The organism is Altererythrobacter sp. BO-6, assembly GCF_011047315.1.
Lineage (GTDB): Bacteria > Pseudomonadota > Alphaproteobacteria > Sphingomonadales > Sphingomonadaceae > Erythrobacter.
Genome location: NZ_CP049259.1, coordinates 1,361,893 through 1,415,245, shown reverse-complemented (window position 1 = coordinate 1,415,245; position 53,353 = coordinate 1,361,893). Strand labels below are relative to the sequence as shown.

The window sequence follows — 53,353 nt, the reverse complement described above, 5'->3', positions numbered from 1 at the left end:
GTTCCAGGTCGGCCTTCTCGCGGGCGGCGGCTTCGGCCTGCGCATCAGCGCCGGCGACGACACCATAGGCGGCTTCGGCTTCACCGAGGGCGCCGAATACAGCGCCGCGATAGGTGGCGAATGCGGCACGCTTACCCGCTGCAGCACCATCAATCTGGGCCTGGATCCGGCCGAAATCGAGCAGCGGTGTGGCAAGCCCTGCGGTGGCCGAGTAAACATCCGAACCGGGATCGAACAGCGCGCCCAGATCGAAGGCGAGCAGGCCCAACGCACCTGAAAGCGTCAGGCGCGGGAAGCGTGCGCGCGCGGCGGCGGCCAGATCCGCGTCGGCAGCAGCCAATTCGGCAGCTGCGGCGCGGACATCGGGGCGCTGCGTCAACAGTTCGGATGGCAAGGCTGATGGCGGCGCAGGCAAGGGTGCTGCCCCGCCTCCTTGCGCCAAAGCGGAGCTGACCGTTGCCGGACTCTGTCCAGTAAGAGCGACCAGGCGCCCGACTATCTGCGCGCGTTCGCCCTGCAAGGCCGCGAGGCGCGAGTGCGACTGGCTGGCTGCCGCTTCGGCGCGAACGCGGTCAAACCCTGGGGCAAGGCCCGCCTGCTCCCGCTTGTCCGCAAGCTGAGCGAGGCGCATGGCCGCTTCAAGATCCTGCGCCAGCGCGGTTTCGCGCGCGGTATTGGTGCGCCAGTCGATCACTGCCCCGGCGATTTCCGCCAGCAGCGCGAGCCGCACGGCTTCAGCGGTGGCGCTTGCGCTATCGAGCCGGGCGAGCGCTGCGCGTTCGCTGGCCTTGAGCCGGCCGAACAGGTCAAGTTCCCAACTGGCGGTAAGGTTCGCTGCATAGGCGGTCTGGTCGGTGTCGAATGAAACACCCGGCGGCAAATTGGTGCCGAATTGGGCAGGATTGGTGCGGCTGGCCGTCACGGAGGCATTGGCCCCGATATTGGGCAATCGCGCCGCCCCGGCGCCGCGCGCGGCGGCACGAGCCGCATCGACCCGGGCAAGAGCCTCCGACAGTGTCGGGCCTTCGTCCAGCGCACGCGCGGACAGGCTGGCGAAGGCCGGGTCCTCCGCCGGAAGCAGCGCTGCAAGTCCTTCCTGCGCAGTGGTGTCAGGCGTGTAGAGATAGCTGTCTGGCAGTTCGGGGGCAGGCGTTGCGATCTCTGGCGCCGGACCCGCCACGCAGCCTGCCAGTGCCAGCGAACCCGCCGCAGTCAGTAGCAAGCGCGGTGTCATTGGCTTTGCGCCTCGGTTGCGGGGATGAAGGCATCGACCTGCTGGCCGACCCGGAAGGTGCCGCGCGCCTCTTCGGGCAGGGCATAGATCAGCTGCAGCACCCGCACATCGACCCGTTCGGCGGCCGAATTGGTAAGCGAGCGCTTGGGCACTACCAGCGGCTCGGCGCGCACGAATGTGGCATCGACCCGTTTGTCCGCACCGCCACGTGGCGAAACAATGGCCTTCTTGCCCATGGCAACGCGCAGCGCTTCATCCTCGTCGATATCGATCCGGACATGCAGCGGCCGGGTTTCGCCCATGCGGATATAGGGCTCGCTGCTGCCGCCCATGGTCGAGACGAACTCGCCGGGCCGCACGTTCACCTGCAGGATTTCGCCAGCGATCGGCGCGCGCACGGTCAGTCGGCCCAGCTCGGTCTGGGCGCTGCCCGCCGCCGCTTGTGCAGCCGCAAGGCGCGCGCGTGCCAGTTCGAGCCGCGATGATGCCGCAGCCGCTTCGCCTTCGGCGCGGATTACCTCGCTGCGGCTCACGGCAGCCGGGTCTTCAATCGCGGCATAAAGGTCGAGCTGGCGCTGCGCCGTGGTGCGCGCGGTTTGCGCTTCGCGGATCGCAGCACTCGCTTCCGCGATGGCGGCACTCGCTTCCCGCAGCCGCGCCCGCGCCGCGCGGTCGTCAACCACGAACAGCGGCTGGCCTTCGGCCACGAAATCGCCGGGCTTCACCAACAGCTGTGTTACCAGGCCTGACAGCGCGGTGCCGATATCGATGATTTCGCTCGAGGGTTCGACCACCCCCGCACCCGCCACGCGCGGCGAATTGGCGAGCTCGCCGCTAGCAGTCAGCGGAGTCTGCTCCGGCTCTGCCAGTTCGCGGTCGGGCAGGCCGCGCCAGATCGAAATGACCGCGGCGATCAGCCCCACCACGGCAATGATGGGCAGGATCTTGCGCGAGAAGCTGATATTTTCAGGTAGCAGTGCCATGTCAGTGGTCCTTCGGCATGTCGGTGCCGTCATGCGTGATCCGCCCGTCCTCGAGCACGAGGATGCGGTCGGCCAGGTCAAAAACGCGGTTGTCATGGGTGACGATGATGCAGGCGCGGTCTTCGGAGACGGCGACTTCGCGCAGCAGGTCCATCACCCGGCGGCCCGATTTGGCGTCGAGCGCGGCGGTGGGTTCGTCGCACACTACCAGCCGGGGTTCATGCACCAGCGCGCGGGCGATCGCGACGCGTTGCTGCTGGCCGCCCGAAAGCTGGTTGGGCAGTTTGGCGGCCTGGTCGGCGATGTTCAGCTTGGCGAGCATCTCGACGGCGCGCTCGCGCGCTTCAAGCCGATCGATCCCGCGCGCAATCAGCGGCACAGCAGCATTCGATGCAGCGTCGATCGACGGGATGAGGTTGTACTGCTGGAAGATGAAGCCGATGTTCTCCAGCCGGAAATTGACCAGCTGCGTATCGTCGAGCGCATAGATATCCGTGCCAAACACGCGCACGTCGCCTTCGGTCGGATACAGGATGCCGCACATGATCGAGATCAGCGTGGTTTTGCCAGAACCGCTCTCGCCGACAAGGTAGGTCAGCTCGCCCGGCCGGATATCGACGTTGATATCGTGGAGCACACGGATGGTCTGGCTGCCGGCGGTAAAGTCGCGCGCGATGGCGCGGGCGCAGATCGCCGCTTCGGGGCTGCAGCCACCGATTGCACTGGTGTCGAGCATCACCGGAAAACCGCCGCCGGTTCGGTCTTGAGCACGCTGCGCAGGCTAAGCCAGCCGGTCAGACCAAGGATCACGATCACCGCGCCCAGGCTGATCAGCGGGATTTGCCAGGGGACATAGAATCCCTTGAAGAAGGGGTTGCTGGCAAACGCCTTGAGAAAGAGCACGGTGCCCAGAACGCCCAGGCAATAGCCGATGAAGCCGACCAGCCCTGCTTGCGCCACCACCATGCTGCGGATCTTGGCATTGGTTACGCCAATCGCTTTCAAAGCGCCGAACTGCTTGATGTTGTCGCGGATGAACAGGCTGAAGGTCAGGCCGACGATGGCAACGCCGACCACAAAGCCGAGCACTACGGTGATCCCGAAATTGGTCGGGATGCCGGTGTTCTGGATGATGAAGTCCACCCCGTCGCGTGCGAACTGGTCGCGGGTGCGGGCTCGCAGCCCGGTGCGTTCTTCAATCCGTGAAACGAGCTCATCGGGCGTCACCCCGTCATCTGCTCCTACCAGCACAAAAGACATGCGATTGCGCGTGCCCGGCACGTAATTCAGCGCCTGGCTGTATTTGGTGTAGAGCACGACAGTGCTGGTGAAGCTCGGGATAGCATCGGCGACGCCGCGGATAACGGCGCGCTGGTCGTTCAATTCCAACCGCTGGCCGATCGGATCCTCGCCATTCTCGAAGAAGCGGGTGATCCCGACATCATCGATGATCACGCTGTCTGGTTGGGACAGGACGTTCTTCTCGCCTTCGATCATCCGCTTGGGCAAGCCGATCAGTGTCGCATCGTCCACCCCGATGATGCCAACGCCTTCAAGGTCGCCGCTGCGCGTGCGCACGGCCGCGGTGGCGCGAAGCTGGGGGACCGCCCATTTGACGCCGGGCACTGCGCGCACCTGGTCCAGCGCGGTCGACGGCATGGCATAGTTGACGTCAGTGGTGCGGCTGACAGGGTCCATCACCCACACGTCCGCGGTCGGCACATTATAGACGCCGCTCGCTCCGCGTTCGACCAGATTGACGAAGATGGTCAGCTGCTGGGTGATCAGCAGGGTCGAAAATGCGATGCCGAACAGCAGGCCATAGAATTTCTGCTTGTCGCCGGTGAGCATGCGGATGGCGATCCAGAGCATGGCAAGGGGGGACCTTTAATGATGGCCGGGGTTGCGTTTGCGACTCAAATACCGCATTAATGAACGGTATCGTTTAATTGAACGGGAGCGTTCAGCTTGTCAACCGAGCAAATCGAGGCAGGTTCCCGTCCTGTATCGAAAAAATCTGCCGCCGGGCGCGGCCGGCCGGTCGACGCCTCCAAGCGCGACGCGATCGTTGCCGCCGCCGCCGATGCGTTTTTCTCGCATGGCTATGCCGCCAGCTCGATCGAGCAGATCGCCGCCGATGCGGGGGTTTCCAAGGTTACGGTCTACAATCACTTCGGTGACAAGCGGGCCTTGTTTGCCGCCGCGGTCGAGCGCGAATGCGAGAAGATGCGGGGGCATTTCTCGATCGATGCGGAGCTTGCCAGCCTCGGCATCCGCGAGCGGCTAACTGCGATCGGCGAAGCGATCTTTGCCTTTCTCTCGCGCCCCGAGATGGTCCAGTTCGAGCGCCGGATCGCCGCCGAAACCGAACATGAGCCCGAGCTTGGCATTGCCTTCCTGAAGGCTGGGCCGTGGCGGATGAAGGCCGCATTCAGTGCCCTTCTGGCCTTTGCCAACGAGCGCGGCGAGCTGGAAATCGGCGATCCCCAGCTTGCAGCCGAGCAATTCGTCTCAATGTGCAAGGGCATGGGGGATCTGGAACGGCGATTCGGCGCGACGCCATCGCAGGGTGACGATCGGCGCCGGATTGCAGGTGCGGTTGACGTATTCCTTCGCGCTTATGAGCCTGGGGAGGGCACTAAGCCCGATTTCTCTGATCGGAAATGACACTTTTGCCGGAATCGCGCGTTATCTTGCCATTCACCCTGCGCCGCCTACATTGGTGCAGACGAAAGGATACTTTTGACGATGAGCGACCAGCACGATCCGCGCGAGCCAAATGATGGCGGTCAGGGCCCCGGCGGCCCGAACCCGATGATCAGGACGTTGATGATCTGGGGCGGGGTGTTCCTTGCCCTGCTGCTGGCCGTGTCGGTATTTGGCAACACTTCGCAAACGCAGGGCACCGCGATCCGCTATTCGGATTTCCGCGATGCTGTGGCCGAAGGCTCGGTCAAGGAAGTGCAGATTGCGCCTGAAAAGATCACCGGCGTGATGAAGAACGACACGCCCTTCTCGACCGTGCCGGTTCCGGGCGATTCAGATCTTTACCAGCTGCTTGAGGAAAACGGGGTCGAGTTTTCCGGCCAGGCTGCCGAAGAACCCAATTTGCTGCTCTACATCCTGATCCAGTCGCTACCGTTTATCCTGATCCTCGGCATCGCCTTCTTCGCCTTGCGTCAGGTGCAGAAGGGTGGTGGCGGCGGCGCAATGGGTTTCGGTAAGTCCAAGGCCAAGCTGCTTACCGAGCGGCAGGGCCGCGTGACCTTTGACGACGTCGCCGGGATCGACGAAGCGCGCGAGGAACTGGAGGAAATCGTCGAGTTCCTGCGCGATCCGCACCGCTTTTCCAAGCTGGGCGGCCAGATCCCCAAGGGTGCACTGCTGGTTGGCTCGCCCGGTACCGGCAAGACGCTGCTGGCCCGCGCGATTGCCGGTGAGGCAGGCGTTCCCTTCTTCACCATTTCCGGCTCGGACTTCGTCGAAATGTTCGTCGGCGTTGGCGCCAGCCGGGTTCGCGACATGTTCGAACAGGCCAAGAAGAACGCGCCCTGTATCGTCTTCATCGACGAAATCGACGCGGTCGGTCGCCATCGCGGCCACGGCCTCGGCAATTCGAACGACGAGCGCGAGCAGACGCTGAACCAGCTGCTGGTCGAGATGGATGGCTTCGAAGCCAACGAAGGCATCATCATCATCGCCGCCACCAACCGCCCTGACGTGCTTGACCCGGCGCTGCTGCGACCGGGCCGCTTCGACCGCCAGGTGGTGGTGCCGATCCCCGATATTGACGGGCGCGAGAAGATCCTGGGCGTGCACATGAAGAAGGTGCCGCTGGCGCCCGACGTGAATCCGCGTACGATCGCCCGCGGCACACCGGGCTTCTCGGGCGCCGACCTCGCCAACCTCGTGAATGAGGCAGCCCTGCTCGCCGCACGTCGCAACAAGCGGTTGGTGGCAATGCAGGAGTTCGAAGACGCCAAGGACAAGGTCATGATGGGCACAGAGCGGCGCAGCATGGTCATGACCGATGACGAGAAGAAGATGACTGCCTATCATGAGGCCGGGCATGCGCTTGTCTCGATCAACGAACCTGCATCTGACCCGATCCACAAGGCCACGATCATCCCGCGCGGGCGCGCGCTGGGCATGGTGATGCGCCTGCCAGAGCGCGACAATTATTCGTATCACCGCGACAAGATGCATGCGAATCTGGCCGTGGCGATGGGCGGACGCGTGGCGGAAGAGATCATCTTCGGTCACGAGAAGGTGTCATCCGGTGCATCGGGTGACATCCAGTATGCGACCGATCTGGCGCGCAACATGGTCACCAAATGGGGCATGTCCGACAAGCTCGGCCCGCTGCAGTACGAGGCGAGCCAGGAAGGCTATCTGGGCATGGGGCAGACCATGCGCACCATGTCAGGCGAGGAAACCAACAAGCTGATCGACGCGGAGATCAAGGACCTCGTTGAAGGTGGGCTCAAGCGTGCACGCGATGTGCTGACCGAACAGGAGGACAAGCTCCACCTGATCGCGCAGGCCTTGCTCGAATACGAAACCTTGACCGGCGACGAAATCGGCCAGCTGATGAAGGATGGCAAGATCGACCGTCCTGACCAGCCGTCAGGCCCGGCGGTGATCCAGCCCGTATCAGGTTCGGCCGTCCCCAAGGCTGGCAAGAAATTCGGCGGCGAAGGCGCTCCACAGGGCGCCTGACAAGTCATTGAGTTAATTGGCGGTTCAATCGCCTGGATGGATGAGGGCTCCGCAACCAGACGGAGCCCTTTTTTATGCGTGCGAAGACCCTTATGCTGACAGCGGGCCTGCTTTTCCTCCCTGCTGCATTGGCCGCCGCGCCCGGCGATATGTCGGTAGCGGATTTCCTCCAGCGTGCCGAGAAGCTGCAAAAGAAGGGCATGATGGCGATGTTTTCCGGCGACATCAAACTTCTGAAGGGCGAAGCGCAGGCAGCGGGCGAAGCCTATCGCGCGCGTATCGTCGCCGACAAGGAGGCCGGGCGCCCGCCGCACAGTTGCCCGCCGCCAGGCAAGCAATCGATGGGATCCGGTGAATTCCTGGGCCATTTGCGCAGCTATCCAGCTCCCGCGCAGCAGACCACCACGATCAAGGTCGCTTTCGCCGACTTGATGCGGAAGCGTTATCCGTGTCCCTGACGCTCAGGTCAGAATGCGCCCAGTAACAGCAGGACCTGCAGGAAAAGCACCAGGATCAGCAGGATCGAGAAGCTTATAAACACCAGTCGCCACAGCGCCGAAAAGCGGGATAGCGCGTAGGTTCCGCGCAGCTGCTTGTACATGTGGATCGGCGGGATGACCGCCAGGGCGGCAAAGATCCATCCCCCGGCCATCCCCATGCTGGCAAGCAGCGACAGGGCGATAAACAGCAGCGACACAAAGGCGATCGAATAGGTTACGAAAATCGCGTGATCGTAGGCCTTGAAGCGGCGCTTCCAGGCGAACACCAGCCACACGAAGGGAATCGAGAGCGGGATCAGCAGCCAGCTGAATTTATAAGCATTGGCTTGCAGCTTGTAGAGCATCAGTTCGGGATGTTCGCGCCACTTCTTGATCAAACCATCGTCTATTGCCGATATCCCGGTGGCGTTGAATGTCAGTTGCGAATCCTCCCCAAGTGCAAACGCGCTGGTCTTCTCGAGCGCTGACAGCGCGCTCGCGGCGGATTCGAACCGTTCTTCGGCAGCAGCGCGCCGCGGGTCCTGCAGGGGTATGGCTTCCAGCGCGGCGCGCGCTGTGTCGCGCTCGCTCGTCGCCTCCGCCAGGGCCTGTTCCAGGTTTGCCCGCATTTCTACGGGTCGCTCGATTTGGCCATTGAACTCGGTCGGCGTAGTCAGTCCGATCGCCTGGAACACCGCGAACATCAGGAAAACGGAAAACAGGAACAGCGCCATCGGGCTGATGAATTTGGCGCGTTCGCCGTCGATATACCGACGGGTCAGCGCACCGGGCTTGAAAATAAGTAGCGGCAGGGTGCGCCAGATCTTGCCGTCGAGATGCAGCGCGCCATGCAGCAAATCATGCAGGAAGGCGCCCAGCGTGCGGTGAAGATGCGCTTTCTGCCCGCAGCCATGGCAATGTGCGCCGACCAATGCGGTCCCGCAATTGAGGCATGCGCCTTCGGTGAAGTGCCCGTTTGCGGGTGGCCCGCCTGCTTCGCTGCCGACCGCCTTGGCGAACAATCCGCCTTCACTTGCTGTGCCCAGTGCTTCGCCGATTTCGCTCATCACGCCCCCGCTTGCGCTCTGCTGAGCCGATCATAGGGGCATATCGGCCAAACAGAAAGGCCGCCCGGTAGGGGGCGGCCTCTTGGTTGTCGCTCTGGCAGAGGATCAGCCGTCGAAATCGGAACCGATCGAGGTCGAACGCGCCGGCGCCGATGCAGTGATCCGCAGCGCTTCGGCCGACTGGCTGAGCGAGCCGATTTCATCGGCCTCGTCCTCGTCGTCGGGCAGGATCTTCTGCAGGTTCGTTACCACCGCTTCGTGCAGTTCGGCCGGACGGATGGTCTGCTCGGCGATCTCGCGCAGAGCAACGACGGGGTTTTTGTCACGATCGCGATCAATTGTCAGCTCGGCGCCGCCGGAAATTTCGCGAGCGCGCTGGGCTGCCAGCAGGACGAGGTCGAAGCGGTTGGGAACCTTGTCGACGCAATCTTCAACGGTAACGCGTGCCATGAAGGCCTCTCATGCAAATAGGTTTGCCGGGAAAGCGCGCCAGATAGGTGGCACGCGCCCGCGAGTCAAGAAATTGCGCAGAGTAGCTACCTTGCCCTAAAGCGCAGCCATGGCCGAACCCGATGGCACCATGACACTGCCCGATCCGAGCGTGGATTACCGCGACCCACCGGCATTTTCTGTCGCAGGCGGAGGGCATAGTTTCACACTCCACCCTGAGGGCCGAGAGCGGCTGGCCAGTCTCGTCGCTCTGATTGACGGAGCGCGTGAGACGCTTGAGCTCTGCTTTTACATGTTCCAGGCCGACCACACCGGTACCGAGGTGCGTGGAGCGCTGGTTCGCGCAGCGCAGCGCGGGGTCGATGTGCGACTGATCGTCGATGCGTTCGGGACAGATGCAGAGCCAAGTTTCTTCGATCCGCTTCTGAGCGCGGGAGGTAATTTCAGCATGTTTTCGCCGCGCTGGAACGTGCGCTACCTGATCCGCAACCACCAGAAATTCGCGATCGCGGATCGCGCCAAAGTCATGACCGGCGGCTTCAATGTTTCTGACCATTATTTCGCACCGCCGCAGAAAAACGGCTGGAATGACCTTGGTGTTACGATCGAAGGGCCGGTCGTGGCCAGCTTCGTCGCGTGGTTCCGCGAACTTGAGCGCTGGGTGGATAATGGCGGCTCGCAGTTCCTGGCGATCAGGCGGCTGGTGCGGGACTGGAACGAAGGCGATGATAGCGTGCAGCTGCTGCTGGGCGGGCCCACCCGCATTACCAGCGCCTGGGCTCGGCGCGTCAAGCTCGACATTGCGCGCGGCAAACGGCTCGACCTGGTGATGGCCTATTTCTCGCCGCCGCGCAGCATGCGGCGGCTTATCCGCCAACTGGCTCAGCGCGGATCGGCGCGGCTGGTGATGGCCGGAAAGTCTGACAACACCACCACCATCGGCGCCTCGCGCGCGCTTTACGGGCCTTTGCTGCGTTCGGGCGTGCAGGTCGCCGAATTCGAGCCCTGCAAGTTGCACACCAAACTGCTGGTTATCGACGATGTCACCTATTTCGGCAGTGCCAATTTCGATATGCGCTCGATCAGGCTTAACCTGGAACTGATGGTGCGGGTCGAAGATGCAGAACTTGCGCGGCAGGTGCGCGGTTTGATCGATCATTTGGAGCGATCGAGCAAGCCCGTGACTCTCGAATGGTACCGCCGTGAGGCGACACTGTTCAGCCGCATTCGCTGGCGGATTTCCTGGTTTCTGGTTTCCGTGCTCGATTACACCGTGGCGCGGCGGCTGAACCTGGGGGTGTGACGACAGTTCAGTCGATCCCGTAATCCGAATAGTCGCGGATATTGGGCGAGGTGAACTTGGTGATTTCGCTCTGGAAATGGAGCGGGACGTTGCCGGTCGAGCCGTGGCGCTGCTTGGCCACGATCAGCGTCGCCTTGTTCTTGAGCTCGAGATAGCGCTCTTCCCAGATGCGGTATTTCTCGGTCGCTTCGGCTGATGTCGTCTCGGTCGGCATGTCGGGGCGCGAGGCCTCATGGTAATAATCCGCGCGATAAATGAACCACACCATGTCGGCGTCTTGCTCGATCGAGCCGGATTCGCGCAGGTCCGACAGCTGCGGGCGCTTGTCCTCGCGCTGTTCGACCGCGCGGCTGAGCTGCGACAGCGCGATCACCGGCACGCTCAGTTCCTTGGCCAGTGTCTTCAGGCCGCGGCTGATCTCCGAAATCTCGTTCACGCGGTTGTCGTTGGCGCGGCCCGAGCCTTGCAGCAGCTGGAGATAGTCGACCACGATCAGCCCGATATCGTGGCGCCGCTTCAACCGTCGCGCGCGGGTCCGCAGTGCGGCAATGGTGAGCGCGGGCGTGTCGTCGATGTAAAGCGGCAATTCGGCCAGTTGCTGGCTGGCGAAAGACAGCTGCTGGAATTCGTCGCGCGAAAGCTTGCCGCTGCGCAGCGCTTCTGAGCTGATCTCCGCCTGTTCGGCCAGGATACGCGTAGCGAGCTGGTCAGCACTCATTTCCAGGCTGAAGAAAGCCACCGGCGCGCCATAATTGAATTCGCCCCCGTCGCGTTGCCACTTGAGGTGCTCTTCGGCGCAGTTGAAGGCGATATTGGTGGCCAGCGAGGTCTTGCCCATGCCCGGCCGACCGGCCAGGATGATAAGGTCCGAATTGTGGAGGCCGCTGGTCTTGCGGTCGATCACGTCGAGCCCGGTGGTCTTGCCTGAGAGGCCACCACCCGAGTTCATCGCCGCTTCGGCCATCTTGATCGCAGTCATCGCCGCGCTGCGGAAACTCGATGCTTCGCTGCCAGTGGCCGCGCCATCCGCCACACGGTAGAGCTGCGCCTCCGCGTCCGAGATGCGGTCCATCGGGGAGACTTCGTCGCTGGTGTCGAGCGCGCCTTCGACCAGCCCGCGGCCCACGCTTACCAGTTCCCGGAGCAGGGCCAGGTCGTAAATCTGCTGCGCCAGTTCGCCCGCCGCCAGCAGCCCCATCCCGTCCTGCGTCAATTGTGCCAGATAGCTGGTGCCGCCGAGCTGTTTGAGCGCTTCGTCACCGTCGAAATAAGGCTTCAGCGTCACCGGGCTGGCCGTGGCGTTGCGCTCGATCAGCTTGAGCACGCGCTCATAGATGCGCTGGTGCAGCGGCTCGAAGAAATGCTCCGCGCGCAGCGGCGTGCGCAATTCCTCGATCACGCGATTGTCGATCAGCACGGCACCAAGCAACGCCGCTTCCGCCTCGAGATTTGCAGGCAGGCGGGCAGTCTTGACAGTTTCAGCTTCGGGCCGGGTGATCACATCGCTTTCGGACATCGGACCCTATTGCGCGCGACACCGGCCGAAGCCAAGGGGCAATGCTGGCAAATTTGGCGCACATGCTTGTGGATAGCGGGGATGGCGCGCGGAAATGCTTGAAACCTGCCTGCTGCATCTGCGAAAGGCGGCTTCATCATGGCTGAAGATTTCCGCATTGCCCATATCTCGCTCGACGAGGAGACGATCATCTGGCGCAATGCCGATGTCGAGCAAGAGCGGCGAGTCGCGATCTTCGACCTGATCGAGGAAAACAGCTTCAAGCCGCTGCGTAGCGCCGCCCGCGGGGCGAACGGCCCCTATCGCTTGCATCTGGCGGTGATGGACGGACGGCTGTCGATGGATATCCGCAGCGAGGATGAGCAGCAGCTCGAAACGCTGCTGATCGGACTTGCCCGCTTCCGCCGCCCGATCCGCGAGTATTTCGCCATTTGCGACAGCTATTACCAGGCGATCCGCAAGGCGACCCCAAGCGAGATCGAGGCGATCGACATGGCCCGGCGCGGCATTCACGACCATGCGGCGGAGCTGCTGCTCGAACGGCTCGACGGCAAGGTCGACACCGATTTCCCCACCGCGCGGCGGCTGTTCACGCTGATCTGCGTGCTGCACATCAAGGGCTGATTGCGATGGCCCGGAAACGCAGGCCGGCGCGCCGCCCATGGCGGATGCAATTGGCGGCACTGGTGCTGCTGGCAGCTTTGCTGGGAGCGGCCTGGTACTGGTGGGATATCCAGCAATTTGCGCCTGACGAAACCACCTATCCCGAACAGGGCGTGGTCATCAGCGAATATAACGGGCTGGTCGGGTTCGAGACCGTGCGAGCGTTGGGCGGCAGTTTCGCCTATCTGGAGGCCAGTTCCGGCGCGGACGGGCAGGATGGGCGGTTTGGTCGCAATCTGGCCACCGCCCGGCGGGCAGGCTTGAAGGTAGGGGCGCTGCATCGCTTCGATCCCTGTGCCACGGCTGACGCGCAATCGGCCAATTTTGTCACCATGGTGCCGCGCGATGCCTCGCTGTTGCCTCCGGCGATCGCGCTGGAAACGACAGCCGACGCCTGCGCCGAAACGGTCAGCGATGCCGCGGTCGAAAGCGAGCTGCTGACCTTCGTCAACCAGGTGGAGATGCACACCGGCAAGCCGGTGATCCTGAAGCTGTCCGAAGCTTTCGAGACGCGTTATGGTATTGCGGCGCGAATGGAGCGGGACCTATGGCTCGAACGCGACCGCTTCCTGCCGCGCTATGCCGGGCGGCCGTGGCTGCTCTGGACAGCCAATCGCGCGCGGCATACCGAAGCCTCGGAAGAACCGGTCGAATGGGCGGTAGTGCAGCCATGAGCGGGAGAGCGCAATGAGCGAAGACAATAACCGGGACAGCCTGATCGCCGCCGCGCGGCGCGCGCTCGACACTTCCTATTCACCCTATTCAAACTTTCGCGTGGGCGCGGCGCTGCGTTTTGCCGATGGAACCGTGGTGACCGGCACCAATATCGAGAATGCCAGCTACGGTTTGGCGCTGTGTGCCGAGACTGTTGCTGTGGCGAAGGCGATGGATGACGGGCACCGTGGCGGGCTGGAAGAAGTGGCCGTGATCGGCGACACAGCTGCGCCCATCACTCCCTGCGGCCGTTGCCGCCAGGTGCTCAACGAACTTGCGGAACTCGGCGGCACCGATCCGGTGGTATGGTGCGCGGGCGAAGACGAGGTAGTGCAAACCACGCTATCTGCGCTGCTTCCCCGCGCCTTTGGCCCGGCGAGTCTCGACAGCTAGCTGTCGAGCCACTCAAGCAGCGCGGCGAGGCAGTCGCGCGCCAGCAGCTTGCAGCGCTCCGGGCTCCAACCCTGCTCGGGCTCGGGCGCATCGGCCAGATCCTTGTAGGGCATTTCCAGCGTCATGGCGGTCGCGCCGAAGCGTTCTGCCAGCTGGTTGGTGCACATGGACAGATTGGCCTTGCCCTTGGCGGCCTTGGGATAGCCCAGCTTGGTCTGGAAATCGGGCGTGCGCCGGTCAAGGATCGCCTGATAGCGGTCATAGCTGGCGCCCAGTTCCTCGGTCCACGAAGGGATGCCGTCAAACCCGGCCAGGAATACCGCCGGGATCGCTTCGTCGCCATGCACGTCGATCGCGAAATCACACCCGGTCGTGTCCATATGGCTGAGGATCGCCAAGACTTCGGGCGATTTGTCCGCGCTCGGATTGTCCCATTCGCGGTTGAGGTTGGTCCCCACCGCATTGGTCCGCAGATGCCCGCGGCGCGATCCGTCAGGATTGCAATTGGGCACGATGTGGAAGCGGCAGCGTGCCCGCAGCGCGCGCGCGACCGGGTCCGTGGTATCGGTCAGGCATTCCAGCGCGCCTTCGATCCACCATTCGGCCTGTGTTTCGCCCGGGTGCTGGCGGGCGGTAATCCAGACCTGTGTCTCGCCGTCGCCCAGTTCGAGGCAGTCGACCGGCTGGCCGTCGAGCGTGGTGCCCAGACGGAGCAGGTCCACCCCTTCGCTCGCGGCTGCCTCGGCGACGAGATCGTGGTGCCGCTCCATCGAATAGGGGGCGAAATAGGCGAAGAAGGCGATATTGCTGGCCGGGGTATAGCGGATCGTCAGCGTGCCATCGGCTTCGTCCTTGTCAAAGCTGCTGGCGGCGCGCGCCCAATATTCGCGGTCTTCGGAGACGCAGGCATCATAGCTAGGCCAGCCGCCGGGATAGGCCGATTGGTTGAGGCCGGTAATCTTGAGCTCAAGCTCGGTTCCCGCCGCGCAGGTCACGCGGAAATGGAACCATTGCGCGAATTCGCTCATGTGGTCCTTGCGGATCGCCAGCGTGGCGGTGTTGCCGTCAACCGACAGGACTTCGATATTGCCACTGTCGAAATTGGCGTCGATTGCGATGTCGTTCACTCGGAAACCTCTACTTCCACGGTCTCGCCATTGTTGCCGGGGAAATCACGGAACAGCGCTTCGGCGATGACCTGGGCGTTGCGCGAGGGCTGCGCGAGTTCAGATTTGGGCGAAACGGTGAATTGAGCCCGGCCTTCCCACACCGCTTCATTGGTGGCGCGATCGCGCAGCATCACGCTGAGCTCGGTGCCGAGCCTCTCGCTCGATCCGCCACCACCCAGGTTGATGCCGATGCCGAGGCCCACACCGGAACCATAGGAGCCGGTCGATCCGCCCATGCCCACGCTTACCGGGCCGCGGCGCTTATCTTCGCCGCCAATGGTAAAGCGCTCCAGCTTCACTTGCGCGATCAGGCGGGCGCTGTCGCCACCAGCTTCGGCGAAGCCAAGTCGGCCCAGTTCGGCCGCGACGGCAGCCTTGTAAGGCCCAAGTGCGAGCGAATCCTGCTCGTTGCCGGGCGCGCTGGCGACGAACACGGTGCCGCGATCGGCGGTGGCGAGCGCCGCCGCGTTATGAAAGCGGGTGACCTCGACCGGGCTCGGCGCCGGGGTGGAAGCGCAACCGGCGAGTGCCGCTGCTGCCAATGCGAACAGGGATATGCGTGAAAGGGTCATGATCGGTTTCCTTGCCCCGGCTCTAGCCGCGGCGTTGGCGCATTGCCAGTGCGGCATCGCCGTCCTATCTCTATTTCAGGCAGAATGTGACCCTGCGGTTAAGATTCCCGGCCGCTTGCAGCTTGACCCGAATCTGTTCCCGCGCTAACGGCGCGCTTCGATTTTGCCGCGTCGGGGGCAGCTCCGGCGCGTTTACTTTTGGAAATAGAGCCATGAAGATCCGTAACAGCCTCAAGTCGCTGAAAGACCGTCACCGCGATTGCCGTGTCATCCGCCGTCGCGGCCGGACCTATGTGATCAACAAGACCAACCGTCGCTTCAAGGCCCGCCAGGGCTGATTTGCGCCGCTTGGCGGATCGCCTTTGTGGCGGTCACGCAGCAAACCGGCCCGCCTCCGCATGGAGCGCGGGCCGTTGCTGTTTGAGGAGCTGAAAAGAGTGTCAGTGCAGGTTGAAGCGGTCGTATTCGATGTCGGGCGCGTGATCGTGCAATGGGAACTGCGCCACCTCTTCGCGCAGCTGATCGACGATCCGGCAGAGCTGGACTGGTTCTGCGCCAACGTCGTGACCGAGGAATGGCATTTCCAGCATGATGCCGGGCGCCCGCTTGATGAAATGGTGCCCGAACGCAAAGTGCTCTTTCCCGATTACGCTCATCTGATCGATGCCTATCGCCATCGCTTTCTTGACACGATCCCGGGCCCGGTGCCCGGCACGGCGGAGCTGATCGGGCAGCTGGCTGCAAACGAGGTTCCGCTGTTCGCGATCACCAACTTCGGGGCGGAGTTCTGGGACGAGTTCTTTCCGAGCGAGCCGATACTCGGCCATTTCCGCGACATTGTGGTTTCGGGGCAGGAGAAGCTCGTGAAGCCCGATCCGGCAATATTCCGGCTGGCCGAAAGCCGCTTTGGCTTTCCAGCAGAACGGATGCTGTTCATCGATGATAATGCGGCCAACATTGCCTCCGCGCGCGAGCTTGGCTGGCAGGCACATCATTTTGGCGATGCCACTGCGCTTGAGCGCGATTTGCGCATGCGCGGCTTGATCTGACCCCGGATAAAGGGAGGCCCCCGGCGTTGGGGAACGCAGGGGGCCTTGGGGATGGCCGGACCTGGAGAAGGATCCGGCGGGAGATGGGGTTCAGCTCACTTGCCGTTGCACTTGGCCAGCTCGTCTTCGGCCAGGGCTTCACCCTGCGTCTTGAAGCTCGTTACTTCGCCGAATTCACGAGCGATGCCACGGCACAGGCGAAGCGGGCGCGAGTTGCCCTTGGCTGCCTTGCAAGTGGTGCCTTCGCAGAACCATGCCACGCCGGCGGCGACAGTGCGGGCTTCCTTGGCGGGGGCGGCGAGTTCGGCGACATAATAGGGGCCGCTCGAGGCAGCGAAAGCAGGCGCAGGCGCGGTCAGTGCGCCAAAGGTGATGCCGGTATAGGCGAGCGCCAGTGCAAGGGCGCCCAGACGACCGGTGCTGGAGAGGGAGAGAGTCATGGTCGTATCCTTTTGTTCAACTTGATTTTCGGGACAGCGGGTTTCGAATCAAAACCAGTTGCGAATCACCACCTATTAGATTAGGTTTCAGGTTGCAACTAAAAACTGAAAATTTTTGCGAGGGCGCGAAAGACAGGCTAGATAGGTTGCAACAAGAGGACTGATCTATGGGCGAACTGAGAGAACCACTGCGCGACCTGATCGAATGCGGCCTTCCGCAAGCGCTTGAAGTTATGGGCGAACGCTGGAGTTTCATGATCCTGCGTGCCAGCTTCAACGGGGTGCATCACTTCGAGGAGTTCCTCAGTGAATTAGGCATCGCGCGCAACATTCTCTCGAATCGCCTCGCCAAACTGGTCGAGCATGGCATTTTGAAGCGCGAACCTTGCGCCGATGATCGCCGCAAGATCGAATATCGCCTCACCGAGAAAGGCTTCGACCTGCTGCCCGCGATGCTCGCCCTGCGCCAGTGGGGCCAGAAGTACGGTGCCGAAGTGGTGGAGGACCCGGTGCTGGTGGACGAGGCTGACCGGCTACCGATCGGCCCGGTCTCGATCCTGTCGCACGATGGCCGGATCCTTGGCCACCAGGACCTGTGGCTGACCAAGCGTGAAAACGTGGGGCTCAGGGCCGATGGCTCGCGCGCTACGCCGGGCGACATGATCGGCCGCGGCGACGTGGTGGATCTGGCGGAAGCGAAAAAGCGGGCCGCGGGCTGAACGGCCAGCGCGCAGATTAGAACCCTTCCGTCCCCAGCGCGTCCTCAAGCACCGCGGCCCTGAGCGCCGCAATGCCCATGCCCTTCTCGGCGCTGGTCACGTGCAGCACGGGAAAGGCGGCGACATGCTTGCGCGCTTCCTCGGCCACTTTGGCCGCAGTCGCTTCCAGCTCGCTAGCCTTGACCTTGTCCGCCTTGGTCAGAACGATGCGATAGCCGACCGCGGCCTCGTCCAGCATCTTCATCATGTCGCGATCGACCTGTTTCAGCCCGTGGCGGCTGTCCACCAGCACCAGAGTGCGGTGCAGTACCGGCCGCCCGCGCAGATAGTCGCGCACCAGCTGCTTCCACTTCTCGACCACCTTGGGCGGGGCCTTGGCAAAGCCGTAGCCGGGCATGTCGACCAGGCGGAACAGCGTGGGCTCGCCCACTTCGAAGAAGTTCAGTTCCTGCGTGCGGCCCGGCGTAACCGAAGCGCGCGCGATCGCCCTGCGCCCGGTCAGCGCGTTCAGCAGCGAGCTCTTCCCGACATTCGAACGACCGCAAAAGGCGATCTCGGGCACGGTCGGCTCAGGCAGGAACTTCAGCTGCGGAGCGGACAGCAGGAAATCGACCCGGCCCGAGAACAGCTTTGACGCCGCTTCCTCGCGCGCGGCCTGCTCCTGCTCTTCCTCGGGCGTCATGGATCAGCCCTTGCGCTTTTCCGCCAGCGCCTGGTCCGCCTTGTCCTTATCCGCTTGCGCCCGCAGTTGCGGATGCTTGGAATAGAGATAGCTTTGCTGTGCCAGCGTCAGCAGGTTCGAGGTGACCCAGTAAAGCAGCAGGCCTGCCGCGAACGGTGCCATCACGAACATCAGGATCCACGGCATGAAGGCAAAGATCTGCTGCTGCACCGGATCCATCGCGGTGGGATTGAGGCGGAAGGTGAGCCACATGGTGATGCCCAGCAGCACGGCCAGGATACCGATGCCCAGGAAACCCGGCGGATCGAACGGCAGCAGGCCGAACAGGTTGAGGATCTTGGCCGGATCGGGCGCCGAAAGGTCTTCGATCCAAAGCACGAAAGGCTTGTGGCGCATCTCGATCGCCAGGATCAGCGCCTTGTAAAGTGCGAAGAAGATCGGGATCTGGATCAGCAGCGGCAGGCAGCCGGCGAGCGGATTGACCTTCTCGTCCTTATACAGCTTCATGATTTCCTGCTGCTGGCGCTGCTTGTCGTCCTTGTAGCGTTCCTGGATCGCCTTCATCTTGGGCTGGACGGCCTTCATTGCGGCCATGCTGGCGAACTGCTTTTGCGCGATCGGGAACATGATTCCGCGGATGATCACGGTCAGCAGGATGATGGCGACGCCGAAATTGCCGGCGAATTCGTAGAGCGTCCGTAGCAGCCAGACCATCGGCTTCACGAACCATTCGAACCAGCCCCAGTCGATCGCCTTGCCGAAATTCTCGATGCCGAGCGTGTCGCGATACCGGTCAAGCACCACGCTTTCTTTGGCGCCAGCGAAGAGCCGCGTGCTGCGGGTGATGGAGGCGCCCGGCGCAACGGTTTGCGGGGCATAGATCAGGTCGGAACGATAAAGGTCGTTGCCGAGCGAGCGGAAACCGGGGGTCGCGTCCTGCTGGTCGCCCGGAATGAGCGCAGACAGCCAGTAGATATCACTGAAGCCGAACCAGTCCGGCGCGCCGCCTTCGGGCGTGTGCGTGCCTTCATCGGCCAGGTCGTCATAATCAGGCCCATATTCGACCGTCTCGCCGAATGCGCCCATCGGGCCCGAATGGGCGTTGAAGGTGCTGGGGCTGGCAGTGGTCGAGGTGCGGTTGATCAGGCCGAACGGCTGCACCACGGCACCGCCTTCGCCAGTGTTGGCCACCGTCTGGACCACATCGATCATGTAATTGTCATCGATCGACAGCTTGATCGAATAGCTGAGACCGTCCTCGGACTGGTGTGTCAGCGTGACCGGAGTTGCCGGCGACAGCAGGTCGCCGCTCGCCTGCCAGCGGATATTGTCAGGCAGGCGCTGGCCGTTGGCGAGGAAGCCGAATTCGGCGAAATACTGTCCCGGCGTGCCTTGCGGCGCGAACAGCTGCACCGGGCGCGAATCCTGCTTCACCGTCTCGCGGTGGTCCTTCAGCTCGATATCGTCGAGCCGCGCACCGACCAGGTTGATCGAGCCTTCGACGCGCGGCGCATCGATCCGCACCCGCTCGGGGCTGGCCAGCGCGGCATCGAGATCGACCGGCGCCTGTGCCGCGACCGGAGCACCGTCGCCGATTGCCGCAGACGTCGCTGCGGGCGGCGGCGCTTCGCTGCTGGTCGCGACAGTATCCGCCTGCGCGCTGAGCGAGGCCGCCGGATAGAAATACCGCATCCCCATGTCCCAACCCAGGATAAGCAGCCCGGAAAGTGCCACGGCGAGCAGGAGATTGCGCTGGTTGTCCAAGATCAAATCCTGTGCGTCTGAAACTCGATGGTGTATTATTTAGGTATTACAGTATGGATTGCTAGGGCACCGGATCATAGCCATGCCCGCCCCACGGATGGCAGCGCATTAGCCGCTTAATTGCCATCCATCCACCCTTGATCGCACCATATTTGCCCAGCGCCTCGACGGCATATTCGCTGCAAGATGGCGCATAGCGGCAGGTCGGCGGCAGTATCCGGCTTGGCCCCCATTGCCACAGCCGCGCGATGAGGATCAGGACATGCTTCATGCCCCGCGCCCCTGACGGTTGCCCTTGCGCGGGCGCCTGCGCGGCGGGTCTCCCTTACCGGCGGCGGCGCGGGCGAGCGCTGCGCTCAGCTCCTCTCGCATGCTGGCGAAATCGCGTTCGATCGCGCCATCGCGCGCGATCAGCACATGATCGTTATCGGGCAGGCCTTGCGCCGGCAGCGCTGCGCGGAGCAATTCGCGGAAACGGCGCTTGATCCGGTTGCGCACCACGGCATTGCCGACCTTCTTGGTTACCGTGATGCCATAGCGCTTGCCGTGCCCTGAATTGGGATGCGCCAAAAGCACGAAACCGGGGCACGCCACGCGCAGGCCCCGGTTCGCTGCAAGAAAATCGGCGCGGCGACGCATCACGGAAATCGATTCGGTCATGGTTGGCACATACGCGAACGGGCCCCCGTTAGGGAGCCCGCAAGGCCGACTGGCCGCCCGCAGCGACGCGGCTGTCAGGCCGCGTGAGCGAGGAAATCGCGCGCCCGGACGGGCGTCGCGAAAATCAAATTACGCACAAAGGTTCTTGCGGCCACGCTTGCGACGCGCGCGCAGGACCTTGCGGCCACCGGGGGTTGCCTTGCGGGCAAAGAAACCATGGCGGCGGGCTCGCACAAGATTGCTGGGCTGGAAAGTCCGCTTCATATCGTCCTCGAAATCAAAAAGGTGCTTCTTGGGCACCAACAAAAAGGGCCGCCTGCGAGAGGCGACCGCCGTCTGCGCGGGCCGTTAAGCCAAGCCGGGGTGCGAGTCAAGATATTGCGCTGCACAGCGGCCCGCTTGTGCGGGCGACAGTGTCCCTCGACAATGCCAATAAAACCAGCCACTAATTCGACTCCTCACTGGAATAACAGGGGTCGCATTAGTCAAAACGGTCGCCTATTTGGGACTGGAAGCCAGAAGTGTTGAAGTACAATGCCAGGTGGCGCCCGGATTGCCGCGCTTTGGCATTGTCGGGCTGCCCGACAAGGCGGTGAGCGAGAGCCGTGAGCGGGTGCAATCGGCGCTTGCCGCGATGGGGCTGGCTCTTCCGCCCAAGCGGATCACCATCAACCTCTCCCCGGCCGACCTGCCCAAGGATGGTTCGCATTACGATTTGCCGATTGCGTTGGCGCTGCTCGCGGCCATGGGCGTGACCGATGCCGAGCAGCTGGGTGACTGGATTGCGGTGGGCGAACTGGCGCTCGACGGGCGGATCGTCGCCTCGCCCGGGGTGCTGCTCGCGGCCTTGCACGCCAGCGAAACGGAAAGCGGGCTGATCTGCCCGGCGATCCAGGGCTCCGAAGCAAGATGGGCGAGCGGCGTACCGGTGCTGGCCGCGCCCGATCTCGTCAGCCTGCTTAACCATTTGAAGGGCACGCAGCGCTTGCCCGATCCGCCGCGCGGCGAGGTGGAACTGGCACCTCCCGCTGCGGACCTGAGGCAGGTCAAAGGGCAGGAAACTGCCAAGCGCGCATTGGAGATTGCCGCGGCCGGCGGACACAACCTGCTCAACGTAAGAACGTAAAGACCCTACTTGTCTTGGAACCCTCGCCAAACCCACCGGGCCGCGAAAAAGGCCAAAGGGATCGCAAGGGGGACAGCGATAGCTGAGAAGCCAAACAATCCAAGCGAGTCATCAAAGCAGGACTTGAAGGCAGCGCTGTTGAGTTTGACAGCTATGAACTGCTCTTCACATTCATCAAGCCGAACGATGTGTCGCCAAAGGCTGAAAGCCGCCCAAACAACGGCGAAGGCTACCCAGAGACGAAACCAGCCCTTTTTGCTTGTCGACATTCTCACTTGTTGGCGAACCTTTGTTCAACGAGCAAGCGCAGACTTCCTCCAATATTCTAATTATTGGGTCGTAAAAACCTCTCTCAGTCTACAGGGAGACTGGGATTGGGCTGTCTCAGATTCCTGTCACCCATGCCAATTCTCCAAAAATGTTGAAAAATAAAGCATTGTGGGCTGAAAGCCTCTTTTTTGTGTATCAGCTTTGTGCGCCGTAACTAGTTCCCATTGGCACGTGATTTCGCTTCTCTGCTCATTCGATTGATCTCTGTTTCAGCGAGTCTCGCGGAAAGGTATAGTCCGTGGAAGACAGCCGCCCTTAGCTTCCCAACCTCATGGCACAAGCCCACCACGTCTGAGGCAGAGAACTTTTCTGCATGGATCAGACCTATGTGGTGGACGAGAACTCGGCGGGCTGAATTGGCCTCATTTAGTGTCTGCAGGTCTGAGGGATCAAGCACGTGAAAGCTGTTCAACCTCTTTATTAGTTCCCCGATAGGCTCGCCGTCCAGCTCGTCCATCAGTGTGTCTATTTCATTGGGGGTCGGGCGTTTGAGAACAGCGCGCTTCCTCGCTTCGAAGAAGCTCATCGCTGTCGCGAGGTTGCGCTCCAACTCCTGCGCCTCAAAAACAGCTCTTCCGTAGGCTGAAAAAAACGCATCCCACTGGCTACTGGCGTTTGTTTCTGCCTCTTCCATATGCTCACCCTTTCATGCCAGATACTTAGAGTAGGGGCCATCTGGGGTCGACCAAATCATCTAGGTTGGGAAAAGTGAAATGGCGGGATTTAAGACAGGACTGGCATTGGGTGTGATCATGACCGGCGGAGCTGCCCTGTGGGCCTTAGACAAGGAGGGCTCAGAGCCAATCCGATTTCCCACGAAATCCGTCTACTTAGCATCGGACTACATTTCTGTTGTGGGTAGTATCGTGGGGGACGAGCCTCAAGAGTCTGAGCGACCAGTAAATAACATGGTCACGATGGTGTGCCGGGCTGAACGAATGGCCTGCGACTTCACCAGCATAAACGAAGTCTCTCCGGGCTACCTGGGTCTCCCGTTAACAGACACACTAGCGGTTCGTCAGTGGAATGATCGAGAAATGGTAGCGGATAGCCTAGTGGCACCCGGAGCGGATGGCCCGTGTAACTATTACGAAGTCAGGGTGATCTTCGAAGGCGAAGACGTGACATACACCCGGCTTCCAAACCCCGAAGCGGATCAGGACAGGTGCAAAGAGTTCTACGGTGATGGTAAGGCTCTAAGGCAGTGGCGCATAGACGATGGGAAAGGCTCATTCGATTATGAACCCGGAAAGTGATGAGAACGAAAAAAGCAAGGCGTCAGGCAGTCAAACTCAATCCTGATAATTCCGGATAGCGGCACGATCTAGCTGGTCTGACGGTACCAACTGATAGTGCCGCTCTTGAACAACGCGAACTTCGTCATCTTGCAGAGTCAATTCAAAGAGAGCGACGATACCCCCGTCCATGAACTGTGCCGCGATTGCGCGGCAACGCATATCCGGAAACTTTTGCTCCACCCACCTGATATCTTGGGTCGTCTGGACGATCCCGATTTGGTCCTTGCCGCCCTTCGCTTGGACTGGGATCACATAGTGGCAGCCGTGCCGGTCTAAGCCAACGTAAAGCTCATCGATCTCAATCTGGCCGATACCTGTGACTGTTGTTCTGAGGTGGTTCTGGAGGCTGTACGTTGTCAGGCCGAGGAATATATCGATCAAGCGGTTGTAGCGAACGATTGCTAACAGAGCTTGCTCGTCGTCCAGTGCGTACGCTCGAATGATCTCTGGCGTTGCATCAGGTATGGCTGTCCGTACTAGGTCCGTGCGCGGGGTCACCCGGTTTGCACTGACCAAACGGAACCGGTAGATCGCTCGACCGGCCCCCTCAATGATCCACGCCTTTCCATCGGGCTGGGTAGCTAGGACCGATGCGGGAAGCGCGGTGCGGTACCGGATTGAGTAGATGACATCGCCCAAGTTTCTCGGCAGCTTGATACCTAGGTCTTCAGCATTCGTTTCCAGTTCTCGACGATTGAACTCAAACTCAGTGACGCCCTCGGCGTAATGATCGAAGAAGATAGATTCGACCAACTGGGAGTAGCGACTGGGGCTTGACGCTTCAGGCATTGGCGGCCCTTAGCAAAGCGAGGCGCTCTTCTTCGATCTCCTCCTGTTTCCGCTTGGTCGCACCGCTTTTGCGATCTCGCTTCGAAACGGGAGCAGGCACACCGAAGTGCTCTGCCGCGGCTGTCATATCCATATAAAGCAACGACGGGTCACCCAACTTCATTACGCGGGCGGGAGGCACAAGCTCAGTGCCCAAGGTCTCGATTATCTTTGATGCGATGGCACGGGCCAAGGGTGGGGCAACGGCGTTTCCGATTTGCCTCGCGCCATGCCATTTGGTGGAGTGCAAACGGAACCAATCGGGGAAACCATGGAGGCGCGCCATCTCCCGTACAGTAACGCAGCGATCAAACTTGTAATGGATGGGGCGTGGGCTCGTGAACGCACCACGGGCCCCGTCGGTCCCTGCTCGGAGGGTGTTCGAGAGGCCCGATGGTGACAGCTTGTAAAATCTGCTTATGGGTTCGACTGAGCCGGGCTCAGTTTCTTTGAACCGGCGCTGGGAAATAGCTGAGTGCCGGGTCCGGGCACTCGAGGTCAGCGACCCGGGATCCCAATCTCTGACATAGCCATTGTGCCATGCTGCGTTGGTCAGCATGCGGAGTTCTGCGGCATAGGCGCTCGGCTTTCCGAAGGTGGAGGTTTGGACGGCGTCGCCTTCCTCTAGGCCTTTGAATCGGTTTGCGTCGGGCAAGTCACCTAGAGCGTCCAAACAAGATGGGCCGAGGCTGCATCCATCTATCGGCTTTCGTCCGTCCGCTGGGCTGGTAAAAGGTTTTGGGTAATCGGGAAGTGGAAGTCCTTTCTTCGCTCCGATTAGGATAAGGCGCTCACGATGCTGCGGTGTGCCATAATGCGCTGCGTTCAGCACCTTCCACGGAAGACGAACTTCGTATCCGGCAGCTTCGAAAGCCTCGGTGACCTCGGCCAAAAAGCGCTTGTGCTTGCCAACCGTGAGGCCCTTCACATTCTCGAAAACGAAGGTGCGAGCATCAAGCTCGCTCACAATCCGCACAAAATCGAGGACCAAGTTATTCCGGGGGTCATCCAAAGTTCGGTGACCGATCAGTGAGAAGCCCTGACATGGTGGCCCCCCGAAGACGCAATCGACAGGGCGCCCGCCAATCCCCGCAGCTAATCGAATATCCGCCCCTGAGAGTTCAGCAACAGACTTCGGAATGACTGCAGTTTCGGGGAAATTGAACTTGTGGACGGCGCAATGGATCGGATCAATCTCAACGGCTGCAGCAACATCGAACCCCGCTTGTTCAAAGCCAAGGCTCAGCCCGCCAGCACCAGCGAAAAGATCGATTCCGATTGGCCGCACTCGTATTACTCCTTCGACCACTCGATAGTCCGTCGAACCTTGTTCACGCAACCACTTCACCCTCCCTTTTCCGGAGCATCTTCAAGATATCGAATGAGTCGAGTTCGAAGCTCTGCCATATTTTCCATCTCGCACTGCCATACAGTCAACGTTGCCCAGCCGGACTCAGCGAGTTCCCTTAGGATGCGCTGGTCACGCTCCTTGTTGGACAGTAATTTTGGGCCCCAATACTCGAGCTTCGACTTCGGAGGGCGACCTAACCGACAATCATGGCCGTGCCAAAAACAGCCGTGCACGAAGATGACCTTCCTCCGCCCGGGAAAGACTATATCTGGCCGCCCTGGCAGTCCTTGATGATGCAAGCGATAGCGGAAACCTTCCCTGTGCAACAGGCGACGAACGGCCATCTCAGGACCGGTGTCTTTCGTTTTCACCGACTGCATGATGCGTCGGCGCTGAGAGGGTGTCCGCGTGTCTGCCATGTCGCGTCTTACGAACCACAACTACCGCTGTCGGCGCGCAGTTACGTTATTCCCTTGGTCTTCCTCATTGCTGAGCGTTGAGCGTTCACTGCCAGGATAGTTAGCCTCGCTGCGCGGCCCAAATCGCTTCGATGTCAGCGCCATCATCAAGACACTGACGCATCCTGTTTCGTGCATTGTCGGAGAAGCAATGATGTTTCGATTTACCGAAGGAAAAGACGTGGTGACAATCCGGGTCCCCGTCGATCCCAAGATGTGCCCTTAGAGCAGCCGCCTTCGGAACACTCAGCCCGACGGCCTTTGCAAGGTCGGTGGCGCGAAGATAAAACTTTCGCTGCAAGTCGACCTCTCGCACCGCAGCTGCGCCAACGGGATCGTCACCTGCAACAAACTGAACGGGTGCGCCCTGCTTTTTTGTGAAGTGGACCTTGATTGACGGGCCGTCGCCTTCAATCGAACTCGCAATCGTGTTTAGTCTCGGAAAGACAGCGGCTAGGTCGTTTCCTGCCCTTATGGCCTTCTCAATACGATTGATGTCTCGCTGCGAGATCTGAACCTCATCGCTAACGAGTCCTTCCATCGCAAGCAAAGCCCTTATCCGCGCTCTTGCTTCATCTCTCTTCCTACGCCCCGGCGTAAGGAGGTCCGCGATCAGGGCGTACTCCCGGTCCACGAGAAAATCGAAGTCTCCGGGCGGCTTAGTGGAGACTGGCAAAACCCGAGAGGGTATGTGTGACGACAAATCGATCTCTAAAGCTCGTTTAAGATAGGCATCGAAAACGGTCACCAGCGCCCGGGTGTTCAGGTAGAAAAAGTCTTCATCGACAATTGTGAACCAGTGCTGCTCGGCATCTCGTAGTGCGTCTATGACGCGCATCGTGCCCGCTTCAGCTTCGCTGAGATCGTAATCCTGCCGACACCGGTGCAAAGCGCGGTCAAAGCCGATGCTGCGTCCGTCGCCGGGATCGAACACTTTCTCACCATTCTGAACCAGCACTGCTTTGAGGAGCATCTCACAAGCATGCTGCAGGTGCAGGAGAACGGAGCATACCCTTCCGTCATCGTCATAGCTGTTGAACGTGCTCATTGCGATCCGCATCGAGGCGATGGCCTTGTTCGACAGCGTCTTTGCGTCCCGTACTAATGCCATGAAAATCTTCCGTGCGGATCGGTGGGGTTTCGAGCGTACATTATTGCCGCATCAGAAACACATGGTGAATCAATGCCCTGAGCTCATCGCAGGCTAGTGAGCCCTTGCAACTATAGCGGCAGTCGCTCCAGCACCCGCTTGACCCCCGAAGGGTGCCAGCTGCCTCCCCTCGGTGCCTCAATGTGCCGCTCATTCAAACTCTGAGCTATCTCTCTGAGGCTCTGGGCCCCGGCTGCCCGCACTGCCGCAATCTCGTCTGCGAGCTCGTGAGCGCGGCTCTGAGCTTCTTGCTTGACTGCCTCGATGGCTCCCGCGTTGCCCTTGCCAGCCCTTTTGAGCGGCGCTGCCCCATTCGGGCTGCCGAGCTTCACCCCCCGCGCCTTGGCTGCCCTGAGGGCCTCCTTGGTGCGCGTGGAGATTGCCTTGCGTTCCGCTTGCGCCACAGCTGCGAGGATGTGGACTGTGAGCTCGTTGGCCTCGGACATATTGGCTGCAATAAACTTGGCCCCGCTGTCCTGCAGCGTGGACAGTAACGCCACCGAGCGAGACAAGCGGTCGAGCTTGGCGACCACCAGGGTGGCCCCGGTAAGCTTGGCGCGGCGCAAAGCATCATTGAGTTCGGGCCGGTCATTGCGCCTGCCGCTCTCCACCTCGGTGAACTCGGCGATGATCTCTAGACCCCGGTGCGCGCAAAGATTGGCAACGGCTGCCCTCTGGGCCTCAAGCTGCAGCCCAGAGCAGGCTTGGGTGGCGGTGGAGACACGGTAGTAGGCAACGGCTTTCATCGATGAACCTAACTGTTCCAAACGGCGTAACGTGCGTTAGGCCGATTGGAGCAGTGGATCAGAGACTTGATCGAACAGGGGCTGGATAATGGGCGGCGGTTCAGCCCCCGCCCGTCAATCCCGCGCCATAGTTCGGCCACGGGGCGGCCCTCGCTTTACAGAAGACAAGGGATGTCCCCCGGGTCACTGGCGGGAAGCTGGGGGTACCCCTTGAGGGAACGGGGCTTTCGCTTACCCTCGATTCCCGGTACGGATTTTTGCAGCAAAACAAACGAGGCCTATTCCACCACAGAACACCGCTGGAATGGCACGATCAAGTTAGGTGAGCACCAACTCGTTCAACCAAGGCAAAGGCGTCGGCGTAACCACCAAGGTGTCGCCGTTGTTTTCCTGTTTCCAAACAAAGCCATAGACGATTTCATTTTCGATGGGGATGCAGAACACGCACGGGTCTCCGCGAAAATCGCCTTCCCATCCAACCTGCGTAGCGAGTTCTTTCGCCTGTTCGAAATCAGCAAGGAAGCGGTCTAGCCGGGGTTGCCCGTAGAGCGTGCGGCCCAGCCTGATGTCGAGATCATCCTGTGCCAGCCGCGCGGCAAAGTCATGAACTGACGGTAGGAACTCCCAACCGAAATCGATGGGCGAGATGTAGTACGCTTTGCTTGGCACCGGTGTTCTCCAACTAGACCGCCCAGATATAGGTAGCGAGCAATCGTCCTCAACGTAAAAACTTCAAGACACGTGCCAGAGCTTGCCGAGTTCGAAGCGGAGTTGCTGACAGAGCTTAGTAGGCGCTACACAGGACGGCGGGGGATTCGAAGGAGTTAGGCATGATGCTTCGAATGTTCGCTACCAGCTTGGCCGCAGCCTTGCTCTTTGGCGCGGCCCCTGCCTATTCGCAGATCATCTTCGGGCAGGCTCAGGCAATCGACGGCGACACGCTTCTGCTAGGCGATTCTCACATCAGACTCCATGGGATCGACGCCGTCGAAAGCTCTCAGCAGTGCACCCGCAATGGGGCCACCTGGGCCTGTGGTGCCGACGCTGGTCAGCTTCTCTCAAGCCTAGTCGCTGGTAAGGCCGTCCAGTGTCAGCAGAGGGACGTGGACAGTTATGGGCGGGTAGTTGCTACCTGCACTGCCAACGGTGTGGACCTGAGCCAACGGATGGCCAACGCTGGTTATGCTGTCGCCCTTCCACAATACAGCGACCGGTATGTCGGGGTGGTGGAGCAGGCCAGAACGCGGGGTGTGGGGATATGGGGTGGCGAGTTCCAAATGCCTTCTGACTATCGCGCCGCGAATCCCCAGCTTCTCCTTCCGCCCCCTTCAAGGCCCCGTGATGACTACCGCGATGCATCAAGGACAGCCCGCGAAGTCAGCCCACGGCAGAGTCAGTCGGGGGCCGCATACTATCGCAACTGTGCCGCCGCGAGAGCTGCGGGGGCCGCGCCGCTTCGCAGGGGTTCGCCGGGGTATCGACCGCAATTAGACGCGGACGGCGATGGCATTGCGTGTGAGCCGTACCGGCCACGCTAGCCTCGAACCGGGTTTCCAATCCTGAGCCATTTGACCACAGCAACGGTCAAGGGGTCACATTTTTACGACACTGATGTCACCCATTGAATAGACGCCATTTCAATATGGAATTAGATACCCTATGTCATCAGAATGCTTCAAGACCCACCGAACGCCCCTATCGATGCAAGCGAAGTGAGCGATAGCGAACCAAACACAGTTGCCGCGAAGTGGCAGGGTGCAGTTGGCCCCTCGTCCGGATTTGTGGCCGTCCCGATGACGCTATTAAGGTTGCAATCGAAGTACGGGCTGACCCCCACTGAAATGCTCGTGCTTATCAATCTTCTGGCACATTGGTGGGAGCCGTCATCAGTCGTCTATCCTCGCTCGACCACTGTAGCTGCTCGCATGGGAGTGGATAAGCGAACGGTCCAACGTGCGACGCGAAAGATGGAAAAGCTCGGGCTAATGACGCGCAGCTATCTCGATAATGGGCGTAGGGTTTTCGACTTCAGCCCGCTTGCAAGGAGGTTGGCCCGCGATACGCCTCTCGCACATTCGGTTCATGGGACCGAATCGTTCGGGGACGACTAGGATGGGGCTTCTTGCGAGGAAGACAGGCGAGGCTGCAAAGGCTCCGAAACCTACTCGCGTTCCCCAGCGGAAAGAGCGTGCCGTCGTTACAGTTCACGTAGACGTTGCGGCTTGCGTAAAGTGGATTGCCATCTCCCTTGCCCTGTCATTTGGAGCACCGTTGGCGGCGGACAAGGAGACTGTAAGGGCCATTGCCGACGTGGCCGTAGAGTTGGTCAGGCCCTAATTGGTTCGCGTTGCCCTGGCGGCAAAATGGAAAAAAGCAGGGCATCGGGGAACCGTGCCCGCTCTCCCACGGCCTCACCCCTTCAGGGCCTCATAGACACTGCTGCGAGCGATCCCCAGCTCCTTCGCAATCGCGCTGGCCCCCATACCACCGGCCTTCAGCTCCTGCACCCGCTCTACGGGCACTGACGGCTTGCGGCCCTTGTACACGCCCCGCGCCTTCGCCTTGGCGATGCCTTCCATCTGGCGCTCGCGGCGGATAGCCGTTTCGAACTCTGCGAACACGCCAAGCATCTGGAGGAATGCTCGCCCCGCTGGCGTAGAGGTGTCGATAGGCTGCTCTGTGGCCTTAAGGTGCGCCCTCTTCGTTTTCAGCTGCCCCACGATCCCCTCAAGGTCCCCGACGGAGCGCGCTAGGCGATCTATGCGGGTCACTAGGAGCGTGTCGCCTTCCCGCAGGAAGTCCAGCACGGTCTCCAGCTCAGTGCGGCCTTTGGTGCTGGTGCCGCTCTTCTTCTCCGAACGGACAACGTCAGCCCCGGCCTTGCGGAGGGCTTCTTCCTGAATGCTGCAGTCTTGATCTTCAGTGCTGACGCGGGCGTATCCGATAGTCTGTGCCATGATGGCTCCTGTACGATTAGGGTCTAGAACCTGAGCAGGTAGTGTCCGGTAAATCACAAGTAAACCCTATTCGGACAAAAACACTGTCCGATACGAGCGCTCGCTGGAGGTACACCCCATTCGGACACTCTCTCGCTTCACCGCAAAACGGAGCCGCTTGGACTCAAACAGCCCGCCGGTTCCACATGGTCGATATTTCGGTCCCTGCGGATGGGATAGGCGTGTGGCTCTCGACCAATGGAGGACTACATGAGCGAAGAGAAGATGACGGGCACGGTAGCGGCTGCTGTCCATGAAAGGCTGGAGAAGCTGCTGGGCAGGCCGACCCGCAACTGACCCCGCCCCGTCAAAGGCACACGGCCCGCCGCGCCCCGGCAATCCCTCTCGAATATTCCAAGGGAAACCGAAGGAGCACGGCGGGTTAGTGTGGGGGCAGAACCCCCTACGGGGGGGAACCGCCGCGCTCGTTAGCGTTTATGGGGCTTCGGATTTTTGCACCAAAACTAACGGCCCTCAGCGCACCAGCATGCGGCGCACGGAGGGGAGCTTGAGCGTGTCGTCGATCCACGGGAAGTGTTGGCTCCAGAACGCGAGCTGGTCACGCTCCTTCCCTGCCCGCTGAGCTGCCCGCATGAACGGGAACGGCTCGTGCCTGTGGGGCAGCGCGGTGGCGGCGATGGTGTCTTCTGCGACCGGGATCGTCTCGCCATTAAGCCCTCGGTAGTGCCGGAAGCGCCTCATGGGTGCACCCTCGACATCGGCGGGTAGCTCGGCTCGAATGGCTCCGGTTTGCGGGTGGCGAAGTAGGCCTGCATCTCCGCGCTCACTTCTTCGATGAGCTTGTTGATGCCCCGCGAGGCTCTGCCCGACGCTTTGGCGCACTCTTGGCATTGCGAGGTTAGCCCGTCGGGCTGGCTCCGGTTGCGGTAGAACTTGGTGACGTGGTGGACGGTCTGGCAGCTGTGGCAGAACTTGTGGCGCTCTGGCACGGGCACAGGAATCCGCTTTCTAGGCATGTTGCCTCTTTCTCAGCCTTGGGCTGTTTTGGGGGTCTAGGGTCGCCGAAAGTGGCTTCTCAAACCCACGCATTTCTGCGGGTTTGAGGGGTGCTTAGCGTCCCGACTTTTACGCCAAGCAGGGGTAGGTGCTGAGGTGTCAAAGACGGGACGCTAAGGAGGGTCAGGCAGCGCGGGCTATTCGTTCCCGTTGGCGAGCGCGGAATCGGTTACGCTCCAGCGCTTCGGGACTGCGGGTGTTGTAGCCATGGATGCCGTTGTCCCTGAGGTCAGTGTCGAACTCGTCACGGCTCACGACCCCCAGCCTTTGAGGTCGAACTGGTAAGCCAGCTCGGCGTAGGCTTCGTTGGGATCGACCACGAGGGCGTAGACCGGCTGGCTCTGATCGCGGGCGCTCAGGGGACCCACGCGGCCAATGTAGCCGGTGAGGTGGAGCGCCTTGGTGATCGGTGAGAAGCTCGAAGGGCTAGCCTTCGGGCCTCCTGTGGGAGCCGTGCCGCGCCCTGCCTTCTTCCGGCAAGGGGTCGAGCAGTAGAGCGAAGTTCGGGGTGAGCGGTAGACCGCTCCGCACTGGTTACAGGTGCGCTCGCGGCCCTTGCGGGCTGCGGGGGTGTTCATTCGGGGTTGTAGCTTTCGCTGCGGAGACCAGTGCCAGGGCGGCTTGGATGTCGTCCCACAAGGGCGCGGCAGGGGTCCGCAGGTGCGGCTGGTGGTATGCGGTCGCACTGTTCATGAACTGGTCTCCTTGGATTGGTTGGTGTGGTGGTCAGTCGCCTTCGCAACCGATATCGATCCGCGTCATCCCCGGCATGATCTCGTAGGACTTCCGGCGGTGCCGCTCGGCGTACCCGGGAGAGCTGGGGCTGTTGGGATCGATGTAGGGCTGGAGGTCATCGTGACGCTTCGCGGCAATCAGCCGGGGCTTACGGCCACGGGTCATGAGCTGCTGTTACGCTTCTGGCTGGCGAGGACTTCTGCGCGGCGCTGGATGCGCTCCTTGCTCACGATCTCGTCAGCGAGCTTCTGAGCTTCCCGCTCTTCCGTCCGATGGGTAGCGATCTTGTGCAGGATGGCGGCGGACTCGGCCAATGCCTTGTCCATGCGCTTGCGCCCTTCGAGACCGAAAGAGCCGTCGGGGGCCATCAGGAGCCGGATTTGTCGATCGATGTCGGCGATGGCGTTGGCGAAGTTGGCGCGCTTCGTCTCGCTCAGCCAATAGACCGGCTCCGCGACCAGCTCACCCGTTACCGGGTCTTCCGCCTTCTTCACATCGACCACCTTGTCCATCTGGCTCTGGTAGTCGTCATGCTTCCGGTACAGGTCGCGGACCTGCATCGCGATGTTGGCCTGCTCTTTGTGGAACGGGAGCGAGTCTGGATGAACGCCTGTCAGGCTACGGATCGATCCCCGCTTGGCGGTGATGGCCTCAGCGACCAGCTTGCTCTCGTGCTTGGCAAGCTCTTCCTTCGGCATGTTGGGCAGGAGTTCGAGCTTGCGGTAGACCTCGCTGCGCATCTCGTGCGGCAAGCTGTCTACCTTGAGCTGGGTGGGAACGACCCCGCTGTTATCGGCCACATTGCCAGCGACGTCTCGTAGCGAGTCCATCTTCAGGACTTGCTCGGCGTACGGCTGGTGCTCGGCTGGGATGCCCTCGGACTTGCCGGAGAGGCTTCCGTAGTGCGTGACGGTGGCACGCAGGCCATCATCGTCAGCGCTGAAGGCGGGGGTGGTGTTGTCAGTCATGTGTTGTGCTTTCTGCCGGGTCTGTCCCGTGCATTAGCGTTGCTGGGTTGCGTCTATCGCAGACGCAGGCGGTCCTCGGTTCCCTGTCAGGGTCCCGATGGATTAGGTTGGGTGGATTGAGGGGGATTGACCCCGTCCATGATGCATCACTGCTCTTGCAGAGGCTCTGAATGGGAACCCTTGGGGATCGGCGGGGGCACCTGAGGTTACCCTACAGGTGAATCCTGATCCTCTCTGGCCGGGGGTCCATTCTCCGAGGGTCTGGGTTTTTTAGAAAAGCCCGGATTTCTGCGGGTTTCAGCCCTTCTTCCGAATGCTCGGCAGAACCCCCTTCGTCGGCCCATCATGGACAAGACGGGCGGCGGCTTGGCTAGAGCGATCATGTGGAGCATGTCTTTGCCACTGAAGCGGACGATGCGCGGAGTGAGACCCCTTGCGGCTCATTCGGGGCTTCCTTCGGATCGCCTATGGAAGCTCCTATAGGTGAATCCTGATCCTCTCTGGCCGGGGGTTCGCTCTTCCAAGGGTGTGGGTTAAATGGCATGCCCCTAGAAGCCCGCCAGAGCGCCGCAGGACTCGAAGAAGCCCTTTTGGCCACCAGACTCTCCCGGCGCTCCAGTGAGTCCTTAGGCGGTCTCTCGCGATTGTTATTCAGGGCGAAGTTTCTTCGCGGCCTATGCGTTCTCCGGCCATGCAATCATCATCCCCGTCTCGCCGCCCTGCTTCCAAGCGAAGCGAAGCTGACCGTTGGGTCGATCAACGGTTACGCCATCAAACAGGCTCCGAAGAGCGGCATTGACCTTTGCCACCTCCCGCTCGCCCTCTTCCGGCTCCATCGCGTCTCGAAGCGTCTCCAGCCGCACCGCCACCATGCCAGCGTCTGACAGCTCGCGGCGCTCTTCGGCGTCCTGCAAGGCTTCCCGAAGGGTGCGAAGTTCCTCTTCGATGCGTCGGGCGGCGCGGATACCAGCGTGAGCGCTTTGCTTCTCCAGCGCCCGTTCGATCTCTTCCAAGTGGTCCTGCTTCGCGCTGATCGTGCCTTGGAGGTCAGCGACAACACGATCAAGATGAGCGTCACCGCTGGCGGCTGGGACATCGGCGAACAGACCCTGCCAGTTGCGGAAGAAGCCTTCTTCGACCTCCTCCTGATCGACTGACCTGTAGTGCTTCGCCTTGCCTGCCTTTGCCATCGTGCAAACCAGCTTTGGCTTCCCGCCCTTCTTCCTCCCCTTGAAGACGCGGGTCATTGCAGCCCCGCAATCAGGGCAGCGCGCCAGCCCTCCAAAGACGTTTTGAAGCGGGCGGTTTGCTCCGCGTCCCCGTGGGCTTGCAGTGGAGCCATCCTTCAACGCCCGTACAGCCAACCAGTCCTCATCCGAGATGACCGCTGGATACACCCCCGCTATCGGCTCTTCCATGACCCTACGCTTCCGCCCGTTCCCTTCGAACTCCATATGCCCAGGAACTAGCTGTCCGATGACGGCGGGGTTGCGCAGGAGCTTTGACACGCTGGATCGATGCCACGCCTTCCCCCGTGCCATCACGGGGACGCCTTCCTCATTGAGCGTCTTGGCGATTGTGTGCTCCCCGATGCCCTCTAGTGTCATCCGGTAGACGCGCTCAACGGTGGCTGCGTGTTGTTCGATTGGCTTCCAACCGTCCTCGCTCCACTCCAGCCAAGCCGGACCTCTGCGGGTCAGGAGCTTGTCCTCGCCACTGCGGACCCTCGCCCGCTTCGCAGCCCACGCTTCGGCAACCCGCTTGCCCTTCGTCTTGCTTTCCTCGTGAGCACGCCAAGAGACCATGAGGGCGATGAGGAGTGCCATGGGTTCGCTGTCGAGCCTCTGGGCTGTGTATTCTTGCCCATCATTGAGGGTGACGATCGTGACTCCACTGTCCACAATGTCATTGAAGATTGACTGCGCTTTGCGAGGAGTCATGCGGCTTATTCGATCTAGGCTCTCCACTAGGAGGTAGCTGTCTGGCTCCACCAGCCCTTGCCGACAGGCAAACAGGAAGCCCCCAAGACCGTTGTCGGTGTCCGCGTTGTGTCCGCGATATGCCGACACTCCCTCATCCGCAAAGGAAAGGCGGTCATCAAGCTCAAGCCCTCGGGCCGCTGCCCACTTCCTTGCCGCCTCTGTCTGCCGTCGATAGCTGTCCCCGGCTGCTTGTTCCGGCGTCGAAAATCGAGTGTAGCTGTAGACCTTGCCCATCCACTTCCATTGCATCGCAAATCCCTTCTCATCAAGTAGGTCTCTACGTGCGATAGTTGTTGATGATCGGGCCACCGGGCGCGGGCAAGAGCCTGCTGGCGAGCTGCCTGCCGGGCATCCTGCCCGAGCTGACACCGCCCGAAGCGCTGGAAGTGTCGATGGTCGCCTCGGTCGCGGGCACGCTGGAGGGTGGGCGGATCAGCCGCGCACGCCCGTTTCGCGCGCCGCACCATTCGGCCAGCATGGCCGCGCTCACCGGCGGCGGGCTGAAAGTGCGCCCTGGCGAAGTCAGCCTGGCGCATCTGGGCGTGCTGTTTCTTGACGAGCTGCCTGAATTCCAGCGCCCGGTGCTCGATTCGCTGCGCCAGCCGCTTGAGACCGGCAGCGTCGATGTCGCGCGCGCCAATGCCCATGTCACCTTCCCGGCGCGGGTCCAGCTGGTGGCGGCGATGAACCCGTGCCGCTGCGGGCATCTGGGCGATCCGGCGCTGGCCTGCAGCCGCGCGCCGCGCTGCGCCGCCGACTATCAGAGCAAGGTGAGTGGCCCAATGCTCGACCGGATCGATTTGCATGTGGAGGTCGATCCCGTCAGCGCGGCCGACATGGCGCTGCCGCCGCCCGCCGAAGGATCGGCCGAAGTGGCCGCGCGCGTGGCAAGGGCGCGGGCGATCCAGACCGCGCGCGCAGGCGAAACCGGCGCGCGCAGCAATGCGGAGCTCAACGGCGAGCCGCTGGAGAAATGGGCCAAGCCCGATGAGGCCGGTCAGAAGCTGCTGCTGCAAGCGGCCGAGGCGATGCGGCTTTCGGCGCGTGGCTACACCCGGATGCTGCGCGTGGCGCGCACGATCGCCGATCTGGCCGGGGTGCAGCAGGTTGGCCGCATACACATCGCCGAAGCGCTCAGTTACCGGCGGCAGGCGCCGCGGGCGTAAAGCATGCAGACAAAGGCCAGACGTCAGAAATAACGTTCGGAAGCGATCGCGGCGCCTTCGGACAGCGCGGAAAGTTTGGCCCAGACGATTTCCGGGTCGAGCGCGTTGCTGCCCGCGTGGATCGAAAAGCCGCAGTCGACGCCTGCCATCACCCGTTCGCGCCCCAGCAGGTCGGCATAGCGCCCGATACGCTGGGCGATCAGGTCCGGGTGCTCGATATAGGGGCTCTGCGGCTCGACCATGCCGGGGCACAGGATCTTGTCATCGGGCAGCGGATGGTCTTCAAAAAAGGCGAATTCATGGGCATGGCGCGGATTGGCGCCTTCCAGCAAAACGGTGCGCGGTTTTGCCTGCCACACGATGTCCGCGATCTCGGCCAGCGCCACGTCGCAATGGTGCGGGCCGGGGTAGTTGCCCCAGCACAAATGCATGCGGCATTGTTCGCCGGGGATGTTCTGCAAGGCATGATTCAGTGCGGCGATGTTCATCCCGATCCGCTTGCGGAACTCCTCGAGGCTGAGATGAGTGAACTGCACATGGCGGCCCATGGCCAGGTCAGGGCAATCGACTTGCAGCGTGATCCCGGCGGCAGCGATCGTCTCGTATTCGTGGCGTAGCCCTTCGGCGAGCGCGAAGACATATTCCTCGTCGCTGGCGTAATACTGGTTGGGGAAGAACAGCGCTGTAACGCCGGGCGACGCAGCCGACATGAAGGTGGCGTGTCCGCCTGCCAGCCGCTGGAGCCGTTCGGCATCGATCCGCGGCGCTTCCATATCGATCACTTCGATCGGCGCGGTGCAGGCGGGGGCAACCCGCTTGGCGCGGCCCTTGTTGCCGAACACCTGCGCCTTGGCACCGGGGAAATCCTCCAAGTCCTGGAACTCGTACTGCCCGGCTTCGCCCCCAAAGCCTGACAGCCGGTGTTTGATATAGGTGGCATAGCTGGGCTTCGACATTTCGCCGTCATTTACGATCGCGATCCCGGCCTGCTTCTGGCGCGCAACGATTTCGGCAGTGGCGCGCTCGATCGCTTCGTCCAGCGCGGACTGCGACACATCGTCACCGCCCTCGCGCGCGAAGATCAGGTCCAGCAAGTAATCCGGGCGCGGCAAGCTGCCGACATGGGTGGTGAGGAATTGGTGGCTCATCGGCGGTCCTTGTCCGGGTGATCAGGCGAGCGACTTGCGCAGAAAATTGTGAACGGTCCGGTTGAATTCGCCCGGATTGTCGAGATTGGCAAGGTGTCCGGCGGCGTCGACCAGCGCATGGCTGCCGCGCGGCGCCAGATCGGCCAGGGCGCGGGCACAGTCGCGTCGCCACTGGCTGTCGCCGGCTCCGGTCATGGCGAGCAAAGGCATCGGCAAATGTGCCATGGCGTCGCGCGGCACGCCGCGCAGGGTGGAGGGAGCGAGCAGGTCGCGCCCCTCGTAGCCCGCCAGGATTTCATCGACCAGCGCACTCGTTGCGGGGTTTTCGTGCCGCATCAGCTCGTGGCGGCTCCAGTCGGCGCGCATCGACGCCATGTCTCCGGCGCGGGCCCAGCGCTCGTATTGATCGAGGTCGATCACCTCGTCGCGCGGCACAAGCGACGGGATCGGCGCGCCGGAAACGATCAGGCTGTTGATCCGCCAGCCGTGGCGATGCGCGCAGTCGAGCGCGACCGCCGCGCCCTGGGAAAGACCAAGCAGCGCATAGCGATCGAAGCCGAGGAAATCGGCGATACGCTCAACGTCCTCTGCTTCCCGCGCCAGATCGGGTGGGGCAGTTGCCCGGCCGAAGCCGCGCCTGTCAGGCATGACCAGCAGGAAGTGCTTTCCCAGTTCTTCGACCTGCGGCAGCCACATCCGGCAGTCGAGCGTCCAGCCGTGCAGCAGGATCAGCGGCGGACCTTCCCCCGCCATCGCAATGGGGACGATGCCGTCACCGACATCGACCTGCCCATGCCAGATTTGTTCCGCGACAGGGCGGGGGGCATCGATCATCGGCAATGCCCCCATCGCCGCGATCAAGCCGCTTCGGCGGCGCGGAACGGGTTGTTGTTGTGGTGATCGCCGGCCAGCCAGCGCTTGAGTTCTGCATGGGCACTGGCGCGACGATCGGCATCGAGCGGTTCGGCGCGCGGATCGTCATAGGTGAATTCCAAGATCATGCCATTGGGATCCTTGACATAGAGCGAGCGGCAATAGCCGTGCTCCAGCACATAGGTTTGCGGCTCGGTGATCCCGGCGGCGGCAATCCGGCGCTGCAGTTCGGCCTGGCCATCCTGATCGACATGCAAAGCGATATGGATGAACGGGGATCCCGGAATATCCGGCCCGAATTCGGCCTGGTCGTCGGGATCGGCGAACTGGAAGAATGCCAGCGCGCTGCCGTCCGCCAGTTCGAAGAACACGTGGCAATAGGTGCGCTCCTTGCCGAACAGCTCGTCCTTCTCGCAATAGGTCGCCATTAGCGGGAAGCCGAGCACGTCTTCGTAGAACGCGCGGGTAGCCTCGAGATCCTTCGTCACATAGGCCGTGTGGTGGAGCCGGTTGGCCAGGATTTTCTGCGACATGTCTTTCCTCTCTTCCTCAGTCTGTTGCGGCCCGGTCCCGCGGGGCCGCTGCAATCATGCTGCCAGCTTGGCGGCGATTTCGGCGACGTGGCGGCCCTGGAAGCGCGCCCCGGCGAGTTCGTTCTCGCTCGGCATGCGGCTGCCATCGGCGCCCGCCAGCGTGGTCGCACCATAGGGCGTTCCGCCGCTGATTTCACCCATCTCGGTGTTGCCGGTGAAGGTGTAGGGCAAGCCCACGATCACCATGCCGTGGTGCAGCAGGGTGATGTGGAACGAAGTGATCGTCGTTTCCTGCCCGCCGTGCTGGCTGGCGGTGGAACAAAACACGCTGCCGACCTTGCCGACGAGCTTGTTCTGGAACCACAGCCCGCCGGTCTGGTCCAGGAAGTTGCGCATCTGCGCCGCCATGTTCCCGAAGCGGGTGGGAGTGCCGAAAATGATCGCATCGTAATCGGCCAGCTCGTCAGGCGTGGCGATCGGCGCGGCCTGGTCGAGCTTCAAGCCTGAAGCGGCCGCCACTTCATCCGGCACCAGTTCGGGTACCCGCTTGATCGTGACCTCGGTGCCCGAAACGCTGGCGGCGCCTTCGGCAACCGCAGCTGCCATGGCCTCGATATGGCCATAGCTTGAGTAATACAGCACGAGGACCTTGGTCATTGGGTCGGTCTCCTTAGAAGGTATAGCCGATTTCGACACCGTAGCGGCGCGGGCGGGCCTTGAACACGAAGCCGCCGGGCGAGAATTCGGCATTGTACTTCTCGTCGAACAGGTTCTGGGCAAAGGCGGTGATCGCCACATCGCCAAAGCGCACCCCGGCCCGCGCATCGACGAGGTCGACCGGCTGGCGCACCGTGGTATTGAACGGCTCCCACCAGGTCTTGCCGGTGCGGCGGTAGTCGATCCGGAACAGCGCATCGACCGTGTCGGAGATCGGGCCGTCATACTGCGCGCCGAGGTTGATCGTATAGCGCGAGATCAGCGGCGCTTCGTTGCCGATTGCCGCCGGATCCTCGAATTCCTTGATGTCGCTGTAAGTCACGCCGATCGCCGCGTTGACATCGAAGTTCGGTACGATTTCCGCGCTGGCCTCGAGTTCGAAGCCCTTCAACTGTACCTCGTCGATATTGCCGAGGTTCTGGGTCGAGTTGGCGGCGAGGAAGACGAAGAAATAGCTGTTCTTCGAAGTAGTGGTGTAGGCCGCCCCGTTGATGTTGGCCGGGCCCAGCTTGGCCTTGAAGCCGGCTTCGAACGTGTCGGCGGTTTCGGCCTTGAAAATGTCATCAACGCCCAGGATCGGCGGGGTTTGCGCCGCTGCGACTGCGCCGACGCCGGTCTGGTTGAACCCGCCGGAGCGGAAACCGCGACTGTAGCCGCCATAGAGCGTCAGGTCAGGGCTCGGTTCGTAGGTGAAGGTCACCTTGGGCTGCCAGTCGTCAAACACGCGGGTGCGCACTTCGCCCGTCACCCCTTGCGGGAAACCGGCGACGTTGGGCAGGAAGGGGGTAGGCGTCAGCGTGGTCTGCTTGCGCTTGTCGCGGTCGTAACGCAGCGAAGCATCGACCCGGAACTGGTCGCTGAATTCATAGCCCGCGTTGGCGAATACCGCCCAGGCAAAATTGTCCTGCCCGTCCGCCAGGAAGCTGAACTGCGGGTTGAGCGGATTGGTCGACGGCGTGCGGAACACAGGGAATACGCCATTGCCGGTGTCGATCATGTTGCCGGTGGAGATATAACGCTTGGTGTCGATCAGATAACCGCCGACCATCCAGTTGAGCGGGCCCGCGCCCTTGGGAGATCTCGAGCCGCACTTCCTGGCTGAAGGCCTTCACGTCCAGGAACTGGCTCTGGTTGAGGTCAAAGCCGTTGCCGGTGCCGAACAGGAATTCGAACAGGTTGAAGAAGAAGCTTTCCGGGATCGGCAGGAAGTCGAATGCGTCGCCGGTGAGCACTTCCTCTAGCGTGTCATAGGATGTGACCGAGGTCAGCACCGCGTTGTCGCCTTCGAATGTCGTCTTCAGCGACAGATTGTAGATATCGCGATCATTCTGGCCGGGGTTGTTGACGCGCACCGGCAGGCTGGTGTCATTCACATCGCCCACGATGTTGAAATAGAGCGCCTGCGTGCGCAGCTGGTTGAGCGAACCGCGGAGGTCGAAGCTGAGCTGATCGGTGGCGTCTACGAGCAGATTGGCGCGCAGGCTGAAATCCTTCACCGGATCGGCATCTTCGCCCAGGAACTCGTTCCGGATGAAGCCGTCGGTATCATAGAATGATCCCGACACGCGGAACGCGACATTGTCTGACAGCGGCCCGCTGATCCCGCCGCGCAGGAAATAGCCAAAGCCGTTGTCGATCCCGACCTTGAAATTGCCTTCCAGCGTGTCGGTCGGCTTCTTGGTGGTGATGATGATCGCACCGCCGATGGCGTTGCGACCATAGAGGCCGCCTTGCGGTCCCTTGAGCACTTCGATCTGCTCGATATCGAACAGATCCTGGTTGAATTGCGCGGGGTTTACTTGCTGCACCCCGTCTACAACTACTGCGACCGAAGGCTCGGAATTGCGGGCCTGGGTGATCCCGCGGATGATGATGAAGGCGTTGCCCGCGTTTTGGGTCTCGACGAGATTGACGTTCGAAGTCAGCGCGATGAAGTCACCCGGGCGCTCGATCCCCGCATTGGCGATTGTTTCCGAGGTGAAGGCGGTAACCGCGGCCGGCGTGTCCTGCAGGCTTTCGTCGCGGCGCAGCGCGCTGACGATGATCTGGTTGCCTGTGGTTTCGTTCGCGTCGTCGCCAACCTGCGCATCCTGCGCAGTGGCAGGGGCCGCAAGGGCAGCAGCGGCAAGCGCCAGAACACTGGTGAATGCATAAACTCGAGGTTGCATCAATTCTCTCCCCATTGTGGCGCGTTTTTCACGCCCATTTTGTGCGAGTCTCACACGCACTAATAACTTCGAAATACGAAGTCAACTTCGATATGCGAAAAACCTAATCCTGTTGTAGGGAGGCGGCCAATGCCGGCCATTGCCGCAGCGCGCCTTCGATTTCAGCGGCAGCCTGGCGGAGCAGGGGCAGGCGCGTGCGCACCAGCTCATCCTGCGAAATGCGGGTGGTCGAAGTGGAACAGTTGATCGCGGCAATCACCTTGCGGTTGCGGTCGAATATCGGGATCGCGATCGAGACGATGCCGTAATCGAGCTCGTCGAGCGCAGAATCATAGCCTCGCTCGCGGATCAGCTGGAACCGGCTCTCCAGCGCCTGCGGATCGGTCAGCGTGCGCTCGGTGAAACGTTGCAGCCGCGCCGACTTGAGCAATTCCGCCCGCGCAGGCTCGTCGAGAAACGCCACCAGCAGCTTGCCCATCGATGTCGCGTGAAACGGGTAGCGCGTACCGACATTGGTCTGCAGGCGGAAGCGCCGGTCGGTCGAGACATGCGCGATGTAGAGGATGTCATCGCCCGACAGGACCGATAGCGATGCGCTGTCGCCGGTTTGGTCGCGCAAATGCTGCAGGCCGGGCAGGCAGACATGCTCGACATGCATCGATGAAAGGAACGCCGATCCGATCGTCAGCACCTTGGGCCGCAGCAGGAACTTGCGTTCGTGCTTGCCCATGTAACCCAGCTCGACCAGCGTATTGAGGCAGCGCCGCGCGACCGCCGGACTCAGCCCGGTCTGCGCCGCGACTTCGCTCAGCGTCATTTCCGAATGATCCTCGTCGAAGGCCTTCAGAACGCGCAGCCCGCGCTCCAGCGTTGACAGGAATTCCGGATCCTTTCCCTCCCCCCGCATCGCGTCAGGCCCCTGCACCGGCGCGCGCTGGCGCGGTTGGCCATGGGGCGAGCGATGCGCGAAGCTCCTCGTCATCTGCGCCCAGCACAGGCGGCGCCGTGACTTCGGTCATGCGTTCACCGTCAAAGCTGAGCGGGGAACGGATTGTGCGGAATTCCCCGTGCGGACCATTCGGGTCGCGTACTTCCAGCCCCAGCACTTTGGCTTGGTCGGATTCGAGCACTTCGGCCGATGTGCGGACTTCCGAATTGGGCACCTCCAGCCGTGTAAGTTCGGCGGTCCAGTGCGCGCGGTCCCTCGTGGCAAAGATCGGCGCAAGGAAGGCTACCACATCCTCGTAGTGCGCGATGCGCGCCTCGCGGCTTTCAAAAGCCGGCAAGCCGAGCATGTCGGGCCGGCCCACGGCGGTTGCCAGGTTCTCCCAGAATTTGGGCGGGGAGGACATGTGCAATGCCAGCCATTTGCCATCCGCACATTCGAACACATAGCTCTGCGATACATGCGGGCGGCTGTACGGCCCCATGACCTCGTCGACCGAGAGCAGATGGGTGAAATCGTCCAGGTTGAAGTGGCACATGGCCTCGAACATCGAGGTTTCCACCAGCCTGCCCTTGCCGGTTGCATTGCGCTCGTTGAGCGCGGCGAGGATGCCCAGCGCGGTGTAGAAGCCGGTCATGGCATCGGCGATCGCCGGGCCGACCACGCGCGGATGTTCGGGGTTCACCAGCAGGCGCAGGAACCCGCTGGCCGCCTGGGCGACAGTGTCGAATGCGGGCCGATCACGGTCCGGCCCCTCCGCACCGAAACCCGAGATCGAAGCATAGATCAGCCTCGGGTTGATCGCCTGCAGCCGCGGCGCATCGACATTCAGCCGGTCCGCCACGCCCGGGCGGAAGTTCTGGATGAACACGTCCGCGCTTTCGACCAGCCGGTCGAGCAAGGCCAGGTCATCGGGCTGCTTGGGGTCGATGGTAACCGACCGCTTGTTGCGATTATAGGTCTGGAAGTGGGGGCTATAGAGACCGCCCTTGAAAGAACGAAAGGGATCGCCCGTGCCGGGTTGTTCGATCTTGATCACATTCGCGCCCAGGTCTGCCAGCAACATGCCCGCGGCAGGCCCGGTGATGAATGTGCCCATTTCGAGCACGGTGACGTTCTGCAAAGGCCTCGCGGTCATCTCTCTCATCCTGTAATTACAGCGCGAACTTGACAGCACCCTATATTCTTCGAATAACGAAATCAACTTCGACATTCGAAAATCGGGATTCTAACATGCGTATCGGCAAGCAAGACAACGCCACCACATCGATCTGCACCTCGGATGCGACCAGCATTACCGTGCGCGGGATGGACCTGTGCAGCGAGGTAATCGGCAAGGTCGACTTCACCAGCTATTTCTGGCTGCTGGTGACCGGGCACATGCCGGACGAGAAGCAGAAAGTGCTGGCGGATTCGGTCCTTTGCGCAATTGCCGAGCACGGCCTAGTGCCGAGCGTCGTCGCGACCCGCATGACCTATGCCGCCGCGCCGGAGGCATTTCACGGAGCGGTCGCGGCGGGCTTGCTGGGCTGCGGCTCAGTGGTGCTGGGCAGCGCTGAAGTCGCGGGCAAGTTCTATGCCGAATGCATCGCACGGGCAGAGGCGGAAGGTATCACTTATGAAGAGGCAGCCAAGGCAGGCATCGCAGAGCTGCGGGCCGAAAAGAAAGCCATTCCCGGCTTTGGCCATCCGCAGCATTCGGGCGGCGATCCGCGCGCAAATCGCCTGTTCGAGATTGCGAGGGAGCAGGGCACAGAAGGCAAATTTCTCAAGATGCTACGCGCCATCGAAACGGTGTTGCCGGATACGATCGGGCGCAGCCTGCCGATAAACGTCAACGGGGCCATTCCCGTGGTGATGCTCGATGCGGGCTTCCCGCTGGCCGCGCTGAAGGGCATCTCGCTGCTGGCGCGCACTGCCAGCCTGATCGCGCATCTGCAGGAAGAAAGCGAACGCCCGATCGGCTTCATAATGAGCGGAGCGGCGGCTGCGCGGATCGACTTCGAAGCGATGGAGGATTGAGCCATGGCTGCCTATCTGGTCGCCTGCTACGATATCACCGACGAAGCGGGCTATGCGCCCTATCCTGCGGCAGTGGCCCCCACATTGCTTCCGTTTGAAGGTGAGCTGATTGCTGCCGATTTCGATAGCGAGACAATGGAGGGAGACGCCAGGCGCGTGACGGTGATCGTCAAATTCCCGTCAAAGGCAATTGCGCGCGAATGGCACGCATCACCCGCTTATCGCGCTGTGGCGCCCCTTCGGACCGACCATACCGAGAGCAGTGTCGTGATAGTGGATGGTGTTTCGGGTTAAGCTAGCCGGAACCGGCCTGTGCCCAGCGAATGAGCGAGCATTCCGGCCTTGGCCTGGCAGTTCACGTCGCAAACAGGCTGTCGAGGTTCTCAAACGCCTTCATCTCGATTGCATTGCCGGCCGGGTCGCGGAAAAACATCGTCGCCTGCTCGCCCGGTTGCCCCTTGAAGCGGATGGTGGGCTCGATCACGAATTCGGTGCCTGCCGCCGTCAGCCGGTCAGCCAGCGCCTGCCAGTCCTCCATCTGCAGCACGATGCCGAAATGCGGCACCGGCACGCCGTGCCCGTCGACATGGTTGCTGGTGCGGTCGCCAGCGCAGTCGGGCGCCAGGTGGGCCACGATCTGGTGGCCGAAGAAATCGAAATCGATCCACTCGTCCGACGAACGCCCTTCGCCGCAGCCCATCACGCCGCGATAGAAGGCGCGCGCGGCGTCGAGATCGTCAACCGGAAAGGCGAGATGGAAGGGGCGCAGGCTCATACGATGTTATCTACCGCACAATTCTGGCCGCGCAATCGCATTGCCATCTGTTCAGCCTCGACACCGTAACGATGAACGCCTAGTGCGAAGCGGCACAGAGCGGAGCACCGGCATGAAGCTGATCATCGGCAACAAGAACTATTCGAGCTGGTCCTTGCGCGGCTGGCTGGCGGCCAAGCAGTCGGGGCTCCATTTTGATGAGCTGATCGTCAATATCGATGGCGACGAATGGGGCCAGCGCAAGCAGGCGATGGACGAAGTCCAGCCGAGCCACGGCAAGGTGCCGATCCTGTGGGACGGCGATACCGTGGTGTGGGACAGCCTGGCGATCATGGAATACCTTGCCGACAAGGTCGGGCGCGAGCGCTACTGGCCCAAAGAGGAAAACGCGCGCGGCATGGCCCGCGCGATGGTAGCGGAAATGCATTCCTCCTTCCTGTCGCTGCGGAGGGAGATGCCGATGAATGTGCGCCGCCGGATCCCACTCGCCGACCTGAGCGACCCGACCAAACACGATGTGGTCCGCATTCTGACCCTGTGGGCCGAGGCGCGCGCGCGCTTTGGTGGCAGCGGCCCGTTCCTGTTCGGTACTTTCGGTGCGGCGGATATTTTCTACGCCCCGGTCGTTACCCGCTTCGTAACCTATGGCGTGGGCGTTCCCGGTTTCGCCCAGGCCTATATCGAAGCGATCTGGGAGCATCAGTGGATGCAGGAATGGATCGCCGCGGCGGAGCATGAAGAGTGGGTGATCGAACAATACGAAATGGTGCAGTGATGTTTCATCGCATTGCCGCGGCGCTGATCGGAGTGGCGCTGCTCCTGCCCGTGCCGGCCCAGGCCTGGGGCTTCTATGCCCACAGCGTGACCGCGCAGATTGCGGAAGCCAATATCAGCCCGCACGGCCGGCGCGAGATTGCGCGGTTGCTGCGTTACGAAGCCTTGCTGGGCACGCCCGAATGCCGCATGCGCACGCTGTCTGAAGCGGCTGTTTGGGCCGATTGCGTGCGGCGCGATGGCTGGCGCTGGGGCTTTACGGCTGCCTGGCATTATCGCACCACACCGATCTGCGAGGCCTATAACCCGCGCGCCAATTGCTCGGGCGGCAATTGCGTGACTGCACAGATCGAGCGCGCCCACCGGATGCTTGCCGACGAACGCCTGCCCGCGCATATCCGGCTGGAAGCACTGGCGTTCATGGTGCACTTTGCAGGCGACATCCACATGCCGCTCCATTCGGGCGACAAGGACGATCGCGGGGGCAATGATCGCGAGGCCAGCTATGGCATTGTGCCCGGCATGAACCTGCACTGGATCTGGGACGGGGCGCTGGCCGAACGCGCAATCACCAGCGGGCCCGACGAAGTGATCCGCCGCTACAGCGCACAGGAACGTGCGGAGCTCGCTGGCGGCACCCCGGCCGACTGGGGACGCGAAAGCTGGCAGATCGCGCGCGATTTCGTTTATCCCAACGCTTTCGATCGCGATGCCTGCGCGGGTGACTTGCCGGACGAAACGGCACTGACGCAGGAGGATATCGTGGAGGCGGTACCGGTCGCACGTCGTCGGGTGCAGCAGGCAGGCCTGCGAATTGCGGATCTGCTGGAAAGCGCTTTCGCGCCGGGGCCGCTGCCGCAGCCGGAGCGCGAGCGGCGCTAGGGTATTCGCGTGGTGGGATAGCGGGTGCCATCCTTGCGCGCATATCCTTCCGGGTCGAACACCATGTCGATATCGGGGTATTCGCCCCAATCCTCGTCGCGCGAGCCCGCGCTGATCGCCACGAACACGCAGTCGCTGCCAGAGTGGTTCTGCAGGTGATGACCGTTGCGCTCACCCGCCGGCCAGGCCAGCACATCGCCCGCGCGCACCGTGGTCTCTTCGCCATCCTCCACCAGCACCGCCTCGCCTTCGAGCATCACCAGCAGCTCGTCTTGCCCGGCATGCCAGTGGCGCTGGCTCGACCAGGCGCCGGGCTTCAGCACGACATGGCTCGCGCCCATCAGTGTCAGCCCGGCAGGCGGCGCCAGGCGGCGATACCAGCGCCCCTCCACCTCGCGGTCGAACGGCGCGGGGTAGCCGGTGACATTGGTCTGGGGGATGGCGGCAAGATCGAGCTTGGGCATTGGCGAAAACTCCTGCTAATCGCCGCAAGATGAACCACACCGCCGATCTCGCCAAGCGTCTGATTGCTGCACCCAGCGTCACCCCGGCAACGGGCGAAGTGTTCGATGTGCTCCAAGCGATGCTTTCGCCGCTGGGTTTCGAGGTCCATCGCTTCACCCGCGGTGACGGAGAGGAGGGCAGCGAAGACGCGCCGGTCGAGAACCTCTTTGCGATCCGCCGCGGACCTGAAGGTTCGAAGCACTTTGCCTTTGCCGGGCACGTCGATGTCGTGCCGCCGGGTGAGGGCTGGACCAGCGCACCGTTCGAACCTGAAGTGCGCGGTGAACTGCTCCATGGGCGCGGTGCGGTCGATATGAAGGGCGCGATCGCGGCGATGGTGGCGGCGGTTGCCGACGTGCGGCAGGAATTGGGCACGATCAGCTTCATCATCACCGGTGACGAGGAAGGCCCCGCGCTGCATGGCACGCGCGCGCTCATCGACTTCATGCGCGAAAATGGCCACCAGCCTGACCTGTGCCTGGTGGGTGAGCCGACCTCGGTCCACCGGTTAGGCGACATGATGAAGATCGGGCGGCGCGGCTCGGTCAATATCTGGCTGGAAGTCGATGGCACGCAGGGTCACGTCGCCTATCCGCATCTGGCCGACAATCCGCTGCCGCGCATGGTGGCGATGCTGAGTGAGCTCAACAGCCTCCATCTCGATGATGGGACCGAGTGGTTCCAGCCATCCAACCTCGAGATTACCGAGATCGACGTGCCCAACCGCGCGCACAATGTGATCCCGGCGAAGGCCAAGGCGCGCATCTCGATCCGCTTCAATGACCAGCATTCGGGCGCATCGCTGTCGCGCAAAGTGGTGGAGATTGCGGAGAAACACGGTGGCAGCGCCCGTCCGGTGATTTCGGGCGAGCCGTTCCTGACGCCGCCCGGTGCCTTCTCGCAGATGATTGCCGATGCGGTGAAGGCCGAGACCGGGCTTGACCCGGAACCTTCGACCACCGGCGGCACGTCCGACGCACGCTTCCTGCGCGCCGTGTGCCCGGTGATCGAATTCGGCCTGTGCAACGCAACTATGCACAAGCGCGACGAAGCGGTGGCCATGGCTGACCTCGATACGCTAAGCCGCATTTACGCGCGCGTGGCCCAGGCCGCGCTGGCACAATAATAACTCGGAAGGATCGCAATGGGCGCCTGGTTCAGAATTCCACTGTGGCAACGCGTGATCGGTGCGCTGGTGCTTGGCGTCGCGCTTGGCCTGTTCTGGGGTCCGGAAGCCGAAAGCATCAAGTGGATCGGCGATTTCTTCATCAAGTCGATCAAGATGCTGGTTGTCCCGCTGATCTTCTTCAGCCTGGTGGCCGGCGTAGCGGCGATCGGCGATCTCAGGAAACTGGGCGCCGTGGGCGGGCGGGCGATGCTGTTGTTCGTCGTGACCGGCCAGATCGCTGTATGGCTGGGCCTTGCGCTCGGCACCGCGGCGGTCAATCTCGGCCTGTTCCCGAGCAAGGAAGATCTTGGCACACCCAATGTGCCCACGCCCGAACCCAATCCGACCACTGCAGTCGACATGATCCTCTCGATCGTGCCCGAAAGCCCGGTCCAGGTGATGGCCGATGTTGCGGTGCTGCCGCTGATCGTCTTCTCGCTGCTGATCGGGATCGGCATCCTGATGGCAAAGGAAGAAGGCGAGCCGGTTCAGAAGATCTTCGATAGCGGCTCGGTGATCATGCAGAAGGTCACCATGATCGTGATGGAGTTGACCCCGTTCGGCGTTTTCGCGCTGATGGCATGGGTAGCAGGTACGTTGGGGGTTGAAGCGCTCAAGGCGCTCAGCTGGCTGGTGGTGCTCAACTACACCGGCTGCCTGCTGATCATCCTTGTGATGTACAGTTCGATGATCAAGTTCCTGGCGAAACTGCCGGTGGTCGACTTCTTCCGAGGTATCGTCGATGCGATTGCGGTCAGCTATTCCACCGCCAGTTCGAATGCCACGCTGCCGGTGACGCTGCGCTGCGCCGAGCGCAACCTCGGCATTCCCAATTCGATTGCTGCGTTTGTGATCTCGCTGGGGGCGACGATCAACATGAACGGCACGGCGATGTATCTGGGGCTGGCAACGCTGTTCGGGGCGAGCATCTTCGGGGTCGATTTGACATGGGGCCAGTATTTCCTGATCTCGATCCTGGCGACCCTGGGGGCAGTGGGCGCAGCGGGCATTCCCGGCGCGGGGCTGATCATGATGGCGCTGGTGTTCGGCGCAGTCGGCGTGCCGCTGGAAACGATCGCTTTCGTGGCGGGCGTTGACCGGATCATGGACATGATGCGCACCACCACCAATGTCAGCGGTGACGCTGCCGTGGCGACGACCGTTGCGAGCATGCTGGGCGAAATCGACAAGGCAGAGATGATCAGCGCGGACGACGTCTGAACGCGCTGGCAGACTGACGGATTACCTCAATCCTGCGGCGCGGGTGTTTCTTCGCCGCTCTCGTTCGGCTTTGCAGCCTGTCCCACCGGACAATTGCGCGTGCAGACGGTGGTCGCCGAAGGGTTGAGCCTGCCGCTCACCCGGATTGAGGCGCCGTTGCCCAGCGTGTAGCCGGGCGCATCGGTGTTCTCGAGCACGTCGATGTCGGAGGCAATCGCTTGCGGTGCACCGGCCTGGCGCTGAGTGCCGCGGGCTGAACGCGGAGTGCCGCGCGGCTGGACAGAGATCGCGCTGGTCGCGCGGCGCATGGTGCCCGAGATGGCCGAACCAAGCGATTGCTGTGCCTTGGCCTGGCCGCTTCCGGAGCCGGACAGTATTATGGCGGTCTCCGCTGCGTCCTGTGCATATGCAGGCGGCACGAGAGTCAAGATCAATGCAAGACTGCCAGCTATCGTTGCATTCCGGAGTGTCATCGGTCCGTCTCCCGCAATAGAGCGAGAAAGACTGCGCCTGATTCGGCCGCTTGGCAAGCGGAGCGGCAATATCGTTCCGAAGCGGGATGCGGTGCCTATCGTCCCTTCGGCTTCTCCAGCACCTTCTTTTTGAAGCTGCACAAATCAGCCACCTTGCAGCGCCAGCATTCAGGCGTCCGCGCCTTGCAGGTGTAGCGGCCATGCAGGATCAGCCAGTGATGCGCGTGCAGGCGAAAGGGCTGCGGCACGCGCTTCTCCAGCTTTACCTCGACCGCTTCGGGCGTCTTCCCCTTGGCGAGGCCGGTGCGGTTCCCCACCCGGAAGATGTGCGTGTCGACCGCGAAGGTTTCCTGTTTGAACCAGCAATTGAGCACGACATTGGCGGTCTTGCGGCCGACTCCGGGCAGCCTGACCAGTTCTTCGCGACTGTCAGGCACTTCGCCGCCGTAGTCGTCGACCAGGATTTGCGAGAGCGCGATCACGTTCTTCGCTTTCGAATTGAACAGGCCGATCGTCTTGATGTGATCTTTCAGCCCGTCTTCGCCCAGTTCAATCATTTGTGCGGGCGTCTTGACCTTGCGGAACAGTTCGCGAGTGGCCTTGTTGACGCCGACATCGGTCGCTTGCGCTGACAGGACCACCGCCACCACCAGCTGGTAAGCATTGCCATATTCCAGCTCGGTTTCAGGCTCGGGATTGTCCTCTGCCAACCGCCGGAAGAATTCGAAAATCTGGTCCCTGGTCATGCGTTCGCGTTCAAAGACCCAGGACCTGCGCCATGGTGTAGCGGCCCGGCTGCTTGCCGATCAGCCAAGCAGCCGCCTTCACTGCGCCATTGGCAAAGATCATCCGATTTTCAGCGAGGTGTGACAGCGTTATGCGTTCCTCATTGCCGGCAAAGATTACGCTGTGATCGCCCGCGACCGTTCCGCCGCGCAGTGCAGCAAAGCCGATCGCGCCCTTCTCGCGCGCGCCAGTGTGCCCGTCTCGACCGCTCTCCCTATGCGCCGCTAGCTCGATACCCCGCCCTTCGGCGGCAGCTTCGCCCAGCAGGATTGCCGTGCCGGACGGTGCATCGACCTTCATCCGGTGATGCATTTCGACAATCTCGATGTCCCAATCCGGCCCCAGCCTGGTGGCCGCCTCGCGCACGAGATGCGCCAGCAGCGTGACCCCAAGCGACGTATTGCCCGTTTGGAGGATCGGCACCACTCGCGCGGCATTGTCGATCGCGGTGTGGTGGGCCTGTGTAAGGCCCGTCGTGCCGATCACCAGCGGCACCCCTGCTCCCACGGCTGCGTGGAGATTACCCTCCAGTGCCGCGGGTGCCGAGAAATCGATCAGCACATCGCAATTGTCGGCAAGCTGCGCTGCATCGTCGCCTGCGTCGACTCCGCCTGCGATGGCGTGGCCCGCATCGGCGATGGCCTGCTGCAGGGCCTGGCCCATGCGCCCCTTGTGTCCGATGATTCCCAATTGCGCCATTGCGTTTCCTTTGCCCTATCGCTTCGCTACTTGAGGGCAATGACAGAGATACGCAACATCGTGATCCTAACGGGAGCGGGCATTTCCGCAGAAAGCGGGATCGATACCTTCCGCGATGCCGGGGGGCTATGGGAACAGCACCGGGTGGAGGATGTTGCGACGCCGGAAGGCTTTGCGCGCGATCCCGACCTGGTGCTGGGCTTCTATGACATGCGGCGCGCGGCTTTGGCGAAGGTTCAGCCTAATGCCGCGCATCGGGCGCTGGCGCGGCTGGAAACGGAGTTTTCCGGTGATTTGCTGATCGTGACGCAGAATGTCGACGATTTGCACGAGCGGGGCGGGGCGAAACGCGTGCTCCACATGCATGGCGAACTCAAAAGCGCGCTTTGCCTCTCGTGCGAAATGCGCGGCCCGTGGGACGCGCCCATGCTGGACCGCCCGCCGTGCCCGGTTTGCCAGGCGCGGTCCTTAAGGCCCGACGTGGTCTGGTTTGGCGAGATGCCGTATCAGATGGACCGCATCTATCGCGCGCTGCGCGAAGCAGACCTGTTCGTCAGCATTGGGACTTCAGGAGCCGTCTATCCGGCGGCTGGATTTGTGCGCGATGCGCGCGAACTCGGTGCGCGGACGCTCGAACTCAACCTGGAACGCAGCGAGGGCTCGCATTGGTTCCACGAAAGCCGTCAGGGGCCAGCGGGCGAATTGGTACCGGAGTGGGTGGATGAGGTGTTAGGCGGTTGAACCGCAGGCCTTGCACGCCGGATCCTTCGCGATTCGGAGCGTGCGCATCCCCGGCGCCATGCCGTCGAGCACATGCAGCTTGCCCCATTGCGGATCGCCGAAAGTACTGACGCCGTCAAGCAGCACGCGCACCGCCTGCATCGCGGCGAAGCTGCCGGCCCACCCTGCCATCGCGCCGAGCATCCCGTCCTCGGCG

At 62.0% G+C, this 53,353-nt stretch carries 61 protein-coding genes and 2 pseudogenes (2 of these 63 running past the window's edge); 21 read left to right on the top strand and 42 right to left on the bottom strand.

Annotated features, from left to right (window positions below; all coding sequences use genetic code 11):
* The 4 genes in view from G6N82_RS06975 to G6N82_RS06960 are tightly spaced (at most 1 nt apart) and all read right to left on the bottom strand, a layout consistent with a single transcriptional unit that may run on beyond the window.
* Positions 1–1,234 carry the 5' portion of an efflux transporter outer membrane subunit gene (locus G6N82_RS06975; RefSeq protein ID WP_165195060.1) on the bottom strand. The gene continues 197 nt to the left of window position 1, outside the view, so the window shows 1,234 of its 1,431 coding nt (coding positions 1–1,234); the start codon lies at positions 1,232–1,234; the stop codon falls past the left edge of the window.
* Complete coding sequence (locus G6N82_RS06970) at positions 1,231–2,217, bottom strand: efflux RND transporter periplasmic adaptor subunit (RefSeq protein ID WP_165195058.1); 987 nt, start codon at positions 2,215–2,217, stop codon at positions 1,231–1,233. The genes G6N82_RS06975 and G6N82_RS06970 overlap by 4 nt, the downstream gene beginning before the upstream one ends.
* Before the next feature lies 1 nt (position 2,218).
* Entirely contained in the window at positions 2,219–2,953 is a 735-nt protein-coding gene (locus G6N82_RS06965; protein WP_165195056.1) for an ABC transporter ATP-binding protein, read from the bottom strand.
* Positions 2,953–4,089, bottom strand: coding sequence for an ABC transporter permease (locus G6N82_RS06960; RefSeq protein WP_165195054.1), 1,137 nt, complete (start codon positions 4,087–4,089; stop codon positions 2,953–2,955). The genes G6N82_RS06965 and G6N82_RS06960 overlap by 1 nt, the downstream gene beginning before the upstream one ends.
* 96 nt (positions 4,090–4,185) lie before the next feature.
* Between G6N82_RS06960 and G6N82_RS06955 the strand changes: the two genes are divergently transcribed.
* From G6N82_RS06955 to G6N82_RS06945, 3 genes are all read left to right on the top strand, one after another.
* Positions 4,186–4,884: a TetR/AcrR family transcriptional regulator gene (locus tag G6N82_RS06955; protein WP_241255224.1), complete on the top strand. Its 699-nt coding sequence runs from the start codon at positions 4,186–4,188 to the stop codon at positions 4,882–4,884.
* 81 nt (positions 4,885–4,965) lie between these two features.
* A complete protein-coding gene (gene ftsH / locus G6N82_RS06950) occupies positions 4,966–6,936 on the top strand; it encodes an ATP-dependent zinc metalloprotease FtsH (protein ID WP_165195052.1) in 1,971 nt (656 codons plus the stop codon).
* 74 nt (positions 6,937–7,010) lie between these two features.
* On the top strand, positions 7,011–7,394 hold the full coding sequence (locus tag G6N82_RS06945) for a hypothetical protein (RefSeq protein ID WP_165195050.1): 384 nt from the start codon (positions 7,011–7,013) through the stop codon (positions 7,392–7,394).
* Positions 7,395–7,402: 8 nt separating this feature from the next.
* On the opposite strand, the gene G6N82_RS06940 is transcribed toward G6N82_RS06945, so the two are convergent.
* Positions 7,403–8,482 carry a DUF3667 domain-containing protein gene (locus tag G6N82_RS06940; RefSeq protein WP_165195048.1) on the bottom strand — a complete coding sequence of 360 codons (1,080 nt, stop codon included), beginning with the start codon at positions 8,480–8,482 and terminating at the stop codon, positions 7,403–7,405.
* A 105-nt stretch (positions 8,483–8,587) separates the two neighbouring features.
* Complete coding sequence (gene rpoZ / locus G6N82_RS06935; protein ID WP_165195046.1) at positions 8,588–8,932, bottom strand: DNA-directed RNA polymerase subunit omega; 345 nt, start codon at positions 8,930–8,932, stop codon at positions 8,588–8,590.
* A gap of 109 nt (positions 8,933–9,041) precedes the next feature.
* Between rpoZ and G6N82_RS06930 the strand changes: the two genes are divergently transcribed.
* Entirely contained in the window at positions 9,042–10,235 is a 1,194-nt protein-coding gene (locus G6N82_RS06930; protein WP_165195044.1) for a phosphatidylserine/phosphatidylglycerophosphate/cardiolipin synthase family protein, read from the top strand.
* A gap of 7 nt (positions 10,236–10,242) precedes the next feature.
* On the opposite strand, the gene G6N82_RS06925 is transcribed toward G6N82_RS06930, so the two are convergent.
* Positions 10,243–11,751: a replicative DNA helicase gene (locus tag G6N82_RS06925; RefSeq protein WP_165195042.1), complete on the bottom strand. Its 1,509-nt coding sequence runs from the start codon at positions 11,749–11,751 to the stop codon at positions 10,243–10,245.
* Positions 11,752–11,889: 138 nt separating this feature from the next.
* Between G6N82_RS06925 and G6N82_RS06920 the strand changes: the two genes are divergently transcribed.
* From G6N82_RS06920 to G6N82_RS06910, 3 genes are read left to right on the top strand one after another with little or no spacing between them, the layout of a single operon-like run.
* On the top strand, positions 11,890–12,375 hold the full coding sequence (locus tag G6N82_RS06920; protein ID WP_165195040.1) for a UPF0262 family protein: 486 nt from the start codon (positions 11,890–11,892) through the stop codon (positions 12,373–12,375).
* A gap of 5 nt (positions 12,376–12,380) precedes the next feature.
* On the top strand, positions 12,381–13,088 hold the full coding sequence (locus G6N82_RS06915) for a glycoside hydrolase family 25 protein (RefSeq protein ID WP_165195038.1): 708 nt from the start codon (positions 12,381–12,383) through the stop codon (positions 13,086–13,088).
* Between the two features lie 13 nt (positions 13,089–13,101).
* Positions 13,102–13,521, top strand: a complete 420-nt coding sequence (locus G6N82_RS06910) for a cytidine deaminase (protein WP_165195036.1) — start codon at positions 13,102–13,104, stop codon at positions 13,519–13,521.
* Here G6N82_RS06910 and G6N82_RS06905 read toward each other — a convergent pair.
* Both G6N82_RS06905 and G6N82_RS06900 read right to left on the bottom strand, forming a co-directional pair.
* Positions 13,518–14,648 (bottom strand): M14-type cytosolic carboxypeptidase, encoded by a 1,131-nt coding sequence (locus G6N82_RS06905; protein WP_165195034.1) that lies wholly within the window; start codon positions 14,646–14,648, stop codon positions 13,518–13,520. The genes G6N82_RS06910 and G6N82_RS06905 overlap by 4 nt on opposite strands.
* Positions 14,645–15,262 (bottom strand): DUF4136 domain-containing protein, encoded by a 618-nt coding sequence (locus G6N82_RS06900; protein ID WP_165195032.1) that lies wholly within the window; start codon positions 15,260–15,262, stop codon positions 14,645–14,647. The genes G6N82_RS06905 and G6N82_RS06900 overlap by 4 nt, the downstream gene beginning before the upstream one ends.
* A gap of 212 nt (positions 15,263–15,474) precedes the next feature.
* Between G6N82_RS06900 and ykgO the strand changes: the two genes are divergently transcribed.
* On the top strand, positions 15,475–15,600 hold the full coding sequence (gene ykgO, locus G6N82_RS06895; RefSeq protein WP_029941846.1) for a type B 50S ribosomal protein L36: 126 nt from the start codon (positions 15,475–15,477) through the stop codon (positions 15,598–15,600).
* Between the two features lie 99 nt (positions 15,601–15,699).
* Complete coding sequence (locus G6N82_RS06890) at positions 15,700–16,311, top strand: HAD family phosphatase (RefSeq protein ID WP_165195030.1); 612 nt, start codon at positions 15,700–15,702, stop codon at positions 16,309–16,311.
* A 95-nt stretch (positions 16,312–16,406) separates the two neighbouring features.
* On the opposite strand, the gene G6N82_RS06885 is transcribed toward G6N82_RS06890, so the two are convergent.
* Positions 16,407–16,751, bottom strand: a complete 345-nt coding sequence (locus G6N82_RS06885; protein ID WP_165195028.1) for a hypothetical protein — start codon at positions 16,749–16,751, stop codon at positions 16,407–16,409.
* 167 nt (positions 16,752–16,918) lie between these two features.
* On the opposite strand from G6N82_RS06885, the gene G6N82_RS06880 reads away from it, so the two are divergent.
* Positions 16,919–17,470 (top strand): helix-turn-helix domain-containing protein, encoded by a 552-nt coding sequence (locus tag G6N82_RS06880; RefSeq protein WP_165195026.1) that lies wholly within the window; start codon positions 16,919–16,921, stop codon positions 17,468–17,470.
* A gap of 16 nt (positions 17,471–17,486) precedes the next feature.
* Here the strand turns inward: G6N82_RS06880 and yihA are convergent, their stop codons facing one another.
* From yihA to rpmH, 5 genes are all read right to left on the bottom strand, one after another.
* The gene (gene yihA, locus G6N82_RS06875; RefSeq protein WP_165195024.1) at positions 17,487–18,152 is read right to left on the bottom strand and encodes a ribosome biogenesis GTP-binding protein YihA/YsxC; all 666 of its coding nucleotides are present in this window, start codon (positions 18,150–18,152) and stop codon (positions 17,487–17,489) included.
* A 3-nt stretch (positions 18,153–18,155) separates the two neighbouring features.
* A complete protein-coding gene (gene yidC, locus G6N82_RS06870; protein ID WP_165195022.1) occupies positions 18,156–19,916 on the bottom strand; it encodes a membrane protein insertase YidC in 1,761 nt (586 codons plus the stop codon).
* A gap of 61 nt (positions 19,917–19,977) precedes the next feature.
* Positions 19,978–20,187 carry a membrane protein insertion efficiency factor YidD gene (yidD, locus tag G6N82_RS06865; protein ID WP_165195020.1) on the bottom strand — a complete coding sequence of 70 codons (210 nt, stop codon included), beginning with the start codon at positions 20,185–20,187 and terminating at the stop codon, positions 19,978–19,980.
* On the bottom strand, positions 20,184–20,576 hold the full coding sequence (rnpA, locus tag G6N82_RS06860; RefSeq protein ID WP_165195018.1) for a ribonuclease P protein component: 393 nt from the start codon (positions 20,574–20,576) through the stop codon (positions 20,184–20,186). The genes yidD and rnpA overlap by 4 nt, the downstream gene beginning before the upstream one ends.
* Before the next feature lie 129 nt (positions 20,577–20,705).
* Complete coding sequence (gene rpmH, locus G6N82_RS06855; RefSeq protein ID WP_067678623.1) at positions 20,706–20,840, bottom strand: 50S ribosomal protein L34; 135 nt, start codon at positions 20,838–20,840, stop codon at positions 20,706–20,708.
* A 202-nt stretch (positions 20,841–21,042) separates the two neighbouring features.
* Between rpmH and G6N82_RS06850 the strand changes: the two are divergent.
* Positions 21,043–21,687 (top strand): annotated as a pseudogene (locus G6N82_RS06850) (magnesium chelatase domain-containing protein); the annotation flags it as partial.
* A gap of 499 nt (positions 21,688–22,186) precedes the next feature.
* Here the strand turns inward: G6N82_RS06850 and G6N82_RS06840 are convergent.
* Complete coding sequence (locus G6N82_RS06840) at positions 22,187–22,666, bottom strand: hypothetical protein (RefSeq protein ID WP_165195014.1); 480 nt, start codon at positions 22,664–22,666, stop codon at positions 22,187–22,189.
* Between the two features lie 79 nt (positions 22,667–22,745).
* Here G6N82_RS06840 and G6N82_RS06835 point away from each other — a divergent pair, with 79 nt between their 5' ends.
* The gene (locus G6N82_RS06835) at positions 22,746–23,288 is read left to right on the top strand and encodes a hypothetical protein (protein ID WP_165195012.1); all 543 of its coding nucleotides are present in this window, start codon (positions 22,746–22,748) and stop codon (positions 23,286–23,288) included.
* Between the two features lie 36 nt (positions 23,289–23,324).
* Here G6N82_RS06835 and G6N82_RS06830 read toward each other — a convergent pair whose 3' ends face one another.
* The 6 genes from G6N82_RS06830 to G6N82_RS06805 all read right to left on the bottom strand — a co-directional run bounded on the left by G6N82_RS06830 (position 23,325) and on the right by G6N82_RS06805 (position 28,532).
* Positions 23,325–24,119 carry an endonuclease gene (locus tag G6N82_RS06830; RefSeq protein ID WP_165195010.1) on the bottom strand — a complete coding sequence of 265 codons (795 nt, stop codon included), beginning with the start codon at positions 24,117–24,119 and terminating at the stop codon, positions 23,325–23,327.
* Positions 24,112–25,497 (bottom strand): DNA cytosine methyltransferase, encoded by a 1,386-nt coding sequence (locus G6N82_RS06825; RefSeq protein WP_241255223.1) that lies wholly within the window; start codon positions 25,495–25,497, stop codon positions 24,112–24,114. The genes G6N82_RS06830 and G6N82_RS06825 overlap by 8 nt, the downstream gene beginning before the upstream one ends.
* A 5-nt stretch (positions 25,498–25,502) precedes the next feature.
* Positions 25,503–25,928 (bottom strand): DNA mismatch endonuclease Vsr, encoded by a 426-nt coding sequence (gene vsr / locus G6N82_RS06820; protein WP_165195008.1) that lies wholly within the window; start codon positions 25,926–25,928, stop codon positions 25,503–25,505.
* Positions 25,929–26,028: 100 nt separating this feature from the next.
* A complete protein-coding gene (locus tag G6N82_RS06815; protein WP_165195006.1) occupies positions 26,029–27,078 on the bottom strand; it encodes a hypothetical protein in 1,050 nt (349 codons plus the stop codon).
* Between the two features lie 110 nt (positions 27,079–27,188).
* Complete coding sequence (locus tag G6N82_RS06810) at positions 27,189–27,863, bottom strand: recombinase family protein (RefSeq protein ID WP_165195004.1); 675 nt, start codon at positions 27,861–27,863, stop codon at positions 27,189–27,191.
* Positions 27,864–28,181: 318 nt separating this feature from the next.
* Positions 28,182–28,532 (bottom strand): hypothetical protein, encoded by a 351-nt coding sequence (locus tag G6N82_RS06805; RefSeq protein ID WP_165195002.1) that lies wholly within the window; start codon positions 28,530–28,532, stop codon positions 28,182–28,184.
* Between the two features lie 161 nt (positions 28,533–28,693).
* Here G6N82_RS06805 and G6N82_RS06800 point away from each other — a divergent pair, with 161 nt between their 5' ends.
* Positions 28,694–29,401: a thermonuclease family protein gene (locus G6N82_RS06800; RefSeq protein ID WP_346773757.1), complete on the top strand. Its 708-nt coding sequence runs from the start codon at positions 28,694–28,696 to the stop codon at positions 29,399–29,401.
* 873 nt (positions 29,402–30,274) lie between these two features.
* On the opposite strand, the gene G6N82_RS06790 is transcribed toward G6N82_RS06800, so the two are convergent.
* The 6 genes from G6N82_RS06790 to G6N82_RS06765 all read right to left on the bottom strand — a co-directional run bounded on the left by G6N82_RS06790 (position 30,275) and on the right by G6N82_RS06765 (position 35,810).
* Positions 30,275–30,820 carry a recombinase family protein gene (locus G6N82_RS06790; RefSeq protein ID WP_165194998.1) on the bottom strand — a complete coding sequence of 182 codons (546 nt, stop codon included), beginning with the start codon at positions 30,818–30,820 and terminating at the stop codon, positions 30,275–30,277.
* A gap of 513 nt (positions 30,821–31,333) precedes the next feature.
* Complete coding sequence (locus G6N82_RS06785) at positions 31,334–31,561, bottom strand: hypothetical protein (protein ID WP_165194996.1); 228 nt, start codon at positions 31,559–31,561, stop codon at positions 31,334–31,336.
* A gap of 566 nt (positions 31,562–32,127) precedes the next feature.
* On the bottom strand, positions 32,128–32,454 hold the full coding sequence (locus tag G6N82_RS06780) for a hypothetical protein (RefSeq protein ID WP_165194994.1): 327 nt from the start codon (positions 32,452–32,454) through the stop codon (positions 32,128–32,130).
* A 148-nt stretch (positions 32,455–32,602) separates the two neighbouring features.
* Positions 32,603–32,776, bottom strand: a complete 174-nt coding sequence (locus G6N82_RS06775) for a hypothetical protein (protein ID WP_165194992.1) — start codon at positions 32,774–32,776, stop codon at positions 32,603–32,605.
* Positions 32,773–33,579: a hypothetical protein gene (locus G6N82_RS06770; RefSeq protein WP_165194990.1), complete on the bottom strand. Its 807-nt coding sequence runs from the start codon at positions 33,577–33,579 to the stop codon at positions 32,773–32,775. The genes G6N82_RS06775 and G6N82_RS06770 overlap by 4 nt, the downstream gene beginning before the upstream one ends.
* A gap of 674 nt (positions 33,580–34,253) precedes the next feature.
* Positions 34,254–35,810 carry a recombinase family protein gene (locus G6N82_RS06765; protein ID WP_206520324.1) on the bottom strand — a complete coding sequence of 519 codons (1,557 nt, stop codon included), beginning with the start codon at positions 35,808–35,810 and terminating at the stop codon, positions 34,254–34,256.
* A gap of 41 nt (positions 35,811–35,851) precedes the next feature.
* Between G6N82_RS06765 and G6N82_RS06760 the strand changes: the two are divergent.
* Positions 35,852–36,727: pseudogene (locus G6N82_RS06760) on the top strand (ATP-binding protein); the annotation flags it as partial.
* A gap of 23 nt (positions 36,728–36,750) precedes the next feature.
* Here G6N82_RS06760 and G6N82_RS06755 read toward each other — a convergent pair.
* From G6N82_RS06755 to G6N82_RS06725, 8 genes are all read right to left on the bottom strand, one after another.
* Positions 36,751–37,875, bottom strand: coding sequence for a cobalamin-independent methionine synthase II family protein (locus G6N82_RS06755; protein ID WP_165194986.1), 1,125 nt, complete (start codon positions 37,873–37,875; stop codon positions 36,751–36,753).
* 21 nt (positions 37,876–37,896) lie between these two features.
* Positions 37,897–38,709, bottom strand: a complete 813-nt coding sequence (locus G6N82_RS06750; RefSeq protein ID WP_165194984.1) for an alpha/beta hydrolase — start codon at positions 38,707–38,709, stop codon at positions 37,897–37,899.
* Positions 38,710–38,732: 23 nt separating this feature from the next.
* Entirely contained in the window at positions 38,733–39,281 is a 549-nt protein-coding gene (locus G6N82_RS06745; RefSeq protein WP_165194982.1) for a VOC family protein, read from the bottom strand.
* 54 nt (positions 39,282–39,335) lie between these two features.
* Positions 39,336–39,938, bottom strand: a complete 603-nt coding sequence (gene wrbA, locus G6N82_RS06740; RefSeq protein ID WP_165194980.1) for an NAD(P)H:quinone oxidoreductase — start codon at positions 39,936–39,938, stop codon at positions 39,336–39,338.
* A 13-nt stretch (positions 39,939–39,951) separates the two neighbouring features.
* Entirely contained in the window at positions 39,952–40,965 is a 1,014-nt protein-coding gene (locus G6N82_RS14965; RefSeq protein WP_241255222.1) for a TonB-dependent receptor, read from the bottom strand.
* Complete coding sequence (locus G6N82_RS14960) at positions 40,862–42,166, bottom strand: TonB-dependent receptor plug domain-containing protein (protein WP_241255221.1); 1,305 nt, start codon at positions 42,164–42,166, stop codon at positions 40,862–40,864. The genes G6N82_RS14965 and G6N82_RS14960 overlap by 104 nt, the downstream gene beginning before the upstream one ends.
* A 103-nt stretch (positions 42,167–42,269) precedes the next feature.
* A complete protein-coding gene (locus tag G6N82_RS06730; protein ID WP_165194978.1) occupies positions 42,270–43,073 on the bottom strand; it encodes an IclR family transcriptional regulator C-terminal domain-containing protein in 804 nt (267 codons plus the stop codon).
* 4 nt (positions 43,074–43,077) lie between these two features.
* The gene (locus tag G6N82_RS06725) at positions 43,078–44,250 is read right to left on the bottom strand and encodes a CoA transferase (RefSeq protein WP_165194976.1); all 1,173 of its coding nucleotides are present in this window, start codon (positions 44,248–44,250) and stop codon (positions 43,078–43,080) included.
* Positions 44,251–44,345: 95 nt separating this feature from the next.
* On the opposite strand from G6N82_RS06725, the gene G6N82_RS06720 reads away from it, so the two are divergent.
* Entirely contained in the window at positions 44,346–45,134 is a 789-nt protein-coding gene (locus G6N82_RS06720; protein ID WP_165194974.1) for a citryl-CoA lyase, read from the top strand.
* Between the two features lie 3 nt (positions 45,135–45,137).
* Positions 45,138–45,428, top strand: coding sequence for a DUF1330 domain-containing protein (locus tag G6N82_RS06715; protein ID WP_165194972.1), 291 nt, complete (start codon positions 45,138–45,140; stop codon positions 45,426–45,428).
* Positions 45,429–45,489: 61 nt separating this feature from the next.
* On the opposite strand, the gene G6N82_RS06710 is transcribed toward G6N82_RS06715, so the two are convergent.
* Positions 45,490–45,909, bottom strand: coding sequence for a VOC family protein (locus G6N82_RS06710; RefSeq protein ID WP_165194970.1), 420 nt, complete (start codon positions 45,907–45,909; stop codon positions 45,490–45,492).
* A gap of 112 nt (positions 45,910–46,021) precedes the next feature.
* Between G6N82_RS06710 and G6N82_RS06705 the strand changes: the two genes are divergently transcribed.
* Together G6N82_RS06705 and G6N82_RS06700 are read left to right on the top strand one after the other, a co-directional pair.
* Positions 46,022–46,684, top strand: a complete 663-nt coding sequence (locus tag G6N82_RS06705) for a glutathione S-transferase family protein (RefSeq protein WP_165194968.1) — start codon at positions 46,022–46,024, stop codon at positions 46,682–46,684.
* Positions 46,684–47,565 (top strand): S1/P1 nuclease, encoded by an 882-nt coding sequence (locus tag G6N82_RS06700; RefSeq protein ID WP_165198025.1) that lies wholly within the window; start codon positions 46,684–46,686, stop codon positions 47,563–47,565. Before G6N82_RS06705 ends, G6N82_RS06700 begins: the two co-directional genes overlap by 1 nt.
* Here the strand turns inward: G6N82_RS06700 and G6N82_RS06695 are convergent.
* Positions 47,562–48,029 (bottom strand): cupin domain-containing protein, encoded by a 468-nt coding sequence (locus G6N82_RS06695; RefSeq protein ID WP_165194966.1) that lies wholly within the window; start codon positions 48,027–48,029, stop codon positions 47,562–47,564. The genes G6N82_RS06700 and G6N82_RS06695 overlap by 4 nt on opposite strands.
* Before the next feature lie 29 nt (positions 48,030–48,058).
* Between G6N82_RS06695 and dapE the strand changes: the two genes are divergently transcribed.
* Together dapE and G6N82_RS06685 are read left to right on the top strand one after the other, a co-directional pair.
* Complete coding sequence (gene dapE, locus G6N82_RS06690; protein WP_165194964.1) at positions 48,059–49,195, top strand: succinyl-diaminopimelate desuccinylase; 1,137 nt, start codon at positions 48,059–48,061, stop codon at positions 49,193–49,195.
* A gap of 18 nt (positions 49,196–49,213) precedes the next feature.
* Complete coding sequence (locus G6N82_RS06685; protein WP_165194962.1) at positions 49,214–50,458, top strand: dicarboxylate/amino acid:cation symporter; 1,245 nt, start codon at positions 49,214–49,216, stop codon at positions 50,456–50,458.
* Between the two features lie 26 nt (positions 50,459–50,484).
* On the opposite strand, the gene G6N82_RS06680 is transcribed toward G6N82_RS06685, so the two are convergent.
* From G6N82_RS06680 to dapB, 3 genes are all read right to left on the bottom strand, one after another.
* Positions 50,485–50,892, bottom strand: a complete 408-nt coding sequence (locus tag G6N82_RS06680) for a hypothetical protein (protein WP_206520323.1) — start codon at positions 50,890–50,892, stop codon at positions 50,485–50,487.
* A gap of 134 nt (positions 50,893–51,026) precedes the next feature.
* The gene (gene nth, locus G6N82_RS06675) at positions 51,027–51,677 is read right to left on the bottom strand and encodes an endonuclease III (RefSeq protein WP_165194958.1); all 651 of its coding nucleotides are present in this window, start codon (positions 51,675–51,677) and stop codon (positions 51,027–51,029) included.
* Between the two features lie 10 nt (positions 51,678–51,687).
* Positions 51,688–52,416, bottom strand: a complete 729-nt coding sequence (dapB, locus tag G6N82_RS06670) for a 4-hydroxy-tetrahydrodipicolinate reductase (RefSeq protein ID WP_165194956.1) — start codon at positions 52,414–52,416, stop codon at positions 51,688–51,690.
* A gap of 39 nt (positions 52,417–52,455) precedes the next feature.
* Between dapB and G6N82_RS06665 the strand changes: the two genes are divergently transcribed.
* Complete coding sequence (locus G6N82_RS06665; RefSeq protein WP_165194954.1) at positions 52,456–53,157, top strand: NAD-dependent deacylase; 702 nt, start codon at positions 52,456–52,458, stop codon at positions 53,155–53,157.
* On the opposite strand, the gene G6N82_RS06660 is transcribed toward G6N82_RS06665, so the two are convergent.
* A protein-coding gene (locus tag G6N82_RS06660; protein ID WP_206520322.1) for a HesA/MoeB/ThiF family protein crosses the window boundary here: on the bottom strand, positions 53,146–53,353 show its 3' end. 566 nt of this gene lie beyond the right edge of the window; only the last 208 of its 774 coding nucleotides appear in the window; its start codon lies off the right edge, out of view — the gene reads right to left on this strand; it ends in the stop codon at positions 53,146–53,148. The two genes, G6N82_RS06665 and G6N82_RS06660, sit on opposite strands and share 12 nt — an antisense overlap.

Excerpts from the sequence above, each read along its gene's own strand:
- G6N82_RS06840 (WP_165195014.1), bottom strand. The coding sequence starts at position 22,666 with ATGGAAGAGGCAGAAACAAACGCCAGTAGCCAGTGGGATGCGTTTTTT.
- G6N82_RS06765 (WP_206520324.1), bottom strand. The coding sequence starts at position 35,810 with ATGCAATGGAAGTGGATGGGCAAGGTCTACAGCTACACTCGATTTTCG.
- G6N82_RS06880 (WP_165195026.1), top strand. The coding sequence starts at position 16,919 with ATGGGCGAACTGAGAGAACCACTGCGCGACCTGATCGAATGCGGCCTT.
- G6N82_RS06835 (WP_165195012.1), top strand. The coding sequence starts at position 22,746 with ATGGCGGGATTTAAGACAGGACTGGCATTGGGTGTGATCATGACCGGC.
- yihA (WP_165195024.1), bottom strand. The coding sequence starts at position 18,152 with ATGACGCCCGAGGAAGAGCAGGAGCAGGCCGCGCGCGAGGAAGCGGCG.
- G6N82_RS06720 (WP_165194974.1), top strand. The coding sequence starts at position 44,346 with ATGCGTATCGGCAAGCAAGACAACGCCACCACATCGATCTGCACCTCG.
- G6N82_RS06695 (WP_165194966.1), bottom strand. The coding sequence starts at position 48,029 with ATGCCCAAGCTCGATCTTGCCGCCATCCCCCAGACCAATGTCACCGGC.
- G6N82_RS06925 (WP_165195042.1), bottom strand. The coding sequence starts at position 11,751 with ATGTCCGAAAGCGATGTGATCACCCGGCCCGAAGCTGAAACTGTCAAG.
- G6N82_RS06965 (WP_165195056.1), bottom strand. The coding sequence starts at position 2,953 with ATGCTCGACACCAGTGCAATCGGTGGCTGCAGCCCCGAAGCGGCGATC.
- G6N82_RS06940 (WP_165195048.1), bottom strand. The coding sequence starts at position 8,482 with ATGAGCGAAATCGGCGAAGCACTGGGCACAGCAAGTGAAGGCGGATTG.
- G6N82_RS06910 (WP_165195036.1), top strand. The coding sequence starts at position 13,102 with ATGAGCGAAGACAATAACCGGGACAGCCTGATCGCCGCCGCGCGGCGC.
- nth (WP_165194958.1), bottom strand. The coding sequence starts at position 51,677 with ATGACCAGGGACCAGATTTTCGAATTCTTCCGGCGGTTGGCAGAGGAC.
- G6N82_RS14960 (WP_241255221.1), bottom strand. The coding sequence starts at position 42,166 with ATGCAACCTCGAGTTTATGCATTCACCAGTGTTCTGGCGCTTGCCGCT.
- G6N82_RS06830 (WP_165195010.1), bottom strand. The coding sequence starts at position 24,119 with ATGCCTGAAGCGTCAAGCCCCAGTCGCTACTCCCAGTTGGTCGAATCT.
- G6N82_RS06785 (WP_165194996.1), bottom strand. The coding sequence starts at position 31,561 with ATGAGGCGCTTCCGGCACTACCGAGGGCTTAATGGCGAGACGATCCCG.
- G6N82_RS06705 (WP_165194968.1), top strand. The coding sequence starts at position 46,022 with ATGAAGCTGATCATCGGCAACAAGAACTATTCGAGCTGGTCCTTGCGC.
- G6N82_RS06920 (WP_165195040.1), top strand. The coding sequence starts at position 11,890 with ATGGCTGAAGATTTCCGCATTGCCCATATCTCGCTCGACGAGGAGACG.
- G6N82_RS06755 (WP_165194986.1), bottom strand. The coding sequence starts at position 37,875 with ATGAGCCACCAATTCCTCACCACCCATGTCGGCAGCTTGCCGCGCCCG.
- G6N82_RS06970 (WP_165195058.1), bottom strand. The coding sequence starts at position 2,217 with ATGGCACTGCTACCTGAAAATATCAGCTTCTCGCGCAAGATCCTGCCC.
- G6N82_RS06960 (WP_165195054.1), bottom strand. The coding sequence starts at position 4,089 with ATGCTCTGGATCGCCATCCGCATGCTCACCGGCGACAAGCAGAAATTC.
- G6N82_RS06710 (WP_165194970.1), bottom strand. The coding sequence starts at position 45,909 with ATGAGCCTGCGCCCCTTCCATCTCGCCTTTCCGGTTGACGATCTCGAC.
- wrbA (WP_165194980.1), bottom strand. The coding sequence starts at position 39,938 with ATGACCAAGGTCCTCGTGCTGTATTACTCAAGCTATGGCCATATCGAG.
- G6N82_RS06725 (WP_165194976.1), bottom strand. The coding sequence starts at position 44,250 with ATGACCGCGAGGCCTTTGCAGAACGTCACCGTGCTCGAAATGGGCACA.
- ykgO (WP_029941846.1), top strand. The coding sequence starts at position 15,475 with ATGAAGATCCGTAACAGCCTCAAGTCGCTGAAAGACCGTCACCGCGAT.
- ftsH (WP_165195052.1), top strand. The coding sequence starts at position 4,966 with ATGAGCGACCAGCACGATCCGCGCGAGCCAAATGATGGCGGTCAGGGC.
- G6N82_RS06945 (WP_165195050.1), top strand. The coding sequence starts at position 7,011 with ATGCGTGCGAAGACCCTTATGCTGACAGCGGGCCTGCTTTTCCTCCCT.
- G6N82_RS06750 (WP_165194984.1), bottom strand. The coding sequence starts at position 38,709 with ATGATCGATGCCCCCCGCCCTGTCGCGGAACAAATCTGGCATGGGCAG.
- G6N82_RS06930 (WP_165195044.1), top strand. The coding sequence starts at position 9,042 with ATGGCCGAACCCGATGGCACCATGACACTGCCCGATCCGAGCGTGGAT.
- G6N82_RS06715 (WP_165194972.1), top strand. The coding sequence starts at position 45,138 with ATGGCTGCCTATCTGGTCGCCTGCTACGATATCACCGACGAAGCGGGC.
- rpmH (WP_067678623.1), bottom strand. The coding sequence starts at position 20,840 with ATGAAGCGGACTTTCCAGCCCAGCAATCTTGTGCGAGCCCGCCGCCAT.
- G6N82_RS06685 (WP_165194962.1), top strand. The coding sequence starts at position 49,214 with ATGGGCGCCTGGTTCAGAATTCCACTGTGGCAACGCGTGATCGGTGCG.
- G6N82_RS06730 (WP_165194978.1), bottom strand. The coding sequence starts at position 43,073 with ATGCGGGGGGAGGGAAAGGATCCGGAATTCCTGTCAACGCTGGAGCGC.
- G6N82_RS06665 (WP_165194954.1), top strand. The coding sequence starts at position 52,456 with ATGACAGAGATACGCAACATCGTGATCCTAACGGGAGCGGGCATTTCC.
- G6N82_RS06780 (WP_165194994.1), bottom strand. The coding sequence starts at position 32,454 with ATGAACACCCCCGCAGCCCGCAAGGGCCGCGAGCGCACCTGTAACCAG.
- rpoZ (WP_165195046.1), bottom strand. The coding sequence starts at position 8,932 with ATGGCACGCGTTACCGTTGAAGATTGCGTCGACAAGGTTCCCAACCGC.
- G6N82_RS06700 (WP_165198025.1), top strand. The coding sequence starts at position 46,684 with ATGTTTCATCGCATTGCCGCGGCGCTGATCGGAGTGGCGCTGCTCCTG.
- dapB (WP_165194956.1), bottom strand. The coding sequence starts at position 52,416 with ATGGCGCAATTGGGAATCATCGGACACAAGGGGCGCATGGGCCAGGCC.
- dapE (WP_165194964.1), top strand. The coding sequence starts at position 48,059 with ATGAACCACACCGCCGATCTCGCCAAGCGTCTGATTGCTGCACCCAGC.
- G6N82_RS06900 (WP_165195032.1), bottom strand. The coding sequence starts at position 15,262 with ATGACCCTTTCACGCATATCCCTGTTCGCATTGGCAGCAGCGGCACTC.
- G6N82_RS06885 (WP_165195028.1), bottom strand. The coding sequence starts at position 16,751 with ATGACTCTCTCCCTCTCCAGCACCGGTCGTCTGGGCGCCCTTGCACTG.
- G6N82_RS06800 (WP_346773757.1), top strand. The coding sequence starts at position 28,694 with ATGATGCTTCGAATGTTCGCTACCAGCTTGGCCGCAGCCTTGCTCTTT.
- vsr (WP_165195008.1), bottom strand. The coding sequence starts at position 25,928 with ATGGCAGACACGCGGACACCCTCTCAGCGCCGACGCATCATGCAGTCG.
- G6N82_RS06810 (WP_165195004.1), bottom strand. The coding sequence starts at position 27,863 with ATGAAAGCCGTTGCCTACTACCGTGTCTCCACCGCCACCCAAGCCTGC.
- yidD (WP_165195020.1), bottom strand. The coding sequence starts at position 20,187 with ATGAAGCATGTCCTGATCCTCATCGCGCGGCTGTGGCAATGGGGGCCA.
- G6N82_RS06775 (WP_165194992.1), bottom strand. The coding sequence starts at position 32,776 with ATGACCCGTGGCCGTAAGCCCCGGCTGATTGCCGCGAAGCGTCACGAT.
- G6N82_RS06770 (WP_165194990.1), bottom strand. The coding sequence starts at position 33,579 with ATGACTGACAACACCACCCCCGCCTTCAGCGCTGACGATGATGGCCTG.
- rnpA (WP_165195018.1), bottom strand. The coding sequence starts at position 20,576 with ATGACCGAATCGATTTCCGTGATGCGTCGCCGCGCCGATTTTCTTGCA.
- G6N82_RS06790 (WP_165194998.1), bottom strand. The coding sequence starts at position 30,820 with ATGGCACAGACTATCGGATACGCCCGCGTCAGCACTGAAGATCAAGAC.
- G6N82_RS06915 (WP_165195038.1), top strand. The coding sequence starts at position 12,381 with ATGGCCCGGAAACGCAGGCCGGCGCGCCGCCCATGGCGGATGCAATTG.
- G6N82_RS06815 (WP_165195006.1), bottom strand. The coding sequence starts at position 27,078 with ATGGCATTAGTACGGGACGCAAAGACGCTGTCGAACAAGGCCATCGCC.
- G6N82_RS06745 (WP_165194982.1), bottom strand. The coding sequence starts at position 39,281 with ATGTCGCAGAAAATCCTGGCCAACCGGCTCCACCACACGGCCTATGTG.